Consider the following 57671-nt stretch of genomic DNA (forward strand, 5'->3'; position numbering starts at 1 on the left):
CCTGTCCTCGTTCGGACCGCCGGTCGCGGCCCGGGTTCCGACGTCTTCGGGGCCGTCGCTCATCGGTCAGCCCCTTCCCGCGATGCGGTTGATCCGGTCGACGGCGCGTTCGAAACCGCGGGTGAGATCGTCCACGACTGCCTGGACGCTCCGCTCGGAGGTCATCCGGCCGACGATCTGGCCGACGGGAGTGCCCAGCAGCGGGACCACCTCGTGCTTCTGGATGCGGGAGACGGCCTCGGCGACCAGCAGCCCCTGGAGCGGCATGGGGAGCGGGCCGGGGCTCTCGGGGCCGTCCCAGGCGTCGGTCCACTCGGTGCGCAGCTGGCGGGCCGGCTTTCCGGTCAGGGCGCGGGAGCGGACGGTGTCGCCGGAGCCCGCGGCAAGGAGTTTGGCGGTGAGCGCGCGCGAGTGGAGTTCGGCCTCCGTGGTGGTGAGCCAGAGGGAGCCGAGCCAGACGCCCTGGGCTCCGAGGGCGAGCGCGGCGGCGATCTGCTCCCCGCTGCCGATGCCGCCCGCGGACAGGACGGGCAGCGGGGCGACGGCCTCGACCACCTCGGGGGTGAGCACCATGGAGGCGATCTCACCCGTATGGCCGCCGGCCTCGTAGCCCTGGGCGACCACGATGTCGATTCCGGCGTCGGCGTGGCGGCGGGCGTGGCGGGCGCTCCCGGCGAGCGCGGCGACCCGGACGCCGTGGTCGTGGGCGCGGGCGACGACGTCCTCGGGCGGTGGGCCGAGGGCGTTGGCGAGCAGGGCGATGGGGTGGTCGAAGGCGGCGTCCAGCTGGGCTCGGGCGACCTGCTCCAGCCAGCCGGTGATCCGCCAGCCGGAGCCCTCGCCCTCGGCGAGTTCGGGGACGCCGTGCCGGGCGAGGGTGTCCCGGACGTACTTCCGGTGCCCCTCGGGGATCATCGCCTCGATCTCGGCCTCCGTCGCGCCCGCCGCCCTGCGGGCGGGCATGACGACATCGAGGCCGTACGGCTTTCCTTCGGTGTGCCGCTCCATCAGGTCGAGATCGCGCCGCAGCGCGTCGGGGTCGGTGTAGCGCACGGCCCCCAGGACGCCCAGGCCGCCGGCGCGGGTGAGGGCGGCGGCGACCGCGGGGAACGGCGTGAAGCCGAAGATGGCGTGCTCGATCCCCAGGGCTCTGCTCAGCTCCGTCTCCATGGGCGGCAGGATGCCGCAGCCGGGCGAACGGGGGAAGAGCTTTTCTGATGCCACGTCAGATCTCATGGGGCCGACCAGGGGCACGGAACGGCCGTCGGGACGGGGGCCGGTACGCGGAAGCGGCCCGTGGAACGGCCGGTCGGACCGGATCGGCGGCTCGGGAGGGATGTGCGGGGCGGCCGTACGGGGTCGTCGCGCCCGGGGCGGACGCCGGCTTCCCGGCGTGGGACGGTTGACGGCTTCCCGCCCCGGGAAGAAAGGTTCCCTTGCTGTTCGAGGCCCCGAAGGACGATTCTCAGGAGTGGGTGGCGCATGTCGGAGGACGCGACAGGAAGCGGGATCAGCAGGCGGAGGCTGGGGAGCGGTGTACTGGCGCTCGGTGGGGCGCTCGCGCTGACGCCGATCCCGTTCGCGGAGGCCGCCGGCGGCGGGGGCGGGCCGTCCGCGGCCGGGAACCCGGCGGCAGCGGCCGACGGCGGCCGTGGGCGGCGGGTGCTCCGGCACGGCACCCCGGAGCGCGCGGGTCTGCTCCGGGAGCCGCTGGACCGGCTCGTCGCCGACGCGGAGAGGTTTCTCGGCCCCTCCCCCCAACACCCCTGGTACGCGGGCGCGGTGCTGCTCGCCGGGCGCGGCGCCACGGTCGCCCTGCACAGGCCGATCGGCAAGGCGGTGCGCTACTCCTCGTACGACGAGAAGACCGACACGGCGGTCGAATTCCCCGCGGACCGGCAGATCCCGATGGCCGAGGACACCGTCTTCGACCTCGCCTCCGTGTCCAAGCTCTTCACCTCGATCCTGGCGGTGCAGCAGATCGAGCGCGGCGCGCTGGAGCTGGAGTCCCCGGTCGCCCGCCACCTCCCGGAGTTCGGCGGCGCGGGCAAGGCGGAGATCACCGTGCGGCAATTGCTGACCCACACCTCGGGGCTGCGCTCCTGGATCCCGCTGTACACCGAGCCCACCCACGAGGGCCGGCTGCGGATGCTGTGGAACGAGTCCCCGACCGCGCCGCCGGGGAGCCGGTACCTCTACTCGGACCTGAATCTGATCTCGCTTCAGCTGATCCTGGAGAAGATCACCGGCCGCCCGCTGGACACACTGCTCCACGACGAGATCACCGCTCCGCTCGGCATGCGCCGCACCCGGTTCAACCCGCCCGCCTCCTGGCGGCCGGACATCGCCGCGACCGAAGTGGCCAGACCGCCGTGGTCGGGTCTCGACCGCGGGCTGGTCTGGGGCGAGGTGCACGACGAGAACGCCTTCGCGTTCGGCGGCGTCGCAGGCCACGCCGGGGTGTTCTCCCGCGCCTGGGACCTCGCCGTCCTCGCCCGCGCCCTCCTCGACGGCGGGGTGTACGACGGGGTCCGCATTCTGCGCCCCGAGTCCGTGGAGCTGATGTTCACCGACTTCAACACCGCCTTCCCCGGCGACGAGCACGGGCTCGGCTTCGAGCTGTACCAGCACTGGTACATGGGCGCCATGGCCACCCCGCGCACCGCGGGCCACACCGGATTCACCGGGACCAGCCTGGTGCTCGATCCGGGCAGCGACACCTTCCTGATCGTCCTCGGCAACTCCGTGCACCCCGTCCGCTCCTGGCGCTCCGGCAGCGTGCCCCGGGCGGCGGCCGCCAACCATCTGGCCCGCGCCGTCGCCGTACGCCCCGAGCGGGGGCGCGCCGCCTGGTTCTCGGGGACGGCCGCGTCCGCCTCCGCGACCCTCGTACTGCCCGCGCTCGACATCCGTTCCCGGCGGGCCCGGCTGCGCTGCTCGCTGTGGTGGGACACCGAACCCGCGGCCGACGGGCTCTTCCTGGAAGGCTCCCGGGACGGCGGGGCGAGCTGGAGCGCGGTGCCGTTCGCCACCGTACGGCCGGGCGGGGAGGAGGCCGCTCACCCATCGGGGTCGGTGACCGGCTGGTCCGGGCGGGTCTGGCACCGGCTCACGGCGGATCTGTCCCCGTGGCGCGGCGCGGAGGTGCGGCTGCGCTGGCGGTACACCACTGACCGGCTGCACTCGGGCCGGGGCGTGTACGTGGACGCGATCCGGGTCGAGGACGGCGGGCGCGCGGTCTTCGACGAGTCCCGGCCCCGGGACGCCGCCCGGATCGAGGCGGCTGGCTGGACGGCGTCCCGCGACTGACAGGCGGACCGCACCGATCCAGGCCCAAAGACGTCGGCAGCGGCCCGGGGCCCGGGACGGACGACGCACGCGGCGGCCGCCGTCCGGGCGCGGTCGCCCGCCGGCCGCGCCCGCGTGGCAGGCGCCAGTCCCCCGGCCGCCCGCGGATGCCTCCGACGTCTCTGGGCCCGCGTCCGCCGTGCTGAGCGGGCGTCGGCCCGGCGCGAGGGGCGCGCTCGACGCCGTGCCTTCGAAGAACGTCTGTCGTCGCATGATGCCTCCTGAAGCGGTGTGACGGTGCTCGGTCGTTGTGCGGGAGGTACGGTCGTGCGCGGCCGCGCATGCCGGGCGGAGGGCGCGGCCCCTCCCGGTTGAATGATCGTGAGAGGTCCGTCGCGGGCGTGGACGGCCGTGCCGACGCCGTGCGGACCTTCCGTGCCGGCCCTTCCGCGGTGTGCGGACCGGGCGAGCGCGGCGCTTCCCTCTTCATCATGCCCCGGCTTCGGCACGGTTCGGCGAACATGGCGCAAGGACGCCAATCTTCCGTAGCGACCCTGTATACGCGCTGGTCAGCGGCTTGCCCCAGGTCGGTGCACCCCGCCTGACACGGCGTCCGGGACCGGCGTTGTCAGTGGTCGCCCGTAAGTTCGTCCATGTCCCGCCGCGATGGTGCGGACACCCCCCTGTCGTAGAGGAGATGGTGCGATGTCTGCTGCCGAGAGGTCGAGCACAACACGGGTGATTCCGCCCGCGCGGCCGCGCAAGCTGGCCAAGGTCCCGTTCGTCGAGCTGGCCGACGGACGTCTGCAGGGCGTGGTGTCCAGCGGCTCCGACATCGAGCGGGTCTATGTCTCGTCGGTCGCGGCCGGCACCTACGCGTTCGCCTGCAGCACCAACAACAACCGGCCCTGCGGCGGAGCCAGGGGCTCGTTCTGCAATCACATCCGCGCTCTGATCAACGAGGCGGTGGTGCAGTACGGCGCCGAGCGGGTCGCCCGCGGTCTGAAAGTCGAGATCGCGGACGGGGAGCCCAGCGCGCAGACCATCACCGCCGGCATGAACGGTGCCAGGCCGCCGCAGGCGGACGCCACGGCCGCGGCTCCGGTCTTCAGCCGGTTCCTGCGCCATCTGACCTATCTGGAACTCGCCCCGGCCACCGCACCGGTGCCGGAGATGCAGTGGTTCCCGCCGACCCGGGCGGTGGCGTGATGCGCGCCGACCGATTGGCCGATCCCACCGACGGGCTCGACGAGGCCCTGACGGCCGTCGACGCCTTCGACCGGGCTCTGACCGACGGTCTGCTCCGTCCGCGACCCGACCAGGCCTCGGCGGTGACCGGGCTCGCCCACGCCGTCGCCGGATCGCCCCTGGCCGCCAGGGTCGCCGAGGCGGCCGAGAAGACGGCGGCGGGAGCCGCGGGCGAGGAGCATCTTGTCTCCCTGGCCGCCGCCCGCACCGCGCTCCTCGGCTCCGTCCACGACGCGCTGACGGCCCGCGTCGAGGAGGCGACCGGCCGGCCGCGCGGCGGGGAGAGCGTCCCCGAGCCCGGCGAGAGCCGGTCGGTGAACCTACTCACGGCGGCCCGCTCCTGGCTCGCCGACCTGGCTCGCCACGGGTGGCGCGGCATCGACCACGAGGTGGTCTCCGGTGCGGCTCCCATCGTCTCCGCGATGCTCACGGACCCGGCGCTGCGCCGCCCGGCGACGCTTCTCGACGGCTTCGCCGCCGAACTCGCCGCGTCCTGCCCCGGCTCGGCCCTGGAGCGGATCCCGGTGCGCCGGTGGGCCGATCTGTGGTCGCGGGCGATGGTGCTGACGCTGCCCGGCGCGGCGTCGGTGTCCCCGGTCGGCACGGCCACCGGCCGGCTGCTGCCCCTCGGCGTCGATCTGCACGAGCACCCGACGGCCGTACAGGCCCAGGTCCACGCGGTGTTCGAGCCCGCCGACGGCTCAGCGCCCCGTCTGGTGCGGGCCAGTGTGTCGGCGCCGAAGCCCGACACGGTCGTCGGAGCCGGCCTCTGGCAGCTGCTCCGCCCGCACATGTCGCTCCTGGCAGCCGTCGGCGAGGGCCGCGCGGCGGAGCTCTCCGGCATGCCGGTCACCGCCGAGGGCGATCTGATCTGGAGCGAGGAGCACGCCCGGCCGGGCAAGCCGGCCGACGCCTTCGCCACCGCCCGGGTCGCCCTGCCCGCCGCCACCGCCCCGGTGACCGCGCCGCTGGACCGGCATCCGGCGAGTATCGCCGTCCCTGTGTTCCTGGAGGGCTACGCCGTCCGGAAGGACGACGACGGGCTGACGTTCACCGTCGCCGGACACCCTCTCGCCGTCGACACCGACCGCGTCCCGGCCGCCGGACCGCTCACCCCCGAGGCCGTCGCCGCGTCCGGCGCCTGCATCGGACTGCTCCGCTGGGACGCGGGGGCCTTCAGCGTCCAGCCCCTGGCCGTCGAGACGACCGTACGGAAGAAGCCCGTCGCGATCCACGCCGGAGGCTGGGCCGGGGGCACGGCCGACAAGGCCGGGATCCGGGCCGAGAAGGCCGCCACCGACGCCGTGGCCGTGCTGCGCGAGCGCGCCGGAAGGCTGCTGCGGAAATGACCGAGCACACGACCGGGCCGTCGCCCGAGCACACGACCGGCGTCGACGCCGGGTGCGATCCCCACGAGAACCGCCGTCAGGTGCTGTACTGGCGGCTCCTCGCCCGCCTCTTCGACCACGAGGAGCAGGCCACGCTGGAGAACGCCGGCCTCGCCGTCGCCGAGGACATCGGTCTCCCGTCCGCGCTGCTGGACCCGCAGACCTCCGTCGACTCGATCGTGCAGCGCCGGCCGGAGCTGGCCGCCGAGTTCGACTCCCTGATGGCGCCCGCCCCCGACACCGCCGGGGCACGCGACCGGGAGGCCGAGGTACGGCGCGCGGCCCTGGTGTCGAAGGTGCTGCTCAATGTGTTCGCCTCCGGCTCCGGCACGGTCACCGCCGGACAGCTCGCGCGCTGGCAGTCCGACGCCGGCTGGCTGGAGCGCGCCCTCGGCTGCGCGCCCGGCGAACTGCGCGGCGGACGCGCGGGCGCGGGGGCCTCGGGGCCGGGCGCCGGACGCACCGGCACCGGGGGCCCGGGCGCCACGCCCGACCTCGACACGCTGATCCCGCGCATCGGACCGGAACTCGCCGGCATCGAGGCGGACCTCGTCAAGCGGATGCATCTGCGCGAGGTGCTGGCCGACCCCGCGCTCGCCGCCCGGCTGACCCCGAGCATGTCGCTCATCGAGCAGCTGCTGCGCGACAAGAACAACCTCTCGGGCGTGGCCCTGGCCAACGCAAAGGCGCTGATCCGGCGCTTCGTCGACGAGGTGGCCGAAGTGCTGCGCACCCAGGTCGAGAAGGCCACGGTGGGCGCCCTGGACCGCTCGATCCCGCCCAAGCGAGTGTTCCGGAACCTCGATCTCGACCGCACGATCTGGAAGAACCTCACCAACTGGAGCCCGGAGGAGGAGCGGCTGTACGTCGACCGCCTCTACTACCGGCACACGGCCCGCAAGACGACGCCCCAGCGGCTGATCGTCGTCGTGGACCAGTCGGGATCGATGGTCGACTCCATGGTGAACTGCACCATCCTGGCGTCGATCTTCGCCGGCCTGCCGAAGGTGGACGTCCACCTGATCGCGTACGACACCCAGGCCCTCGACCTCACCCCGTGGGTGCACGACCCCTTCGAGACCCTGCTGCGCACCAACCTCGGGGGCGGCACCGACGGCACGGTCGCCATGGCACTGGCCCAGCCGAAGATCGCCGAGCCGCGCAACACCGTCGTGGTGTGGATCTCCGACTTCTACGAATGGCAGACCGAGCCCCTCTTCGAGAGCATGGCCGCCATTCACCGCTCCGGGGCGAAGTTCATCCCGGTCGGCTCGGTGACCAGCTCCGGCCGCGGCAGCGTCAACCCGTGGTTCCGGGAGCGCTTCAAAGACCAGGGCACGCCGGTGCTCTCCGGCCACATACGCAAGCTCGTCCACGAACTCAAGACGTTCCTCGCCTAGAAGGAGACCCTCCCATGTCCGATCTGCTGCGCGCCCCCGCCGAAATCAAGTACGCCGAGGAACTCGACTGGCTGGAGTCGGTCGACGACGGCCCCAAGCCCTTCTCCTGGCGGCTGTCCCCGAAGATGGTCCGCCTGTTCGTCCTGGGCTCCGAGCGCTCCGACGGCCTGGACCGGGAGATCTCGCAGAAGTGGTTCGGCGACCGCAGTTTTGTCGAGCGGTCCATCGTCACGCTCGCCTCCGACCGGGGTCTGCTGCTCATCGGCGACCCGGGCACCGGCAAGAGCTGGCTGGCCGAGCTGCTGTCCGCGGCGATCTGCCGCAGCTCCACACTGGTCGTGCAGGGCACGGCGGGCACCACCGAGGACCACATCAAGTACTCCTGGAACGTGTCCATGGTCATCGCCAAGGGCCAGTCGCGGGAGTCGATGATCCCCTCGCCGATCATGACCGCGATGGAGACCGGCGCGATCGGCCGGTTCGAGGAGCTGACCCGCTCCACCAGCGACGTCCAGGACGCGCTGATCTCCATCCTGTCCGAGAAGTACATCTCGGTCCCGGAGCTGGACGACGACGCCATCGTCTTCGCCCGCCCCGGCTTCTCGATCATCGCCACCGCCAACAGCCGGGACCGGGGCGTCAACGACCTCTCCTCGGCGCTCAAGCGCCGTTTCAACTTCGTCCGCATCCCGGTGGTGACGAACAAGAAGAGCGAGGCGCAGATCGTCCGCTTCCGCACCGAGGAACTGCTCCGCCGCCACCAGCTCGAACTGGACGTGCCGCCGACACTCCTCGATGTGCTCCTGCAGAGCTTCGCCGACCTGCGCGCCTCGGCCGCGGCGGCCGGCAGCGACGACGAGAAGCTGGAGTCCGCGCTCTCCACCGCCGAGCAGATCGGCGTGCTGGAGGACGCGATCCTGCACAGCGACTTCTTCGGCGAGCGCACCCTCACCGCCCGCACCCTGGCCTCCTCCCTCGTCGGATCGCTCGCCCGGCGCGAGCCCGAGGACCTGGCCATACTCAACAAATACCTGCACGGTGTCGTCGAACCGCGCAGCAAGGACGAGGGCGGATCCTGGCCCGAGTTCCTGGAGGGCGGCCGCGACGCGATCGCCACCCTGTCATGAGCGCCACGCACGAGGGGACGTTCACGACGCTGCGCGCGCAGCTGCGGGAGGCCGCCGCCGCGTTCGCCGACGGGCCCGGGGCGCTGGAGGGCATCCTCCTCGGACTCGTCGACGACGTCGACCGCGCGGTGCGGGAGCCGCTGGAGATCTTCCCGGTCTGCCACCACTCCCCCGCCTCGGCGGTCGCGATGGCCCGCCGTCTGCGCGAGAAGCGGCCGAAGGTCGTCTATGTGGAGCTGTGCGAGGACATGGCCGCGCCGCTGGCCGAGCTGCGGAACTGCAGGCTCCCGGTGGCCCTCCAGGCCTTCGCGACCGAGACCGACGGCTTCCCGGCCGAGTGGTCCCCGCTGTCGGTGGTCGCGCCGATCACCGAGGCCTCCGCCGAGTACCAGGCGATCGCCTACGCACTGGACACCCCGGGCGTCGAACTCGTGCTCGTCGACCGCTCGTCGGACCATGTCTTCCAGTGGGACGCGCGCGGCAACCCCCGCGCGGATTCGGCCGATCCGGATCCGTCGGCCGGGGAGGACGCCGCGCTGCACGGCGACGCCGTCGGCGTGGACATCGGCGACCTGCGGCCCCGCTTCGCCGAACTGGAGGAGCACCTCCTTCGCCACGGAAAGGTGCGGCACTGGTCCGAGTGGTGGCACCAGTACGTCGAACTGCCCCTCGGCGACAGCGACCACGACACCTACCGCCAGGTCATGCTCCTGATCGGCAGCCTCTTCCGGCGTCTCGCCCCCGGCGACCCGCGCCGGGTGCGCGTGGACGAGGACCGCGAGCGCCACATGTGGACCAGGATGCGCGAGCACCTGGCCGCCACGGGCGCCGATCCCGCGGACTGTCTGTACGTCTGCGGCGCCTTCCACGCGGTCAGCCGGGTCGCCGAGTTCGGCGTCCACGGCGACGACGCCTTCACGATCGGCCCGCGCACCGCGACCCGGTGGCAGTACGGTCTCGTGCCGTCCAGCCACGCGGCGATCGAGGCGCAGTTCGGCCTCGCCGCCGGCTCGGTGTCGATCGCGGCGACGCTCTGGGCGAAGAACCTGCGGCGCACCCGTGTGGAGCCGTACCGCCTGGCGGGACAGGCGGGCGCGAAGAAGCCGAGGACGGCCAGGGCCGCCGTCGCGGCGGATCCCTCACCGGCGCTCGCGCCCTCCGACCGGCTGACCGGATTTCTGCGGCAGCCGCCCGTCCTGGACCGGCTCGACGAGGCGGAACTGCTCGGCTGGTCGGTGGAGATCGTGCGGGCCGCGCGGCGCAACGGCTATCTCGCCTCCACCGCGGACGCCATCGCCGTGTTCGAGACGTCGATCCTGCTGGCCGGGATGCGCGACCGGGCCAGACCCACGCCGTACGACTTCCAGGACGCGGCCGTCACCTGCATCGAGAAGGACACCGTGCCCGGCCGGCGCGATGTGCGCCGACTCGTGGAGATCATGATGGGCGGCGACCGGATCGGCCAGGTCGGCTACGACGCGCTGCCGCCGCTCGCCCGTGATGTGCACGACCGGCTCGCACCGCTGGGGCTGAAGCTCCAGCAGCGCGGAGTGCGGCGCGCGCTGCTGGACATCGCCGCCCAGCCGGATCTGGAGCGCTGCTCCGACGTGCTCTGGATGCTGCGGCATCTGATGCCGCGGGGCGCCGCGCGTCCGATCATGGGCGAGCGGAGACTGGGCGAGCGGCCGATCCAGGAGTCGTGGGATCTGGCGCTCGGCACCCATCAGCGGGCGCTCATCGAGCTGGGCTACGAGGGCGTCAGCATCGAGCAGGTCCTGGAGCAGCGGCTGCGCCGCAGGGCGTACGACCCGCTCGCCACCGCGGCGACCGTTCTGGAGACCGTCGAGGACTCGGCCCTCCTGCTGCGCAGCCGCCGCCTCGCCGACGAGCTGGGCACCCATGCCCTGGAGGTGCTGGCGGCCGAACGCGGCGTCGACGGCGCGCCGGAGGTGCTGCGCCGGGTGCGGCGGCTGCTCGCCCACTACCGCACGAGCGAGCCGGTGCTGCCGCCGTGGATCGAGTCCTTCGTCACGACCGGGTACGCGCACTACTGCACCCTGCTGCCGACGGCGTTCGTCGACGACGACGCCACCGTCCGCCAGGTGGCGGCGATGCTGGGCTTCCTCTTCAGCATGGAGAGCCTGGCGCTGTCCCTGGGCTGCGACCGGACCCAGTTGGAGCTGGCCCTCGCCCAGTGCCGCCCCGAGGACCCGTCGAAGACCGCGCTGCTGTGGGCGGCCCGGACACAGCTCGGGAGCCTCTCCCGCGCGGACCTCCGGGCGAAGTGCGACGCGCTGCTGGGCAACCCCCTGGCGGTACCGTCCTACCCGCGCTATCTCAGCGGCTTCGTGCACGCCCTGGAGCCCGTCCCGGGACTCACCGACTTCGTCGTGGAGGCCGTGTCGAACGCCTTCGCACGGCTACCGGACCCGGTGCTTCTGCCGTGGCTGCCGACGCTGATATCCACCCTGCGAGGTGACGGCGCGGAGACGGCCCCGCTGCTGATCCGCGAGGCCGGGCGGATCTTCCCCGGCCGGCTCGCGGCGCTGGACGAGTGGGTGCCTCCGTGGCGGGCGCTGCCGGAGGCGGAGCTCTCTCGTCCGGGGCGTCCCGGGGACGGCGGCGGAGGCAGCGCGCTGCTCGCCGCCCACCCCGGGACGTGCGACGCGGTGGCCCGTCTGCTGGGCTGCGACGGGGAATGGGCGGCGGCCGAGCCCGGCCCGCCGGGCGCGGTGCTGATCGGCCGCCACCCGGAGACGGCCGACGCGTTGGAGGCGCTGCTCACCGGGGTGTGACCGCGCCGCCGACGGTGGCCGCGCGTGCGGCCGGGCCGCCGTCAGCGGGGGCGTCCCGTCTCGGTGTCGGCGCTGGCGCCGGCGTCCAGACTCTGCGTCGGCGGCGGCCTCCAGCGCCGGTGTCTGTGCCGGTGTCGGCACCGGCCTAGGCATCGGCGGAGGGGCCCGAGTCGACGGTGCCGCCCCGATCGTGCGGTGACGCCCGGAGTACGACGGCTCTGCGGTAGGCGACGGCCGGGCGCACGACCAGGCGGCCGGTCAGGCGGCTCCGGCCGGGGCCGAGGCCGGGGTCGGGGCCGAGGCCGAGGCCGAGGCCGGGGCCGGGGCCGGGGCTTTACGGGCGAGCAGCTGAATCTCCTGGAACTGCCGCCGGGCGGTGGGCAGGGGTTCGCCGATCGTGCGGGCCGCCTCGGCGAGCCCGGCCTCGTCCAGCAGCGCGGCGAGATGATCGGGGCACCACCGATAGGCCGGCGCGACGGCGTGGTCGAAGACCTGCGTCGGGTACGACGGGCCCTCGCTCGCCCACAGTCCGATCAGCAGATGGCCGCCCGGCGCGAGCACACGGTGGAACTCGGCAAGGACGGCGGGGAGTTCCGCCGGCGGAGTGTGGAGGACGGACCAGCGTGAGAGCACGCCGCCCAGCACACCGTCGGGGATGTCCAGCGAGGCCATCGACCCCACGTCGAACCGCAGGTCCGGATAGGCCTGTCGAGCCAGCTCGATCATCGTGGGCGAGACGTCGACGCCGAAGGCGCCGAGTCCCAACTCGTTCAGATGGGCGGTGACATAGCCGGGCCCGCACCCAAGGTCCGCGACCTGTACGTTCCCGCCCGCCCGTACGGCCTCGGCGAAGGCGCCCAGGATCGCGCGCTCCAGGGGGCTGTCGCTCAGCGAGTCGCTGAAGAGCCGAGCGTAGGTGTGGGCAGCGGCGTCGTAGGCATCGCGGGTGGTGCTGAGGGCATCGTGTTCGACCATGCCCGCGACAGTAGTTCCTGACGCCGGGGCGGGCCGAGGTGGTCAGGGGATCACGGTCCCCCTCGGGGCCGTACGACGAATCGGTGGACCTGGGAGTCGCGGGCCTGGAAGCCCAGACGCTCGTACAGCCGGTTCGCGGACTGCCGGGCCGGGCGCGAGGTGAGATCGACGGTCCGCGCACCGGCCGCCTCGGCGAGGCGCGGCGCCCGAGCCGTCAGCGCCGCTCCGACGCCACGGCCCCGGGCCGCGTCGTCGACCACGACGTCCTCGATACGACCGCGCAGCCCCGTCGGCAGCGGAAACATGATCAGGGTCAGCATGCCGACCGCTCGGCCCTCGGCCCGGGCCAGCAGCAGGGTGTTGGCCTCGCTCCGCAGCAGCCGGTCCACCGATTCACGGTCCGGCGCGGGGGCGCTGCCGGACAGTTGGGGCAGCAGACGCGTGACCGCCTCGACCACCTCGTCGGTCGACTCGCGGACGACCTCCACCTCGACGCTCATGACCGTGACCCTACCGACGGATCGAGCACCGGTGATTCGCCTTCCCGGAACTCGGCTCCCGGGCCGGCGTCCGGCCGAGTGGTGTGACAGGCAGGGGGTGGCCGGACTCAGTGGTCGGGGGTGGTGCGGTGGTCGCGGAGGGCGGCGACGCGGCGGTAGAGGGCTACCGCCTCGGCGCGCCGGCCGAGCTGTTCCAGGCAGTGGGCCTCGTCGTTGCGGCTGACGAGGGTGTCGGGGTGGTCGGCGCCGAGCACGCGCTCGCGGGCGGCGGCGACGCGGCCGTAGACGGCCAGGGCCTCGTCCCAGAGGCCCAGACGGCCGAGGCCGACCGCGACTTCGCGGTGGCTGACCAGGGTGTCGGGGTGCTCGGGTCCGAGCACGCGCTCCCGTCGGGCCACGGTCTCACGGGCCTCGGCGAGCGCCTCCTCGCACCGGCCGAGCCGGCCGAGGCTCACCACGAGACCGTGGCGGGCCCGCAGGGTCTCGGGATCGTCCGGGCCCTGCGTCCGTGTGCTGTCGTCGACCAGCGCGCGGTACAGAACGAGGGCTTCGGCGCTGCGGCCGAGCCGGCCGAGGCTGATGCCGGCCTCGTAACGCGCGGCGAGGGTGTGGGGGTGGTCGGGGCCGAGCGCGCGGGCCCGGGCCGCCGCCACCTCGCGGTAGACGTCCAGCGCCTGGGTCCAGCGGCCGAGCCGGCCGAGCACGTCGGCCATCTCGTACCGGGTGACCAGGGTGTCGGGGTGCTCCGCGCCGAGCACCCGCGCCCGGGCCGCCGCGATGTCGCGCACCAGCCGGAAGGAGTCCTCCAGCCGGCCCAGCCTGCTGAGGTTGAAGGCGAGGTTGTGGCCGCAGCGCAGGGTGTCGGGGTGGTCGGCGCCCATGCTGCGCCGTCGGGCGGCGAGCACGGCGGTGTAGACCTCGTTGGCCTCCAGATGGCGGCCGAGCTGCCCGAGGACGTACGCCGTCTCCTGGCGGGCGGTGAGGGTGCCGGGGTGGTCGGGCCCCAGGGTCCGCCGTCGGCCGTCGGCGACTCTGCGCAGCTCCCGGAGGGCGTCGTCGGCCCGCCCGGTCCTGATGAGGGTGAAGGCGACCTCGTACCGGCTGTCGAGGGTGTGGGGGTGGTCGGGCCCCAGGGCGTGTTCCCGTTCGGCGGCGACCGCGCGGTGGACCTCGCCGGCCTCCTCCCAGCGGCCGAGGCGGCCCAGGCTCAGCCCGGCGTTGTGGCGGCCGGTGAGGGAGGCGAGGAGTTCGGGCGAGGGCACGGGCCGCCCGACGGTGGCCCGGGGGGCGCCCGGCGCCCGGCCGCGCGGATCGGCGAGGGTGGTCCACTCGCCGGTGAGGCCCGCCGTGTGGTCGGGGAGCACGGTCCGCAGCCCGGTGTCGACCGCCTTGTGCCCCGCCGTCATCCCCCGGCTCCACGGCGGCAGCCCGGCGCCGGGAGGACCGGCGGGCCCGGCGGGACCCGTGGGGCCGAAAGGCCCGGCCGAAGCGGCGGGGCCGGACGGTCCGTGGACCGAGGAGGGGGCGGCGAGGGGCGGCGGGACGGCGCGGCCCTGCCGGGCGATTCTGCGGCCCAGATCCTTGGCGTCGGCGGGCCGCCCCTCCGGGGTCTTGGCGAGCAGTTCGAGCACGAGCCGCTGGAAGTGGTCCGGGAGGTCGTCCCGGTGGGCGTGCAGCGGCGGCGGCGGGGTGTCGCGGTGCCCGACCAGGACGGCCCAGGCGTCCTCGTGGTCGAACGGCGGCACGCCGGTGGCGATCTCGTACAGCACGCACCCCAGCGAGTAGAGATCGCTGCGGTGGTCGACCGGCCCGCCGCCGATCTGCTCGGGCGACATGTAGTGCGGGGTGCCCATGGCGACGCCGACGCCGGTGAGCTGGGAGGAGGCTCCGATGCCCTCGCCGAGGCGGGCGATGCCGAAGTCGCAGATCTTCACCGCGCCGTCGGTGAGCCGCATGATGTTGGCGGGTTTCAGATCGCGGTGGACGATGCCTCGCTCGTGGGTGTACGCGAGGGCGTCGGCGACCTGTTCGGCGATGTCGACGACCTCGTGGACCGCGAGCGGACGGCCGCTGTTCTCTTCGAGGAGCTGGCTGAGGTTGTGGCCCTCCAGCAGCTCCATGACGAGATAGAGCACGCCCTCGTACTCGCCGAAGTCATGGACGACGGTGACGCCCCGGTGCTGGAGGGCGGCGGCGACGCGCGCCTCGCGGCGGAAACGCTCCCGCAGCACGGTGGTGAAGGTCGCGTCGCGCTCGGGCGCCATCGGCTTGAGGCATTTCACCGCGACATGCCGCCCCAGCGACTCGTCGACGGCCCGCCACACCTCGCCCATGCCGCCGCGTCCGATGACGTCGAGCAGCCGGTACCGGCCCTGGATCAGCCTGGTCTCCGCCATCGCGTGCTGTCAGCCCCCGTCGTTCCGCTCCGCCCTCCCGGCAGCTCCAGTATGGCCTTCTGGCTGCGCGGTTTGTACGGGGTGGGGCGTACGGCGCGGCCGAGCCGGGCCGTCGGTCCCCGGACGGGGGCCGCCCGGGCCCCGGCGACGGAGCCCGCCCGCCCGCGTGCGACGGCGCCGCCTTCACTCCGTGATAGCGGCCGGACGTCCAGGGCCACGACCACGACCACGGCGCTACCACTACGACTACGACTGGACGTCGGCGGGAACCCCGCGCCGGTGCAGCGCGTCCCTCAGCAGCCCCATCTCCGCCGGCGTCCCCGCCAGACCGTCGCGGACCAGCTCCGCCGCCAGCTCACGGGCCTGCGGCAACGACACCCCCGAAGCCTCCCGGAGGGCTCTGAGCACGGGGACGAGACCGGGCGCCGGACCGGTCGGCCGCAGTGTGACGGAGCCATGGGCCGCGAGCAGCGCCTGACGGACGTCGTCGGGTGCGGCCCCGGGGCCCGCGTGTTCACACAGACGGGTGCCACAGCTCTCGCAGGAGAACTCGGAGACCCACCACAGCTCGTCGTGGAGGACGAACTGGCTCACCTGCCTCGCCGCCGTACCGCCGCACTCGCAGCGTGCGGCGATCCTCGCCGTCCGGCCGTCGGTACGAGCCCGCTCCCGCGGCGGGAACACGGTACGGAGCCTCCGCGTCAGGACCGGGCGAGGACGCAGAACTCGCGGCCCTCCGGGTCGGTCAGACAGGTCCACGGCACATCGCCCTGGCCGACGTCGAGGTCGGCGGCCCCGAGCGCACGCAGCCGGGCCACCTCCGCCGCCTTGTCGTCGCCGGGCTCCGGCACCAGGTCGAGATGGACACGGTCCGGCACGGTCTTCACACCGGTGCGGCGGAATTCGAGATACGGGCCGACGTCCTTGGCGGAGCGCCACACCGCGTGCTCGTCGGTCACCTCGCGCAGGGTCCAGTCGATCGCCTCGTCCCAGAACCGGGCCATGGCCCGGGGATCCGCGCAGTCGACCACCACCCGGGCGATCGGCCCGGTGTCCCGGTAGACCTCCCGGGGCTCCAGCACACAGAATTCGTTGCCCTCCGGGTCGGCGAGGCATGTCCACGGCACATCGTCCGGGCCCGCGTGGACGGGCGTCGCGCCGAGCGTCCGGAGACGCGCGACCAGCTCCGCCTGATGGGCCGCGGAGTCGGTGGCGAGATCGAGGTGGACACGGTTTCTGGCCGTCGTCTTGGGTTCCGGTACGGCGATGACGTCGATGCAGACGGAATCCGGGTCCTGCCAGTCGAAGCCTGGGGGTTTCGCGGCGGTCGCGCCGGGTTCCGGGCTGGTCACACGCCAGCCGAGCGCCTCTCCCCAGAACCGGCCGATCGCCGTGTCGTCGACGGCCTTGATGTTCACCAGGACGGGGCGCAGTGTCATGCCCGCGATCCTATGCGGGAGGTCCGTGTCCGCGGCCGGGAATTACGGACGCGGATACGGACGCGGACGTGGATACCGACGCGGATACGGATACGGATACGGATACGGATACGGATACGGATACGAATGCCGAGGCCGTGCCGAGTCGGAGCCGGCCCCGGCCGGGCCGGCTCCCGCCCGTCAGCGCCGTACGCGGGGCATGCCGAGGCCGATCCACGAGATGATCTCGCGCTGGATCTCGTTGTTCCCGCCGCCGAAGGTGAAGATCACGGCGGATCGGTAGCCGCGCTCCAGTTCGCCGTGGAGGACGGCGGAGGCGGAGCCCTCCTTGAGCGGTCCGGCGGCTCCCACGATCTCCATCAGCCAGGCGTAGGCGTCGCGGCGGGCCTCGGAGCCGTACACCTTGACGGCGGAGGCGTCCTGGGGGGTGAGGGCGCCCTCCTGGAGGGCGCTGACCATCTGCCAGTTCATGAGCCTCATGGCGTCCAGCCGGGTGTGGGCGCGGGCGAGCCGGCCGCGTACCCAGCCGAGGTCGATGACGCGGCGGCCGTCGGAGAGCGCGGTGGCGGCGGCCCAGCGCCGGACGTCGTCCAGGGCGCGGACGGCCATGGTCCCGTGGGCGGCGAGGGTGACGCGTTCGTGGTTGAGCTGGTGGGTGATCAGCCGCCAGCCGCCGTTCTCGGGGCCGACCCGGCGGGAGGCGGGCACCCGGATGTTCTCGTAGTGACTGGCGGTGGTGTCGTGGGAGGCGAGGGTGTTGATGAGGGTGCAGGAGTAGCCCGGGTCGGCGGTCGGCACCAGGAGGATGGTGATGCCGCGGTGCGGGGGCGCGGCCGGGTCGGTGCGCACGGCGAGCCAGACCCAGTCGGCGGTGTCGCCGTTGGTGGTCCAGATCTTCTGCCCGTCGACGGTGTAGTGGCCGCTCTCCTCGTCGCCCTCGCGTACGGCGCGGGTCCGGAGCGCGGCCAGATCGGTGCCGGCGTCGGGCTCGCTGTAGCCGATGGCGAAGTCGATCTCGCCGCTGAGGATCCGGGGCAGGAAGTACGCCTTCTGCTCGTCGGTGCCGAACCGCATGATCGTGGGACCGACGGTGTTGAGGGCCATCAGCGGCAGCGGCACGCCGGCGCGGGCGGCCTCGTCGAAGAAGATGAACTGTTCGGCCGGGCCGAGCCCCTGACCGCCGTACTCGGTCGGCCAGCCGGCCCCGAGCCGGCCGTCGGCGCCCAGCCGGCGGACGGTGGCACGGTAGAAGCGCTTCCGCTCGGCGGGGTCGTGGTGGCGGGCGTCGCCCCCGGTCGGCATCAGCGCGGCGAAGTAGTCGCGCAGTTCGGCGCGGAGCCGCCGCTGGTCGGCTGTGTGGGCGAGATGCACGGGCCCTCCTGGGTCTCGCGGTCCGTCCCGGGCGCGGCGCACACGGTAGAACGCGTTGCAGGAATTCGGAAGGGGCGCGGGAAGTCGACTGTCTCGCCCCGGTGTTCGCGCGGTCGCGCCGCCCGCGTGCGCCCACCGCTCCCACCGCCCCCTCGACCGCGCTTCCGATGAGCGAGGATGGGCCGCAAGGATCACCGCCCGGAAAGGAACGTCCATGTCAGCGGATGCCTCCGACCCCGTACTGCGGCGCATCGAGGGCCGCGCCGCGTATCTCACGCTCAACCGGCCCCGGGCCCTCAACGCCCTCACCCACCCGATGGTCCGGGCGATCGACGCCGCGCTCATCGCCTGGGAGCGGGACGAGGGCGTGGCGACGGTGGTGGTCTCGGGGGCGGGCGAGCGGGGGCTGTGCGCGGGCGGCGACATCCGGGCCATCCACGCGGACGCGGTGGCGGGCGGCCGGGCGTCGCTGGACTTCTGGCGGGACGAGTACCGGCTCAACGCCCGCATCGCCGCCTTCCGCAAGCCGTATGTCGCCTTCATGGACGGCATCGTGATGGGCGGCGGCGTCGGCGTCTCGGCCCACGGGAGCGTACGGATCGTCACCGAGCGCTCGTCGGTGGCGATGCCGGAGACGGGCATCGGCTTCGTGCCCGACGTCGGCGGTACGCATCTGCTGGCGCGGGCCCCGGGCGAGCTGGGAACCCATCTGGCGCTCACCGGGCTGCCGGTGGGCGCGGCCGACGCCCTGCTCTGCGGGCTCGCCGACCATTTCGTACCGGCGGCCGAACTGCCCCGGCTGGCCGCCGCGCTCGCCGACGCGTCGCCCGCCGAGGCGCTGCGCGGCCGTACCGCGACGGCCCCGGAGGGTGAACTCGCCGGTCACCGGGCGTGGATCGACGTCTGCTACCGGGGCGATTCGGTGGAGCGGATCGTGGCCCGGCTGCTGGATCACGGCGACCCGGCGGCGAAGGAGGCGGCGCGGACGATTCTCACCAGGTCGCCCACCTCTCTCAAGGTCACCCTGGCCGCGCTGCGGCGGGCGCGGGCGCTCGGGGCGCTGGAGCCGGTGCTGGAGCAGGAGTACCGGGTCTCCGCCGCCGCCCTGCGCTCCCCCGATCTCGTCGAGGGCGTCCGCGCGCAGGTCATCGACAAGGACCGCCGGCCGCGCTGGTCGCCGGCGGAGCTGTCCGGGGTGACGGACGCGGCCGTGGAACGGTACTTCGCGCCGCTCCCGGACGGACGGGCCGGTCTGTTCACCGACCGGACGGACTGACGCCCGGACGAACGGATCGGTGGACGGGCCCGGACGGCGGGCCTTGGGGGACGGCGGGCCTTTGTGGACGGGCGGGACGGCGGGCCTTGGGGGACGGGCGGGACGGCCTAGCGGGTGGGGCGGAGCAGCAGCAGGGCGATGTCGTCGCCGCGCTGGCCCAGGGCGGCGTCCGGACCGGCCAGCGCGTCGGCGACGGCTTCGAGCGGTCCGGTGGCGGCGGCGAGCCGGCGGGCGAGGGCCGCGAGGGCCTCGTCCATGTCGGTGCCGGGGGCTTCGATCAGCCCGTCGGTGTAGAGGGCGAGTACGGATCCGGGGTGCAGCGGCATCGTGGTGGTCGGGTAGTCGGCGGTCGGGTCGACGCCGAGCAGCGGCCCGCCCGCGAGGTCCAGGACGCGGACCGTGCCGTCGGGGTCGCGCAGCAGCGGCTGGGGGTGTCCGGCGCGGGCGAGATGGGCGCGCCGGGCCCGCAGATCCAGATGGAGATAGGCGCAGGAGGCCAGCAGATCCTGGTCGAGTTCGATGAGCAGCCGGTTGGTGGACTCCATGACCTGGCCCGGCGACTGGCCGACGGCGGTGTAGGCGCGGACGGCGGTGCGGACCTGGCCCATCAGGGCGGCGGCGGTGACATTGTGGCCCTGGACGTCGCCGATGACGGCGGCGGCGGTGCGGCCGGTGGGAATGAGGTCGTAGAAGTCGCCGCCGATGTCCATGCCCTGGGTGGCGGGCCGGTAGCGGGCGGCGACCTCCAGACCGTCGAGGGCGGGCAGGGTGCGCGGCAGCAGGGCGGACTGGAGTCCGTGGGCGAGGCGGTGTTTGGTGTCGTACAGCCGGGCCCGTTCCAGGGCCTGGGCGATGAGCCCGCCGAGTCCGGTGAGGACGGCCCGTTCGTCGGTGGAGAAGCGGTGCTCCTCGGCGAAGCCGAGCACACAGGTGCCGACGGGCCGGCCGGAGGCGATCAGCGGGAGGAAGGCCCAGGCCGCCAGGCCGTCGGGGGTGGCGTACCGCTCCGGGTAGACGCGCTCCAGCTGTTCGCGGGACTCGAAGAAGGAGGGCACCCCGGTCATCAGGGACTGGGCGCCGGGGATCTGGGCGGTGAGCGGCACTCCGTCGAAGCGCTCCACGATCCGGGGATCGCGGTAGCCGCGGTGGCCGAGGACGCGGAGGCGGCCGTTCTCGGCGGCGAGCATCACCAGGGCGCTGCCGCCGAGCGAGGGCATGATCTCGTCGGCGACCAGGCCGATCACGTCGGAGACTCCCACCGCCTCCGTGAGCGCGATCGCCAGATTGGCGATGTGGGAGATGGTGACGAGCCGGGGCGGGTGTTCGGCCGACGGCCGCGTCCCGGGCTCGTTCCCGTTCCCGGTCCCCGTCCCGTTCCTGATCCCGGTCCCGGTCCCGGTCCCGTTCTCGGTCACTCGGGCGCGGGCGGCGGTGATGTGAACGGTGACGCCGTCGCGGCCGGGGTGCAGCCGGAAGGAGAGCCAGTCGCGGGGCGGTCTGAGCGCGCTGAAGGAGGTGGTGTGCTGGCTGAGCATCGCCGCCCGGTAGCGGTCCTCGTGCACGGGGTCGTTCAGCCAGGGCAGGGCGGTCCACAGCTGCTGTCCGGTGAGCCGGGAGACCTCGATGCCGAGGAGTTCCCCGGTGGCCGGGTTGGCGTAGGTGACGCGCCCGTTCACGTCGAGGCCGCAGACGCCCTCGGGGAGACGGTCGACCGTACGGGCGGCCTCGACGGCCCCGGCGGTCCCAGCGGCCCCGGCGGCCCCAGCAGTCCTGGCGGTCCCGGCGGCCTCCGCGTCGGGGCGGCCGGCCCGGGAGGCGGCGGCCGGCTCGGGCCCGGGGAAGTGGTCCTCGGGGACGACCGGGCGGCCCCGCTCGGCGGCGCGCCGGAGTCCGAGAGCGACCCGTCGGCAGGCGGCGTCGATGAGGGTGAGCTCGACCGCGGACAGCTCGGACGGGTGGGAGGCGGGCCAGGTGACGTAGAGGGCGCCGTAGACGACGCCGCCGCTGACCAGCGGGGCGGCGGCGAGACGGTACGGGTACGGCAGGACGACGGCGATGCGCGGGTAGCGGTGGGCCATGTCCTCCTCGCCCGCGACCCACACGACCCGGCGCTCGCGCACCGCCTCGGCGACGGGGATGGGCGCGGTGAGGGCGACCCGCTCCCAGGGCGCGGAGAACGAGCGGGGCAGCCCGGCCTTGGCGGCCATCTCCAGCATCCGGCCGCTCTCCCCGCCCCCGGCCGGAACGCCGCTGAGCAGGTAGAGGGCGCCCGAGTGGGCGTGGACCTCCTCCATCAGCCCGGCCAGGGCGAGCGGCAGCGGCGGCGGGGAGCCCCCGTCGGCCCGGGAGCCTTCCTCGCCGCGGCCCGACGCTGCGGCCCCGGAGGCACGCGGCCCGGTCAAGCTGAAGCACCTCCTCAGGCACGCTCATGACCAAGGCTGCCGGGTGATGGGGTTTCCCGCACGGCGGGGCGGACCCCGCCGTGCGGGATCAGCGGACTCCGCCGCGGGCCACGGCCCCGGTCCCGACGTCGATCACGGCGCGTTCCGTCACGTCACCGACGGACACGGTAAGGACGGCCGTGCCCGGGCGCAGCGCGGTGAGGCGGCCCGTCGCCGGGTCGAAGGCGGCGGTGTGGCGGGGGCGGGCGGTGTGCGCGGGGCCGATGTGGAGTCCCGGGGAGCCGGTCCAGTCGACGCTGAGCGGGAAGGCGGCCGGGACGCGGCGGTCGCCCTGGGCGACGGTGGCCCGGACCTCGGCGACGGCGCCCGGGGGGAGCCGGCCGGGCGCGTGGAGGGCGAGGGCGTCGGTGTGGGCGCGGGTCTGGACGGAGATCCAGTCCGCCGGGGCCGGCCGGGGCCGATGCCGGGGCCCGGTCCCGTCCCGGCCTCCGGGCCCGCCCCGGACCCAGTCCTCGGCCCCTGCCGCTGCCCCGGGCCCGCCCCGGACCTCCACCCGGTCGACCCCCACCAGGGACCAGCCGGTGAAGCCGCCCTCCGCCGCCGGGGCCGCCGGGCTCTTCCCGGAGTTGCCGTTGATCAGATACGGCACGCCGTCGACGCGCTCGGCGTGGAAGACGCCCACGTGGGCGCCGATGAACGCCGCGCCCTTGCCGGTGGTGCGGCGGAAGTCCGCGAGCCACCGTTCGATCAGCGCGGCCTCCTTGCGGTCGCCGAGCCGGCTGCCCTGCTGGGGCGTCGGGTCGCGCGGCGGCACATGCTGGACGAGGATCACCGAGCCGACGTCCGGGTCGCCGGCCGCCGCGTCGAGCTGTGCGCGCAGGTTCTTGATCTGGGCGAAGCCGCCGCCGCGCAGGGTGAGCCGGGAGGTGTCCAGGGTGATCAGCCGGGTGCCCCGGTGGTCGAGGACGCGGTGCGCGGGGCCGAATTCGGCGGTGAAGTTCTCGATGCCGCCGCCCATGACCTCGTGGTTCCCCGGCACGTAGTACCAGGGCAGCTCGTCGCCCAGCTCCTCGGTCAGCACCCGGCGGGCGAAGGCCAGATCGGCCGGTGAGCCCTCGTCCACCAGATCGCCGTTGACGACGAGGAAGTCGGGCCGGGCCGCGCGGATCTCGCGCAGGGTCCGCCGGGCCTGGCGGACGATCGCGCTGTCGGGGTCGCGGGCGACGAACTGCGCGTCGGACATCACCGCGAACCGCCAGTCCCGGTCCCGGGTGACGGCGGCGGAGTCGATCAGCGGGTCGGGGACGCGCGGCCGCGCGGGCAGGTCCACGGCGGGCGGCACCTGGGCGACCAGCCCGTCGATCACGATCCTCCCGGTGTACTGCCGGGCCGCGGCGGTCTCGGCGAGATAGAAGCGGTGCACCGACAGCGGGGTCGCGGCGGCCGCCGGCACGGCGAAGGCGATCTGTCGCCAGCCGGTCCAGGTGAGATACGGACCGCGCAGCAGCTGGTCGGAGCCCGCCGCGTCCTTGAGGTGGAGGGTGGGCCAGGCGCCCTGTCCGTCGCCCTTGATCCAGAGGGTGAGGGAGCGCGGCTGTCCGGCCACGGCGATCGGCCGGGGCGGTACGGCGTAGGCGGCGCGGGTCGCGGTCGAGCGGGTGAAGTCGTAACTCAGCTCCAGACCGGCGCCGTCGTGGCCGTCGGGGGCGGCCGCGACGGATCCGCCGGCGCGCGCGTGGGCGAAGGTCCAGGTCGCGGCGTCCTCGAAGTCGGCGGCCGGCTGCTCGGTGAGGCCGACGGTGACGGCGAGCGAGGCCGTCGCCCCGCGTACGGTCGCGGTGACGACGCCCGCGCCGCCGTCGGTGCGGGCGGCGACGGTGAAGGAGCCCGCGCCGTCGTCCCGGACGTCGAAGAGCGAGGGGTCGTAGTCGAGGCGGACGTCGGCGGGTTCGACGGGCGCGCTGTGGCCTTCGGCGTCGAATCCGACGACGCCGAAGCCGCCGGAGTCGCCCGCGCCGTCGAGTCCCAGGCGGCGGGTGGTGGGCTCGACGCGGGCGAGTTCGTCCAGCACGGTCAGCTCAATGTCGCCGTGGGCCCCGGCCCGTTCGGCGCGGACGGCGGTGGTGCCGGGGCGGCGGGCCCGGAAGACGCCCCGGTCGTCGACCCGGCCGGCCGACGGCCGGAGCGTCCGCCAGCGGGGGGCGCCTGCGGCGGGGCCGTGGGTCTCGTCGTGTCCGGCTGCGGTCAGTTCGCGGGTGAGCCCGGGGAAGACGCGTTCGGGGCGGCCGCCCGCGACCGGGTCGGCGGTGGGGGCGACGGAGGCGGGGGTGCGGGTCCGGACCCAGTAGCCGCGGAGCTTTCCGCTGCCGTCGGGCGCGGTGAGCGCGAGCCCGTTGGGCACCGTGCGCTCGCTGCCGTCGGAGGGGCTGTTCTCCACCCGCAGCGCGTCGCCGCCGGGGACCCTGGCCAGGAGGGTGGAGGAGCCGCCGCCGTCGAGGTTGAGGGCGTTGTGGGCCCCGGCCCGGCGCATCATCACGCCGAGTTCGGTCAGGGTGACGCCGCCGCTGTCGGCCTGCCGTCCGTCGACGGTGAGGATGCTCATCGCGCTGCCGTCGCGGGAGAAGCCGACGGCGGTACGGGGGGCGGCGGTGTTGTTGCCCTGGCCGTCGTGGTTCTGCGGTACGCCGTCCACGACGAGCAGTTCGCGTCCGCCGACGGCGGTACGGGGCACGGGTCCGCCGTCGGTGCGCGGGGAGAACTCCATGCTCACCGGGTCCCCCGGGCGCAGCGCGGCGAGCCGTTCGGCTCCGGCCTCCCGGCCGATCAGCACGGTGGATCCGGCGGGGACCGGTCCGGCGCCGGGGCGGTCGGCGACGGAGACGACCCGGCCGTCGCGGACCACGGCCTCGGCGGCCGGGGTCGCGCCGTCGACGGTCAGGGCGCGGTCGGCGCGCCCCCAGGCGGGGGTGTAGGCGCCGATCCCGCCGGGCGGGACGTCGGCCGCGTTGTAGGCGGTGAGGGGATGGGCGCCGGACGGGAGGGTCAGCGTCCCGTCGAAGTGGAGCCGCAGGACGCGGCCGGCGGCGAAGGGCCCGATGCCGACGGCTCGGTGGGCCCCGGGCAGGGGCGAGTGGGTCATCTCGCCGTTCCTGATGCCGGGGCCCTGGGGAGCGCCGGTCTGGTTGATGTCGAAGAAGTCGGCGTTGACGGCGGCGACGGTACGGCGGCCGGGCCCGGGGTCGTGGCGGGCGGCGAGGCCGGAGACGGTGTCGCGGCCGGTGACCTCGCCGGTGGAGAGATAGTCCGCGCCCACGCCGTCGGCGGCGAGGTCGACGGAGAGCGCGTCCACTCGCAGCCACCGGTCGGACTCGAGACGGTCGTAGGAGGTGAGGCGGATGCCGGGGGCGACGGGGCGGGAGTCGCGCGCGGTCTCGATGCCGTCGCCGTCGACGACGGTGCGCGAGCCGCCGGGGGCCGGGTCGGGGCCGGGTCGGGGCGCGCCGGCGGGCGGGGGTGCGACGGGCCGCAGGATCTCGGCGGCGTTCGCGGGGCGCGGGTCGGCGTCGGAGTGGGCGTCGGAGTGGGCCGCGGCCGGGGCGAGGGCTCCCGCCGCGAGCGCGGACACGGCCGTGATCAGTACGAGGGTGCGTCGGGTTCTGCTTCTGCCTGGTCTTCCTCGGCCCACAACGTCTCCTGGGTCCTGGCTGCTTGAGCACCTGGCATGCGCTGTCGGCGGACAGCATCCCGGGGCTCGCCGGGGCGCGCCAGAGGGCCGGGGAGGGTACGGGGAGTGGGTGCGGGGGCGGGCGGCAGAGGACGGGCGCGGGCCGACGCTCAGGCGGCGGGGCCGCGCCCCGTGCCGTCGGGCCCGCCGGGGGCGGCGTCGGTGTCGGAGCCGGGGCCGGTCGCAGAGCCGGGACGGGTCTCGGAGCCGGGGCCGGTTCCGGGAGGACCCGTGTCCGCGTCGGCGTCGGCATCGGCATCGGCGTCGTACCGGAGCCGTATCCAGAGCGGCAGGACGAACCAGCAGAGGACGAACCAGAGGACCATGGCGGCGACGATCCACAGCGCGGACGCGTCGTGCAGCGCCACCCGCAGGATCAGCAGCAGCGCGGAGGCCATGGTGCAGAGCAGCAGCACCAGCCCGACGATGGTGATGCGGGAGGCCCAGACGACCGTCTGGGGCTTCAGCCGGCGGCCGGTGAGCAGACGGTGGAAGGAGACGGGGCTGATCAGCGCCCCGGTGGCCGCCGCGCCCAGCACCACGGTCGCCAGATAGATGTCCCGGTCGGTGTCCGACAGGGTGGTGAAGCGCGGCTGGAACACCACGGTCAGCAGAAAGCCGAAGAGAATCTGCACGCCGGTCTGGGCGACCCGCAATTCCTGCAGAAGATCCGTCCATCTGCGGTCGGCGCGCTCGTCCTCGGTCTCCTGACGGCCGTCTTCACTGCCGCTCGTCGCCACCGGTTCTCCTCGTCTTCCCGGGAATTCGGTCCGGCATTCCGCAGCCTATGCGGCATCCCTCATGATTTCGCGGCGCAGCCGTTCGCAGGAGGTGCTGATCAGTCGTGACACATGCATTTGGGAGATTCCCAGGTCTTCCGCGATACGGCTCTGGGTCATATCCCGGAAGAACCTCATGTAGAGGATTCGCCGCTCCCGCTCCGGGAGTTTCCGCAGCCGCGGTTTGACCGCCTCGCGGTCGACGACGACATCGAGGGCAGGGTCGGGGGCGCCCATGGCGTCGAGCATGGTGTGGCCGCCGTCCTCGCCCCCGATCCCGGCGTCCAGGGAGAGGGCGCTGAAGGATCCGAGGGCCTCCATGCCCGCCCGGGCCTCCTCCAGGGTCAGTCCGGCGTACTCGGCGATCTCGGCTTCGGTCGGGGTGCGCCCGGAAGCGGTCCTGACCAGCTCCTGGCGGGCCGCCCGGACCCGGTTGCGGTGGTCCTGGACGCGGCGCGGCACGTGCAGGGTCCACATGTGGTCGCGGAAGTGCCGTTTGACCTCGCCGGTGATGGTGGGCACGGCGTAGCTGACGAAGGCGGTCCCGCGCTCGGGATCGTAGCGGTCGACGGCCTTGACCAGTCCGAGGGCGGCGACCTGGCAGAGGTCCTCCACGGTCTCGCCGCGGTTGCGGAACCGCCGGGCGATCCGTTCGGACATCGGCAGCCAGGCGTTCACCAGCTCCTGGCGCAGGGCGTCGCGCTCGGGCCCGTCGGGCAGTCCGGCCAGGCGGACGAAGGCCGCCCCGGTGTCGGGAGCGTCGTCGTGAGGATGCCGGGCGGGTCCCCGGGCGGCGGCGGGCGCGGTCCGGGCCACGGCGCCCGGGCCCGTACGGCCGGTCTCGGCACCGGCACCGGCACCGGCGCCGGTCCGGGTGATCCCGGGTCCGGTCCCGGGGCCGGTCCGGGCGGCCTCGGCGATCTCGGCGGTCGTCGTCGTGGTGCTCGCGGTACTCGTACGCATACGCATGGTGCGCGCCACTCCCTCGGCGATGCGGGCGGATCATGGCGACCGCGGCGGCGCGGATCGGCGATCGACGATCGGCCCATCGCCTCCGCGCCGCGGAGGAATCTCCGTTTCCGCGGCGTGCCTCCGGTCCGAAGCACACACTGCGCATGCCCTTCGATTCCTCGCACAAACGGGCGAGTTCTCGATAAGGGTGTCACCGGACCGGGGCGCGGACTTTCCCGAAGCGGCAGGAGTAGCCCGGCACTTCGTGGGAAGACGCTCCCCCGGAGGTGCAGAGACTATGGTTCCCATCCTGTTGGTTCTTCTGTTGGCCGTCATTCTTTTCGGCGTCGGATTCGCCGTCAAGGCACTGTGGTGGATAGCGATCGCCGTACTGGTCGTCTGGCTCCTCGGATTCGTGATGAGGAGCACGACCGCCGGAGGCGGCAGGTCGCGCTGGTACCGCTGGTAACGGCGGCGCGAGCACGGAAAAGCGGTGGCGGCGGCCCGATTGGGGCCGCCGCCACCGCTTTGTGTGCTCAGCCGCTCTATGGCTCAGCTTGTGTGATCAGCGCACCACGGCCTCCTCCACCAGCAGCCGCACCGCGGCGGCGATCGACTCGGCGTCGATGCCCGCGAGCCTCAACTGCTCCTCGGGGGTGGCCGAAGCGGGCATGTTGTTCACCGCGAGCCGGATCAGCCTCGGCAGCGGGCGGCCGTCCGCGAAGGCGGCGGCGACGGCGTCCCCGAGGCCGCCCTCCGGCCGGTGGTCCTCCACGGTGATCAGGGCTCCGGTCGCCTCGGCCGCCTCCTGGAGGGTGGCGGTGTCGACCGGTTTCACGGAGTAGAGGTCGATGACGCGCACGTCGATCCCGGCGGACGCCAGGGAGTCGGCCGCCCGCAGCGCCTCGTGGACGGTGACTCCGGCGGCGACCAGGGTGACCCGGTCCCGGTCCCCCGACCGCAGCACCTTGGAGCCGCCGACCGGGAAGCGCTCGTCGGGGCCGTAGAGCACCGGGGTCGCTCCCCTGGTGGTCCGCAGATAGCCGATGCCCGGCGTGTCGGCCAGGGCGGTGACGAGCTGGGCGGTCTGCCCGGCGTCGCAGGGGTAGAGCACCGTACTGGCGTGCAGGGCCCGGAACATCGCGAGGTCCTCCAGCCCCATCTGGGACGGACCGTCCTGACCGATCGCCACCCCGGCGTGCGAGCCGACGAGTTTGATTCCGGTGCCGCTCACCGCCGCCATGCGGATGAAGTCGTGGGCACGGGTCAGGAACGCGGCGAAGGTGGTGGCGAACGGGACATATCCTCGCGCCCGCAGACCCACCGCGGCGGCCACCATCTGCTGCTCGGCGATGTAGCACTCGAAGAACCGCTCCGGATGGGCCTCGGCGAAGGCGGCGCTGCGGGTGGAGTCGCCGACCTCGCCGTCGAGCGCGACGACGTCGGGGCGCACGGACCCGAGCGCGGCGAGGGCGTCGCCGAAGGCGTCGCGGGTGGCGACCTCGTCCCCGATCTCGTACCGGGGCGGCTTCGGCCCGTCGGCGGCCGGGGGTTCGTCCGGTACGCGGGCGTCGGGCGGCGGGGCGACGTCCACGGTGATCGAGCGCGGTCCGCCCAGCTCCTCGATCGCGCGTTCGGCGTGCGGCAGCGGCTTGCCGTGGAATCCCTCCTGGTCCTCGACCTCGGCGACGCCCCGCCCCTTGTGGGTGCGGGCGATGATCGCGACGGGCCGGCCGGTGGTGCTCGCGGCTCCGGCGAGGGCGGCGTCGACGGCGGCGACATCGTGTCCGTCGACCTCGACGGTGTGCCAGCCGAAGGCGTGCAGCCGGCGGGCGTAGGCGTCGAGGTCCCATCCTTCGCGGGTGGGTCCGCGCTGGCCCAGCCGGTTGACGTCGACGATCAGGGTCAGATTGTCCAGCCGCTCGTGGGCGGCCTGTTCGACGGCCTCCCAGACGGAGCCCTCGGCCATCTCGCTGTCGCCGGACAGCACCCAGACGCGGTACGGGATCCGGTCCAGGCGTTTGCCCGCGAGCGCCATGCCCACGCCGACGGGGAGCCCCTGGCCGAGGGAGCCGGTGGCGACGTCGACCCAGGGCAGCCGTGGGGTCGGATGCCCTTCCAGCCGGCTGCCCCGGCTGCGGAAGGTGAGGAGTTCGTCCTCGTCTACCGCGCCCGCGGCCCGGTAGAGCGCGTACAGCAGCGGCGAGGCATGGCCCTTGGAGAAGATCAGCCGGTCGTTGCCGGGGTGGCTCGGTCGGTGGAAGTCGTAGCGCAGATGGTTGGCGAGCAGTACGGCGGCGAGATCGGCGGCCGACAGGGAGGACGTGGGGTGTCCCGACTGGGCGGCGTCGGCGGCGCGGACCGAGTCGACCCGCAGCTGTTGCGCCAGTTCGGTCAGTTGTTCGTTTCGCATCTCAACTCTCCTTGAGGGGATCGCCCGGCTCGGGCGGGGCGCCGCCCGTCGACGGCGGTACGCGGCGGTCCGCCCGGCGGCCGGGCCACGGCACCGGGACCTCGTACGCCCGGCGGCCGGTACGCGGTCTCCGGCGGGACACGGCGGATACGGCGTACATCGCGGGCTCGGTACGGGCGGTCGGACCGGCCCCGCGCGGTACGCGAGCGGGCGCGGACGGGAGCGGCGCGGAGGGGAGCGCCGGTGGATCGGGGGCTCCCGGCGGCCTTCCCGCCAGAACGCGGCGATGTGCCGGAGCCGGGGTACGACGGTCCGTCCCGCCGGGTGAGCAGCTCGCGGACGGAGCCTCGAAGACGTGCGCGCGGGGGCCGTACGGCGGGCCGTGACCGGGGCCGCCGTCCCCGCCGCACCACGGGACCGCGTACGGCGGCGGATACGGTCCCGGCGGCCACGCGGTGTTCGCACCGCCCACGACGCTCGGAGGACGGCGCCCCACCGGCCCGACGCGACGGCCCCGGGGCGTAAGCCTGACGGGCCGGCCGTCCTCGGCCGGCCCGTCAGGCCCCGCCCGCCGGCCCGCGACCGGCTGGTGCCGGCCGTCCGGGCGGCCCGGGGTTCCTCCGCCGAGAACGGCGGTCGCGCCACGGGTCACTCGTACGGGCGATGACTCCGTCCCTCGTCGATCACGGGCGCCGACGGCGGTACGACCAGACGGCGGCGCTTGGCGATGCTCGTGAAGGTGACGACCCCTATGAGGCCCACGGCCATCAGAATCAGACCGATCACATCGAGGTTGGCGCCCTTCATCTCCCAGTCGGTGGCGAACGTGAGGATCGCCCCGACGGCTATCAGGATGATGCACCCTCCCAGGCCCATTGGACTCACCTTCCTGTGAGGAGGTTGGGTTTTCGCGGGTACCCGTTGAGTGGGCGGTCATGCCGCCCGCCGTGGGGCGGGTCGGCGCCGCCGAAGGAAAGACCTGATCAGCCCGGTCGGACGACCGGGGGCGAAGGAGTGGATTCCGATGAGGATCGCGTTTTTGGCGGCGCCGGAGGGCGTCGAGCAGGTCGAGCTGACCGAGCCGTGGCAGGCGGTGACGGACAGTGGCGGGATTCCGTCGCTGATCTCCACGGAGCCGGGCCGGATCCAGGCCTTCGACCATCTGGACCGGGCGGACACCTTCCCCGTGGACGAGGTGGTCGGCACGGTCTCGGCGGACGATTTCGCGGGGCTGGTGCTGCCCGGCGGGGTGGCGAATCCCGACGCCCTGCGGACGGACGAGCGGGCGGTGGCGTTCGTCCGGGGCTTCTTCGAGGCGGGCAAACCCGTCGCGGCGATCTGCCACGCGGCGTGGACGCTGGTCGAGGCCGATGTGCTGACCGGCCGCACCCTCACCTCGTGGCCCAGTCTGCGGACGGACATCCGCAACGCGGGCGGCATCTGGGTGGACGAGCAGGTGCGGATCTGCCACCGCGGCCCGAACACGCTGATCACCAGCCGGAAGCCGGACGATCTGAAGGCGTTCGGCGCGGCGCTCACCGAGGAGTTCGCGAAGGGCTGACACCGCGCGCCCCAGGGCTGTCCGGCCGCGCCGGAGGACGGGCCCGCGCCGGAGGACGGGCCCATGCGGGAGGCCGGACCCGGGCCGGAGGACGGACCCGTGCCCGAAGACGGCCCCCCGCCAGAGGACGGCCCCCCGCCGGGCCCCGGACGGCGCCCGGCCCCGGCGGAGCGCACGACCGCGCGCACGACGGCCGCTCACCGGGCGTGATCGTCCGGGCCGTACCCCTCCGCATGGGTGCGCGCACGGGCGCCGGCCCGGGTCCGGCCCGCCGAGACGGGGCGGTCCGGATGACGGCGCAGATACTCCTCCTCCAGCTCGGCCATCCGGGTGGTGTGCGCCGCGAGCGCGGCGGGCGAGCCGTGCAGCAGGGTGTCGTGCCTGCTCCGGTGGATGTTCTCCAGCTCCCGGATCAGCTCCTGCTCACCGAGGCGGGCGGCCTCGACGCCCCTGCGCGGGTTCTCGGACTCCGTCATGGCGGCCTTCTCCTTCCGTCCGGCGCCGCCGGGCGCGGCCCGCCCCGCCCGGCGGTCCGGGTGTCACTCCCGACTCTGCGGCCATACGCGGAGTCCGCGCTATCCGGCCCGCTCGCGGGACACGCGCGGGACGCGTGTGACTCGCGAGGACCGGGGCCCGGAGGCAGGATGGGAGCCGAATCCCCGCCGCGCACCCCCGGCCCCGGACCCCCGGGCCTCCCGGGAGGGGCGGGCCGTGGCCGTCGCGTACAGCTGGGCCGTGGCCACCGCGTACAGCTCAGGACATGAGAGCGATGAACGAGAAGACGGATCCGGCTTCGGCGCCGGGCATGGCATCGAGCACCGAGATGGTCGGCGCGCCGTGCTGGGTCAGCCTCATGGCCCGGGACCTCGGCGCGTCCCAGACGTTCTACGGCGCCGTCCTGGACTGGGAGTTCCGCGAGGGCAAGCTCGGCGACGGGTTCAGCGTCGCCCTCCAGGACGGGGCGCCGGTCGCCGGGATCGGCGGGCTCGCGGGGACGCTCCAGGTGGCCGTCGCCTGGACGCCGTACTTCGCCGTCGCCGACGCGGATGTGGCGTCGGCGAAGATCCGGGAGCGCAGCGGGACGGTCGCGGTGGGCCCGCTCGCCTTCTCGCTGGGGCGCGGCGCGCTGGCGGCGGACCGGGACGGCGCGGTCTTCGGCATCTGGGAGGGGGCGCTGATCCCGGACTGGCAGTCCGGCCACCGGAACGCGCCCGCCTGGCTCCAGCTGCGCTCCCGTAACGCGTTCGACGCGGCGATCTTCTACGGGGAGGTGCTGGACTGGGCGGCCGAGCGGCCCGGCGCCTGCGACGTCAGCTACGAGAACGACGAGGTCGTGCTGATCAGCAACGGCCATGTGCTCGCCCGGCTGAGTTCGGGGGCCCGGGGCGCGGCCCCGGATCCGATGGCGCGGCCGCGCTGGGAGGTGCACTTCCCCGTCTCCGACGTGGACGCCACCTGCCGGGCGGCGCTGGACGGGGGCGGGACGGTGCTGGGGCGGCGGACCACCGACGACGGGTCCGACGAGGCGGAACTGGCCGATCCGGACGGGGCGCTGTTCACCGTCATCGGCCGCTGAGACCTCTCGGCCGGGCAGCGGCGGGCCCCCGTCCGAGCGACCCCGGGCCCGCCCGGACGGGGTCCTGGCGCGGTCCGGGCGAGGTGGCGACGGGGTCCCGGCGCGGTTCCGGCGGCCCTGGGCGGACTCCCGACAAGGTGAGGCAAACCTCACCGACTCTCGCTACGCTGCCCTGTCATGACCTGGTCGGATGTACTGGCGGCGGGCGTGTTTCACGCACTGATCCTGACGGCGCTGTTCACGGCGGTGGTGATCGGCGGACTGCTGTTCGCCCGGGACTCGCTGATCGGGGACTACCCGCCCGCGATCCGGGAGCGGTACGGCGCGCAGAGCGAGCGCGGCAGACGCACGGCGGGCGTGATGGGGGCGCTCAACGCGCTGGTGTTCGTCGTGGTCCCCGTCGTCGGCGTGCTCGATCTGCACGGCCGGAGCGGGGGAAGCCTCGGCTTCTGGCCCCCGTTCGCGCTCGGGACGATCGGTTTCGCCGCCCTCGTCCTCGTCGATCTGGTGATTCTCGACTGGCTGCTCTTCTGCACGGTCCGGCCCCGCTTCATGGTGCTGCCCGGCACCGAGGGCATGCCGGAGTACCGGGACTACGCCTTCCACTGGCGGGTGCTCGTCCCCTCGCCGGTCCCCTGGCCGCTGCTGTCGGTCGTGGGGTACGGGGCGGTCGTCGGCGCGGTCTCCGTGGTGGCGGAGGCCGTCGCCGGCTGAGGATCCCCGCCCGCGCGGGGGCGGGCCGGACGAGTTCTCCCGGGGCGGGTGACCCGCGCGGGAGGCCGCCGTAGAATCCGGAGCGAAAGCGCTCCGTCACACGGTGTCGCGGTCCCGGCCCGGGATGGGAGCCTCAGTGATCACATCTGCGCAGGACTCCGGGGATCCGGACCGTGAGCGCGAGGACGCCGCGACGGCCGCTGCCCGGCTGTCCGCGACCGTGGACCGGCTGTCCGCGGAGAACGCCGGGCTGAGGGCCGAGCTGTCCCGTCGCGGACTGCTGGATCTGGCGACCGGGGTCCTCGTCGCCCGGCTGGAGACCTCGCCCGCCGAGGCCGGGGGCCATCTGTCCCGGCTCAGCGAGGAGACCGGGGTCGGCGCGGAGGATCTCGCGGCCGACATCGTCAACGGGACCGCCGGAGCCGTCGCCGTCGCCCCGCCGGGCGGCGGGCCCGCATCCCCGCCCCGTTCCGAGGCCCGCCGCACCCGCCGTACCGCGACGGCGGCGGAGGCCCGGCCCACCGTCGGCGAGGCGGCGGCCACCCTCCTGGAGGGCGGGCTCGCCCCGCTGGGAGTGACCGCCCTGTGGCTGTGGCGGCGGACCGACTCCGGCTGTCTGCGGCTCGCGGGACACGCGGGCGTGAGCGCGCTGGAGGCCGTCCAGTGGCAGTGGATCCCGCCGTCGCCGCCCGCGTCCTTCCGCCCGCCGCTGACGGACGGCGTGCCCGTCTGGCTGGACGCGGGGCCGCCGCCCGGCGAGACGCTGCCGGGGCCGGGCCCCCGGGCCGCGCGGGCGCTGCTCCCGCTGCGGCTGCGGGGCGCGCCCGTCGGGGCGGCGCTCGCGGTGTGGCCCGGCCCCGCCCGGCTCGGCGAGCCGGTGCGGCGCGCGCTGATGGATCTGACGGAGGTCGCGGCCCGGGTGCTGACCGCCGCGGAGTCCGAGCCGCCGTCCCCGGACCCGGTCCTGGACGATCTGCTCGACGCGATGGCGCATCCGGCGATGACCCTGCGCCGGGATCCGGCGGACACCGGCCGGGAGCCGGCCGTGGAGTTTCTGAACCGGGCGGCGGCCGAGGCGCTCGACGTGCCCGGCGGCGCGTCCGGTCATCCGCTCGGGAGGCTGTTCCCGCTGCTGCACACGGAGCTGGCCGAGCTGTCCGAACGGGCGCACGAGGGTGTGTCGGTGCGGCGGGCTGCCCGGCTGCCCGCCGCGCCGGGCGTCCGCTCCCCCGCCCCGCTGCTCGACGTCCGGGCCCTGCCGCTCGGCCCGGCCAGGACCGCGGTGCTCTGGCACACCGGCAGCGACCGGGGCACGGCGGCGGCGCGGGCGGTCGCCCGGCTGCAGGGGGTCGCGCCGTTCGAGGACAGCCTCACGGCCGGCGTCTCGGTCTGGGGCGAGCAGGCGTACCCGATGTTCGGTCTGCCCCGCGCGGCCCCGCCGGTGCCCCTGACGGAGCTGCGCGGCCGGGTCCACCCCGAGGACCGGGCCGATCTCGCGGAACTGCTGAGCGCGCTGACCGAGCGCCACGAGGGGGCCACCGCGGTGATCCGTCTGCTCGCGGAGGAGGGCCGCCCCCGGCATCTGCGGATCACCGCGGAGCCGCTGCTCACGGAGGGGGCGCTGACCGGGATCACCGGGGTCTATCAGGACGTCTCCGCCGAGCACCGCACCGAGATCGCCTTGTCGGCGACCTTCGACCAGCTCACCGCCGTGACGGAGCGGGCGGCCGTAAGGCACCGGCTGGCGCTCCAGCTCCAGCGGGCGATCGTGCCCGAGATGCCCGCCCTGCGGCTGCTGCCCGGACTGACGGCCACCGCCCGCTACCGGCCGGCCGTCCAGGAGTACCGGGTGGGCGGCGACTGGTACGACGTCCTGCCGCTGCCGGACGGGAAGGTGCTGGTGGCGGTGGGCGACATCGCCGGGCACGGGATCGAGTCCGCCACCGGCATGGTGGCGCTGCGCAACGCGCTGCGGGGGCTGGCGTTCACCGGCCGCTCCCCCGGCCGGCTGATGGCGTGGCTGAACGAGGTCACGCTGCACACGCCCGGCCATCCGACGGCCACCGCCGTGTGCGCGCTCTACGACCCTCGGGACCGCACCCTGCGGTGGGCCAGCGCGGGGCATCTGCCGCTTCTGCTGCTGCGGGAGGGGCGGGCTCGGCTCCTCGATCCGCCGCGCGACATCCTGCTGGGGGCGGTGCCGGACGCCGCGTACCGGGAGACCGTCACCCGGCTGCGGCCCGGCGACACCCTGCTGCTCTTCACCGACGGTCTGATCGAGCGCCGCCGCGACACCCTGGACGAGGGCCTCGGGGAGCTGCTGCGCAGGTCCGAGGCGCTGTCCGGATGCGCCGTCGACGAGCAGGCCGACCGGCTGCTGAGCGAGGCCGGCGGGGACACCGACGACGACACCAGCCTGATCGCGGTACGGGTGGACCCGGCGGACGGGCCCTGAGACCGGCCCTCGGCGGGGCCTCCCGTACGGCGGAGGGCCGGGGACGCCCGGCGGACGGACGCGGAGGCCCGCCCGCGGGAGTCTCCCGTACGGCGGAGGGCCGGCCGGTCCGGGTCCGCCGGGCGCGGCCGGGAGCGGGGCGGCTACTCGCCGTGCCTGCGGCGGCGGGCCTCCCGGAGCGCGGCCTCCTCGCTCCGGCCGCTCTCCTTCTCGCGCCGCCCCTCCGACCGCAGCCGCTCATTGTGGAGCGCGATGCCGTCGGCCTCCTTCTTGCGGCCCTTCACCTGCTTCAGTTTCGCCTTCATCCAGCCCATGGGCCCGGCCTTTCCTCGCACACCGGTGGTGCCTCACCACCAGTGTGGCCTGTACCGTTCCGCGCCGCCGGGCGCACCGGAGCGGCCGAACGGTTCCGTGTCCGGCTCGGGTGCCCGGCGCGGGCCGTCCCACACCCGGGGCGACCAGCCGGATCAGCGGTGGGGCAGATGGGCGCGGATCTTGGCGAGCAGGTCGGCGGTGTCGACCGGTTCGGCGACATGGGCATGGGCTCCGGCGGCGAGCGTCCGGGACCGGTCGCCGGGCATCGCCTCGGCGGTCACCACGATGATGGGCACCTCGGCGTACCGGGGCAGCCCGCGGATCGCCGCCATGGTGGCGATCCCGTCCGTCCTGGCCGTCCCGTCCGTGCCGGCCGTCATCGGGTCCAGCACGATCAGATCGACCCCGCCGTGCGCCCGGAGCAGATCGATCCCCTCTTCCCCGCCGGCCGCCCGCAGAACGGTCATCCCCTCCCGCTCCAGCGCCTCGGTCAGGGCGGACACATCGCGGGCGCCGTCCTCCAGGACCAGGACGGTACGGCCTCCGGAGGCCGTACCGGCGTCGTCGGCGGCGCCGGCCGCGGTGTCGTCCGCTGGGCCGCCGGTGCGGGCGTGCTCGGCGGCTCCCCGGCGCCGAGCGGGCTCGACCGAGTCCGAGTCCGGGGCCGGGGCCGGGGTCTCGGGGCGGTGGCCCTCCGGCGCGCGCACGGGCAGATGGAGGGTGAAGCGGCTGCCCTCGCCGGGGGTGCTCCGCGCGGTGACGGCGCCGCCGAGGAGGTGCGCCACCTCGCGGCTGATGGAGAGCCCCAGCCCCGTTCCCCCGTACCGCCGCGAGGTGACGGCGTCGCCCTGCTGGAAGGCTCCGAAGACGGCCTGGAGCCGGTCGGCGGGGATCCCGATGCCGGTGTCGGTGATCCGGAAGGCGAGGACCGGGCCGGCTTCGCGCAGGGCGGCGGGGATCTCGTCCGGGGCGGCGTTCTCGACGCGGAGTTCGACCCGGCCGCTGTCGGTGAATTTGAGGGCGTTGGAGAGGAGATGGCGCAGCACCTGCCGCAGCCGGGGCTCGTCGGCGGTCAGCCGCTCGGGGACGTCGGGCGCGGCCGTGACCAGGAACTCCAGCTCCTGTTCGCGCGCCACCGGCCGGAAGGCCGCCTCCACATGGGCGAGCAGCTCGCGCAGGGCGAAGCCCTCGGGGTGGACGTCCATCCTGCCGGCCTCGGCCTTCGACAGATCGAGGAGGTCGTTGATGAGCTGGAGCAGGTCGGAGCCGGCCGAGTGGATGACCTCCGCGTAGTCGACCTGTTTCGGGGAGAGATTGCCTTCCACGTTCTGGGCGAGGAGCTGGGCCAGGATGAGCAGGCTGTTGAGCGGGGTGCGCAGCTCCTGGCTCATATGGGCGAGGAACTCGGATTTGTAGAGGGAGGTGCGGGAGAGCTGCCGGGCCCGCTCCTCCAGCTCCTGGCGGACCCGATCGATCTCCAGGTCCTTGCGCTCGATGTCCCGGTCGCGGTCCGCGAGCAGGGCGGCCTGCTCGCGGTGGGCGGCTTCGGAGCGCCGGAGTTCCTCCTGGCGGGCGCGGAGTTCCCGGGAGCGGGCGCCGGCCTCGGCGGTGAGCCGCCGGGACCGCTCCAGCAGTTCGTCGGCGCGCCGGGCGGCGGCGAGGGAGGCGGCGTGGGCGCCGACGGTCTCGATGAACCGGTCGAGGAAGTCGCGGTGGACACGGGTGAAGGGGCGCAGCGCCGCGAGTTCGACGACGCCGAGGACCCGGTCCTCCACGACGACGGGGAGGATCAGGAGGGCGGTGGGGTCCGTCGCGCCGGTCCCGGAGGCGATGGCGGCGTAGCCGGGCGGCAGGTCGTCGACGGCGATGGCGCGTCTGCCGCGGGCGGCCTGGCCGACGAGGGACTGGCCGAAGCGGAAGCGCCGGGGTCCGGCGTCCGGGTCGTCGGGGGAGCCGTAGGCGGCGGTCATGATCAGCTCGGGGCCGCGGTCGCCGTCGTGGGCGAGGAAGAATCCGCCGTACTCCGCGCGGACCAGCGGCGGCACCTCGTTCATGACGAGTTCCGCGACGGCGGGCAGGCTTCCGGCGTCCCGGGTCAGGCCGGAGACCCGGCTCAGATGGGTCGTGAGCCAGTCCTGTTCCTCATCGGCGCGGATCCGCCGGGCGAGGTCTCCGGCGAGTTCGTCGACGCTCTCGGTGAGGCGCTGCCAGACGTCGGGGACGCCCCCGGCCCGGGCCCGGTCCTCGCCGCCGGCCTCGCGGGCGGCCCGGGTGACCTCGGAGGCGATCAGGGAGAGCCGGTCGGCCATCCCGTTGTAGACGGCGGCGATCTCGCCGGGGACGCCGTCCGCCCCGCCGGGGAGCAGCCGGGCGGAGAGATCGCCGTCGCGTACGGCGGTGAGTCCGGCCAGCAGCTTCCGCAGCCCTTGGCCGCCGAGCCGGTCGGAGGGGAGATCGGAGGGGAGTGCGGAGGGGTGGGGCGCGCCGGAGGGGGTTTCGGCGGACGGGGGTTCGCCGGACGAGGGCAACGGCGGGGGCGCGGGGTGCGGGACGCGAGGGGCCGGGGGCTCCTCCGCCGGGGGGAACGCGTGCGGATCCGGCGAGGGATGACCCATCGCTGACCTCACCTCTCATGACGTCACGGCGCACCCGTCGGCGGCGCCGCGCTGTGAGAACCGGGAAAGGCGGTGCGGCCGTCGCGGACTGCGGTCCCGGCGGCGGCCCCACTCGGTTCCACTCTGTCACGCCGCTCCGCCGTGGACACCCGTACGGCGGAGGAGCGACAACTCCCGCGACGGCGGCCCGTGTTCGGCGGCGGGGATGCCCGGTTGCGCCCCGGAGGGCCCGGTTCCGGGCCGTGGGGAGCCGTTACGGCAGCTGGGGCGAGGCTCCGGGCCCGACGCGGCCCGCGCCGGGGGTCCGGTCCGCCCACCGGTGTGCCCCGGCCGTCCAGGTGTGGGTCGCACCGCAGTTCGGAGGGGGTATCGCCGGGCCGGCCGGTGTCGTGTCCGCCTCGGAGGCGGGCGGCGCGGCTCCTCGGCGGCGGGCCCCCGGAGCGCCGGCCCGCCGGGCGGCTCGCGGCGAGGGGCCCTCGGGGGCCTAGGTGTACTGCCCCGGGCGGTGGAGTCCGGCCGGGGCCGGGGCGACGTCCGCCCACACCACTTTGCCCGTCTCCGTGGGCACGACGCCCCACTCCCGGGAGAGCCGCTCCAGCACTATCAGGCCGTGGCCGCCCGGCAGCGCGACATCGCGCGGCCGGGGCCTCGGCGGCTCGGGGCTGGGGTCCGACACCTCGATCCGGAGCCGCTCCGGATCGTGGCGCAGCACCAGGGAGGTCGGGCCGCCCGCGTGCAGACAGGCGTTGGTGACCAGTTCGGAGACGAGGAGCAGCACATCCTCGACGCGCTCCGCGCGCCTCCCGTCGTCCGGGGTCCATCCCCAGTCGGCGAGCGCGCGCTCGGTGAAGTCCCGGCAGCGGCTCACCACCCCTTGTGTTCCGGACAGCACCAGCCGCCGTGTCTGCCGCTGCCCCGGGAGGCCTGTGCCCATTGATTTCCTCCGCTAGGACGGTGCTAGGACGGCGGCTCGTCCGCCAGTGCCGCGTCCACGGTGCCGTACACCCGGAACACCGTCGACGCGCCGGTGATGTCGAACATCCGCGCCACCGGCGGCCGGAGGGACGCGAGGTCCAGTCGTCCGCCGGACTCCTGGGCCTCCAGCCGGGCCCGCAGCAGGACGTTCAGACCGGTCGAGTCGCAGAATCGCAGCTCCGCGCAGTCGACGAGAATACGCTCGGGGCGCTCCCGGACGGCGTCGCCGAGGGCCGCGCGGAGCGGTTCGGCGGTGTCGTGGTCGAGTTCGCCCGCCAGGACGAGGATCAGTGTCCCCGAGTCCGTTCTTCGCTCGACGCCGAAGCGGTCTCCGGACACGCCGCCGTTCGGTGGCTGTCCGGATATTCCCGACCCCATGGGGCTCCCGCCTTCCTCACCCGCGTCCGGCGTCCCCGGGGCCCGGGCACGCTCTGTCGAGACTGGCAGGGCCCCGGCGCAGCCGCCAGTGGGCCCGGCCTCGCCGGTCTCCGTACCGGCACTTCCGACAGTGCCCGCCCTGACCGCCGCAAAACGCCCCGGCGCGCGACCTCCGCGAATCCGCCCCCGCGCACGCTCCGGTGGAGCGGGTACGGCGGTGAGCGCCCCGGCCCCGGGCGGGGGAATCGGAGGGGACGGGTCCGGACGGCGTCTCAGCGGGGCGCGGTGCGCCGCCTTCTCCGCGTCCGGGCCCACTGGCCGAGCGCGGCCAGCCTCGGATACTTCTCCCGCTGCTCGCGGGCGCTGCGGTCCAGCTCCTCCATCAGCCGGCGGGAGCGGTGCTCGGGGTCCAGTTCGGCCAGCACCCGGTCGATCTCGGTGAGCAGGGCTCCGTGCAGCTGCCAGTGGCGCGGATGGCCGCGTACGCCGTCGAGCAGCAGCCGGGCCACCTGCTCGCGGGCGGCCGAGGCGGCGGCCAGCTCCCCCGCGAGCCGTCGTTCGGCCGCCTCGGCGCTGGCGCTGACCTGGCTGGTGACCAGGACGGCGAAGCTCACCAGGGCGTCGGCGACATGGGCGAGCAGCCCTTCGACGGCGAGCCCCACCTCGCGCGGGAACAGCTCTTCCGGGCCCCGCTCCTTGGCGAGGTCGGTCATGGTCCGGGCCATGACCCGCAGCACGACCGCGCAGATCTCCAGGGTGTCCAGTCCGGTGCGGAGCACCACCCGGTTCAGCAGCCCCTCCCTCACCCTCGGGTTGAGCCTGAGACTGTCCTCGGCCTGCCGCAGCGCGGCGTCGACCTCGGCGATGTCGTTGTCGAGCCGGCGCGCCTCGTGGAGCCGGGCGGCGGCGGCCTCGAAGGAGGCGGGGCCGCTCAGCTCCTCGCCGATGCTCAGCAGCAGCCCGCGCATCCTGCGGGACAGACCCGCGAGGGACTCGCCGGCGCTGCCCACCCACACCGGCGGCAGCAGCACATTGAACAGCAGCCCGACCACCGCGCCGATGAGCGTTTCGAGCACCCGGTCCCAGGCGGTGTCCGCCACCCGGGTGACCCCGAGGACGAGCATCGCGCTGATGGCGACCTCGGGGACGAACTCGCCCACCCGGACCACGTACCCCACGATCAGCGAGGCCAGGATGATCAGGCCCAGGCTCCACCAGGAGAGCCCCACCAGAACGCTGAAGGCGCTGGCGATCAGCACGCCCGCGACCACGGCGTTCACCCGGCGGATGCCGGTGGTGAGCGTCGAGTACAAGGTCACCTGGACCACCAGCAGGGCGGTCAGGGGGGCGGTCAGCGGGGCGGGTTCGCTGCTCAGCCAGAGGGCGGCGGCGTAGGCGATGGTCGCGGCGGCGGTGGCCCGCAGGGTCTGGACCACGGCGGGTTCGCCCCGGTACCGCCTGATGAACTCGGCGATCCGCTCGCCGGCCGGTTTTCGCGTCTGGGGCAATGCCGCCACCCGTGTGCTTCGAGGGCCGGTGCGCTTCCAGGGCCAGGCTAAGCCCCATCCGCCGCTCCTGCGCCCGGTGCGCGGGCCCGGTTCAGGGCCCGGACGGGCCGGCGCCCCGGCGTGCCGCCTCGGCCCGGGCGGGCGAGAGTGGTGGGGACGCCGGACGGGAAGGAGCGGCCGTGGACCCCGTGGAGGCGCTGGACCGGATCGCGTTCCTGCTGGAGCGCTCGCTCGCCGGGACCTATCGGGTACGGGCGTTCCGTACGGCGTCGGCGGCGCTGGCCGGGATGGACGGTACGGAGATCGCCGCCCGCGCCGCCGACGGATCGCTGGAGGCGGTGCGGGGCGTCGGCCCCAAGACGGCGGCGGTGGTGCGGGAGGCGCTGGCCGGGGAGGTGCCCGGGTATCTCCGGCGGCTGGAGGAGGAGGCGGCGGAGAAGTCGGCCGAGGACGGGGACGGGAGCGGGAGCGGGAGCGGGCTGCGCGCGCTGCTGCGCGGGGACTGCCATCTGCACTCGGACTGGTCGGACGGCGGCAGCCCCATCGAGGAGATGGGGCGGACGGCGATCGCCCTGGGCCATGAGTGGGCCGTGCTCACCGACCACTCGCCCCGGCTGACGGTCGCCAACGGGCTGTCGGCCGAGCGGCTGCGCGAGCAGCTGGACGTGGTGGCGGAGCTGAACGCCGGCTGGGCTCCCTTCCGGCTGCTGACCGGCGTCGAGTGCGACATCCTGGCGGACGGATCGCTGGACCAGGAGCCGGAGTTGCTGGACCGGCTGGACCTGGTGGTCGCGTCCGTCCACTCCGAGCTGCGGATGGAACCGGCCAGGATGACCCGCCGGATGGTGCGGGCGGTGAGCAGTCCGCTGGTCGATGTGCTGGGGCACTGTACGGGCCGGCTGCTGATCGGCCGCGAGCACCGGGGCCGGTCGGGCGCCGGCGGCACCCGGCCCGAGTCGCGGTTCGACGCGGCGGAGGTCTTCGCCGCGTGCGCCGCCCACGGCACCGCCGTGGAGATCAACAGCCGACCGGAGCGGCTGGATCCGCCGATGCGGCTGCTGCGGGACGCGGTGGCGGCCGGGGTGTTCTTCGCCGTCGACACCGACGCGCACGCCCCGGGGCAGCTCGACTGGCAGCTCCTCGGCTGCGACCGCGCGGAGCGCGCCGGGGTGCCGCCCGAGCGGGTGATCAACACCTGGAGCGCCGGGGAGCTGCTGGACTGGACGCGCGGCGGCTGAACGTCCGGCGGGCGCCGGGTGCCGGTGGGGTACGTGCCCGGCGCGGGCGGAGGCGGCCGACGGGGCGCCGGGCGACGGGGCGCCGGGCGACGGCAGGGCACGCACCCGGCGCGGGCGGGGCGATGGCGGGGGCACGCACCCGGCGCGGGCAGGGCAAGGGCGGGGCGATGGCCGTAAACAGCCTGTCTGGCTTCGGCGTTGGGGGGTAGGCGAGCCGGCATGACGGTCGCGAAGACAAGTGTGCTCGTACTGGACAGCTCCGAGCCGATGCAGCTGGCGGAGTTCTACGCCGCCCTGTTCGGCGCGGAGATTCACGTCGGGGACGACCCCGACTTCGTGGAGATCATCGGCCACAGCGGGGTCCATCTGGCCATCCGCAGAGATCTCGGATACGCCCCGCCGAGCTGGCCCCGGCCCGAGGACTCCCAACAGTCCCATCTGCGGATTCTCGTCGACAGCGACGACATGGACGAGGCCGAGCGGGAGGCGGTCGGGCTGGGCGCGCGGCCGGTGGACACCAAGGAGAACAGCGGTCCGCGCGAGGTCAGGATCTACTCCGACCCGGCCGGGCACTCCTTCTCGCTGGCGGTCTCCCCGCAGCCGCAGCCCCGCTGACGGCGTGTCCGCCGGCCGTGCGCGGCCGGCGGGGCTCAGTCCCTGAGCACGCCGATCTTGTCGATGCGGTGCTCGGGGTTGCCGTGTTCGTCGCGCCAGAAGTTGCCCGCGGCGTCGTCCTCGGGAGTGGCGCAGGTGGAGAGGGTGATCATCGCCCGGGTGGGGCGCTCGCCCGGGTGGCCGGGGACCGGGGCGCGCTGTTCGGCGAGGGAGCGCTCGGAGCGGAATGAGGTCCGGCGGGTGTCGGTGATCTCGTAGACATGGGTCCGGCCGTCCTCGGTGACGGTGACGGTGTCTCCGTCGCGGAGTGCGGGCAGCGCGCGCAGCGGTCCGCCGGCGGAGAGCCGGTGGGCGGTGACCAGGTAGTTGCCGATCTCGCCGGGGCCCACTCCGCCGTGTTCGCCCCGGGGGCTGGCGGCGACGCCCCGGTTCTGGATCCGAGTGCCCCCGGTGTCGTCCGTCGTGCCGTCGTAGGGGACGACCGGCAGCTCGCGGAGACCGATCGCGGGGATCGAGAGCGTGGCGGTCACGGCCCGGCGGACGCTGTCGCGCGATGCGGGCGGGGAGGAAGCGCTCAGCAGGACCGGGACGCCGGTCCCGGGGTCCGTCGGCCGGGCCTCCGCCGCGCCGCCGGTGAGCAGCGCCAGCAGCGCCGAGGCGAGCGCGAGGGCCAGGGTGCGGGGTATTGCCATGGGCACTCCGGTGGTCGGCCGGCGGGGCCGGCGCGCCACGGCGGGGAGCCGTGACGACGGGGTCGATCAGAGGTTCCCGTCCTCCCTCCACCATGCCGAAGCCGCCCCGATCCGGCAACGCCGGACGTTCCCGCGCCCGGGCGCGCACCGGACCCGTGGGCCTCGGGCGGCCCGGGGAGGCCGTACGGGACCAGGGCGGTCAAGCCCGGGGCGGGCCGGACAGGGCGGCGCGACAGCGAGCGGCGGTCGGACCGGGCAGTGGCCGTCGGACCGGGCGGTGGCCGAGCCGCGGACCTGGCAGTGGCCGTCGGACCGGGCGGTGGCCGAGCCGCGGGCCGGTCGAACCGCTCCCCCGGCCCCGGAGATCTTCGTATGATGCCCGCACACAGGCCCGCACCGCGGCACCGCACCCAGGGGGAGACTTGCCTCAGGCCGCCATCGTCTTCGTGCACGGGCTGTTCTCGTCGCCCGCCACCTGGGGCCCCTTGGAGGAGGAGTTACGCGCGATCCCCTCCGTGGCCGAGGAGTTCGACTTCCTGTTCTTTGAATACGCGACCCGCCCGGTGACCTGGAATCCCCTGCGCCGGATGCCCGATCTCGACACGGTGGCGGAGAGCCTGCGCGGTTTCATCGGGGACTTCACGGCCGGGCACGAGCGGGTGGCCCTGGTGACGCACAGCCAGGGCGGTCTCGTGGCGCAGCGGTTCCTCTCCCGGATGCTGCTCGCGGGCAAGGGCCGGGAGCTGGCCGCCGTCCGCCGGCTGGTGATGTTCGCGTGCCCCAACAACGGGTCCGATCTCTTCCTCCTGGCGCGCAGAGGGCTGATGCCGGTGACCCGGAACAGTCAGGAACGGGAGCTGAAACCGCTCCAGACCGCGGTGCTGGAGACCCAGCGCCGGGTCATCGACGGCATCGTGCGGGCCCCGGACCTCGCGCACGACCGCTGTCCGATCCCCATCGTGGCCTACGCGGGCGAGAGCGACAATGTGGTGGTCCCCTCCTCCGCCGCCGGATTCTTCCCGGAGACGGGGGTGCTGCCCGGCGACCACTTCTCCGTCATCCGGCCGGGCGGCCCGGGCAGCAGACTCGTCCAGGCGGTGCGCAAGGAGCTGGCGCAGGCGCTGGCCGAGCCGTTCCCCGCGGAGCCGCAGCCCGAGGCGGACATCCCCCACCACCGCCGGCCGGGATCGCCCGCCGCCGACGTCCTCACGGAGCTGGAGATGCTCGGCCCGATCACCCTCCCGGTGGCCGGGCCCGGCGCGCGCCCGACGCAGTTCTTCCTCCACGGCGGGCCCGTGGAACAGCTCAGGAACGTCGACATCGTCGTGTCGTCGGAGAACACCTACCTCCAGATGTCCCAGTTCTTCAAGCCCTCGACCTCCGGCAGCCTCCGCTGGGCGGCCGCGGAGAAGAGCGGCAGCGGGCAGATCATCGAGGATGTGACGGGCGACCATCTCGCGGCCTGGCTGCGCGGCCACGGCAGTTACGGACTCCCGGTCCCGGAGGGGACGGTGGCCCCGACCCCGGCGGGCGCGCTGCTCAGGCGGAACGTGCGGCGGATCTATCACGCGGCCATCGCCGGTCCCGTGTCGGGCACCAACGGCTACCGGATCGCCCCGCAGGCGATCCCCCGGGCCGTGCACAACACCTTCGACCTCGCCCGCCGGGAGCGGGACGAGCTGGGGCTCCCGCTCTCCTCGATCTGCTTCCCGCTCTTCGGCGCGGGGCGCGGGAGGATGAGCGTGTCGGAGAGTTTCGAACGGATCTGGGAATCGATGACGAGCGAACTCGCCGACGACCCCAGCTGGAGCATTCACTTCACCACCCGCCGCAGAACGATCTTCGACCTTCTCCACAGCCGCCTCCAGGCGAAGAAGCGCGCGTACGACGAGACCACGCAGGGAGACGCCAGGTGACTCCGCCGAGACCGGTCCCCCCGTCGCGGCCGGTCTGCATGGACCACATATCCGACCTCCATCTCCGCCGTCGCCTCGGCGCGCTGGCGACCGCCGCCGCCTGCTCCTTCTGTACCGGGCCGGGCGGCTCCGCGCCCGGCGCGGTGGATCTCCGGCTGCTGCTGGCGAGCGTCATGGCGGGCGTACGGGAGAAGTACGAGGAGACCGCCGAGCCCGACCGGGGTCTGCCCACGGGCCTCGCCGTCGAGGACGTCTGCCGGAGGGCGGTGGACCCGAAGGTGGCGCGGGCGCTGCTGGAGCGCGTACGGCCGGCCCGGTGGCGGCTGCGGGAGGTCCCCGGCCCCGGCGACCCGGCGGGCGCGGCTCCCGTGGAGCCGTGGTCCGACTTCCGGGAGCGGGTACGGCGTGAGCGCCGACCCGTCCCGCCGTGGTCCGGCGCCGACCGGCCGGGCGGCGCGTCCTCGACCGGTGTGCTGGACGCGGTGTCGGCCGCCGTCCAGCGGCTCGGACTGGTCCGGACCCTGCCCCCGGGCCACCGGGTGTGGCGCGGCCGGATGCGCGCGGACACCGCGCGGCCCGGCTACTCGGCCGCGTCCATCGGCTCGACCCCGCCGTCGAGGGCGACCGCGAACCGGATGAGTCCCGCGGGCGTCCCGATGTTCTACGGGTCCGAGGACGTGGCCACCGTCGTCGCGGAGATCTCGGCGCACGACCCGCGCCCCTATGTGGCGGCGGCCGCCTTCCGGACCACCCGGCCGGTGCCCGTGGTCGATCTGTCGAACGTGCCCGACGAGCCCAGCGTCTTCGACCCCGGCCGCGAATCCCTGATCCGCCCGGTCGCGTTCATCAGGGCCTTCTCCGAGGACCTCAGCCAGCCGGTGGTCCTGGACGGGCGGGAGCGCACCGCCTACGTGCCGACCCAGGTGCTGACCGAGTACTTCCGCCGGCTCTCCCCCTTGCGTGTGCAGGGGATCGTCTTCCGTTCCGCCCAGAACGGCGGGATCAACTACGTCCTGTTCACCGGCCCCGAGGGCTGCGTCGACGCGCACACCGCCGGCCCCTCGGCGATGCTCCGGCTCCAGCCGCACACCGAGATCGTGGTCGGGCGCGCCCCGGGCGCTCCGGGCGGCGGCCGGGCGGCCGACTCCGTGGGCGCGCACACGGCTCGGCCGGTCTGAGCGCACGCCCTCCGGACCGCGTCAGCGTCCCCGGCGGGGTCGCGGTGATGCGCGGCGGTCCGGCGGCCGTCCGGGGGATCCGCTCGGCGCGGGCCGTGATGAGAGGCGGGTGGGCGCGGTGATCCGCCGGGGCCCGGGCCGTCCATCGGGGGGGCCGTGGACAGTCTGCCGGGCGGGCATCGCCGTCGCCCGACGGGCCGTCGTGACCGGCCCCGGGGCGCAGGCCGCGACGACGGACCACGCCCGCCACCACGGGCCGCCGCCGACGCCCGGGGCCGGGCGCGGGCCGGGTCTTCGTGGTCCGTCGGCGGTCGCCGTGATCGTGGAGGGCCGCGGCGGATCGGGCCGTGGGGATCCGCTCCGGGCGGGCCGTGCGTCGGGCGGCGATGATCCGACGCGCCGCCGTCACCGACGAAGGCGGGGCGTGGCCCGGGTCCCGGTTCATCCTCCCCGGGGGCGTCTTTCGATGCGCCGTGGTGGGACGGCGCGAGCGGCGGGCGGGGTCGTGCGGCGCCGGGGGCGTCGCCGTCCGGCGGGCCCTGCGGGCTGTGCGGGGCGGGGCGGGGAGGGATCAGCCGTGGCCGGTCAGGGGGACGCGCCACACCAGACGGGTGCCGCCGGTCTCGGCCGGGTCCGTCGTCATCGTGCCGCCGAGCCGCTCGGCGCGCTCGGCGAGGTTGCGCAGACCGCCGCGCCGGCCGCCCTCGGGTTCGGCGATGCCCACCCCGTCGTCGGCGATCTCCGCGGTGAGCGTCCCGGCGCGTACGACGAGCGAGACCTCGGTCTTCGACGCGCCGGCGTGACGGGCCACATTGGTGAGGGACTCCCCCAGGACCGCGACCACCTCGTCGGCGACCGGGCGGGGCACATCGGTGTCGATGAGCCCCTCCATCCGCAGCCCGGGCGCGAAGCCCAGGGTGCGGGCCGCCTCCTCCAGGGCGCGGACGGTGCGGACCCGCAGCCCCGGCGAGGCCTGGGGGTTCTCGCGCTCGCGGAGTCCGAAGATGGTCGAACGGATGATCTTGATGGTGTCGTCGAGATCGTCGATCGCGCGCACCAGCCGTTCGGTCGCCCGGGGGTGTTCGACGAAACGACGGGCGCTCTGGAGGGTCATCCCGGTCGCGAACAGCCGCTGGATCGCCAGATCGTGGAGGTCACGCGCGATCCGGTCACGGTCGGCGAGCAGGGCCATCTGTTCGGAGTCCCGTCGGCGGTCCTCCAGTTCGAGCGCGAGCGCGGCCTGTCCGGCGAAGCCGGGCAGCGGCGCGGTCTCCGCCTCGCTGAACGGGGGCCGCCCCGCGCGCCGGGCGAGCACCAGAACCCCGCGGACCCGGCCCGGCTTGCCCAGCGGGACGGCGACGGCGGGACCGAAGCCGCGCCAGCGGCCCGCGTCGGCGGCCGCCCGCTCCTCGTCCGCCGCCACGTCCGGGGAGGTGACGGGATCGCCCCCGGCCAGCGCCGCCGCGGCGAGGGCGCCCGGGGCGGAGGGTTCCGTACCGCCCGGCGCGGTCGTCCCCGGGTCCTCGCCGAGCGACAGGGCCTCGCGCAGCTCGCCGCCGGGCCCTGTCAGATAGACGACGCCCAGTTCGGTGGAGGTGATCCGGCGGGCCCGGTCCGTCATCATCTCCAGCACCTCGATCTCGGAGGAGCCGGAGAGCAGCGCGCTGGTGAAGTCGGCGCTGGCGGCCAGCCAGCGCTCCCGGAGCCGGACCTTCTCGAAGAGCCGGGCGTTCTCGATCGCGATGCCGGCCGCGACCGCCAGGGTGGAGAGGACCGCCTCGTCCTCGGCGTCGAACTCGCCGCCGCCGCGCTTCTCGGTGAGATACAGATTGCCGAACACCTCGTCCCGCACCCGGACCGGCACCCCGAGGAAGGAGTGCATCGGGGGATGGTGGGCGGGGAATCCGGAGGACGAGGGGTGGTCGGACAGCTCGGCGAGGCGCAGCGCCTCGGGCCGCCGGATCAGTTCGCCGAGCAGCCCGTGGCCGGAGGGCAGATCGCCGATCCGCCGCCGGCCCTCGTCGTCGACGCCGACGGTCAGAAAGCTGGTGAGGTTGCGCTCGTCGCCGATGACGCCGAGCGCGCCGTACCCGGCGTCCACCAGGACGACGGCCGCCTCCACGATCCCGCGCAGCACCTGCGGCAGATCCAGGCCCCGGCCCACCGACATCACGGCCTCCAGCAGGCCGTTGAGCCGGTCGCGGCTGCCGCGCACCTCGTCGATACGGGACTGGAGCTCGTCGAGCAGCTCATCGAGCCGGAGGCGCGGAAGCCTGCCCGCGCCGCCCTCGTCCCCACCCATGAGCCCTCCGAGACTCTCCACCCGGCCCCGCCTGCCAGGAGCCCGTTCACCGTATCGCCCGCGCCGGGCCGGCTGTCGGGCAGGGCCGTTCGGCCCTCGGCCCGTCCCCTCCCGGCCCTGCCGGGCGCGGGTCCGGCCGGTGGATGCTCGTGGATGTCAACCGGCCGCCGAGGGGCCAGGTCCTCCGGGGTCGCGGAGCGAGCACGAAGGAGGACGGTGAGCACCATGAGGACGACGATGAGCGCTCTGTCGACGGAGCACCGCGGACGGCTGCTGGACGTCGCGCGCGAGGTGCGGTTCGAGCAGGGGGCCAGGATTCTGGACGAGGGGGCCGCGGCGGACCGGTTCTGGATCGTGCGCACGGGGCTGGTCACGCTCGACTTACACGTCCCCGGCCGACGCGCGGCGGTGGTCGAGTCGCTGTCGCACGGGGAACTCGTCGGCTGGTCCTGGATGTTCCCGCCCTCGGGCTGGCTGATGGGCGCGGAGGCGATGACTCCGGTGCGGGCGCTGGAGTTCGACTCCGCCCGGGTACGGCGGCTGTGCGACGCCGACCCGTGGCTCGGCCACGAGGTCGCGCTGTGGGTCGGCTCGGTCCTCGCCCACCGGCTGCGGGCGGCCCGGGCCCGGCTGCTGGACCTCTATACGCCCCGGGGCGCCGAGGCCGGCGCCCCGGGGTGAAGAAGGGGGCGAGGGAGGGCGACAGGGGCCCAACGGCCCCTGTCGCCCGGGGACCGGGTGGGGCAGTCTCGTAACGAACAGTCAAGATCCAGGGAGCCACTCACGTGACCGCGACGACACCGGCCTTCTCTCCGGAGCGCCCCATCCGGGTCTTCCTCCTCGACGACCACGAGGTGGTGCGGCGCGGGGTGCACGATCTGCTCGGCTCCGAGCCGGACATCGAGGTGGTCGGCGAGGCCGGTTCGAGCGCGCAGGCGCTGGTGCGCGGACCGGCGCTGCGCCCGGACGTCGCCGTGCTCGACATCCGGCTCCCGGACAGCGACGGGATCACGGTCTGCCGGGAGCTGCGGTCGCGGCTGCCGGAGACCGCCTGTCTGATGCTGACGTCCTTCGACGACGACGATGCCCTGCTGGACGCGATCATGGCGGGCGCGGCGGGGTATGTGCTGAAGCAGATCAAGGGCTCGGACCTGGTGGCGGCGGTCCGCACGGTCGCCTCCGGGCAGTCGATGCTCGACCCGGCCACCACGGCCCGGCTGATGAACAGTCTGCGGGCGCCGGAGGAGCCGAAGTCCGAGGAGTCGCTGCTGAACGGGCTGACGAACCGGGAGCGGGAGATCCTCGGCCTCATCGGCGAGGGTCTCACCAACCGGCAGATCGGGGAGCGTCTCTTCCTCGCCGAGAAGACCGTCAAGAACCACATCTCGCGGCTGCTGGCCAAGCTGGGCGTGGAACGCCGTATCCAGGCGGCCGTCCTGGCCACCCAGTTCGGCGCGCCCGCCTAGCGCACGCCCAGCGCCCGCCTGGCCCGCGTCCGAGGCGGCCGTCCGTGAGGGTGCGCACCCCCACGGACGGCGGGGAGACCGGCGCGGTAGGGTCTTCGGCATGAAGATCATGAAGTGACGACACCGCGCCCTCCCGGGGGCGTCGATCCGCGCGCGACGCCGTTCGAGCCCCGCTCCGGCGTCCGTCCCGTGCGTCCGCGCACCGACCGCCTCATCACTTCGTACGAACGGACACCCCATGACCGACTCCCTCATGACCGACGAGCTGTTCCCCGCCCAGGTCGCCGAACGGCTGTCCGGACTCCCCGGCGTCGAGGCCGTCGCCCTCGGCGGCTCGCGGGCGCAGGGCACGCACACCCCCGAGAGCGACTGGGACTTCGCGGTCTACTACCGGGACGGATTCGACCCGGCCGATCTCCGCGCCCTGGGCTGGCCGGGAGAGGTCTCCGAGATCGGCGGCTGGGGCGGCGGGGTCTTCAACGGCGGTGCGTGGCTGACGGTGGACGGCCGGCGCGTCGACGTCCACTACCGCGATCTCGGCACGGTGGAACACGAGCTGGCCGAGGCCCGGCAGGGCCGATTCCGCTGGGAGCCGCTGATGTTCCATCTCGCGGGCATCCCCAGCTGTCTCGTGGTCGCCGAACTCGCCCTCAACCGGGTGCTGTACGGGACTCTGCCGCGCCCCGACTACCCCGAGGCGCTCCGGGCGGCCGCGCCGGGCGTGTGGCGCGGCCGGGCGGAGCTGACGCTCCAGTACGCGCGGGGCGCCAACGCGCCGCGCGGCCAGGCCGCCGAGGTCGCGGGCGCGCTGGCGACGGCGGCCATGCTGACGGCCCACGCGGTGCTGGCGGCGCGCGGCGAGTGGGTCACCAACGAGAAGCGGCTGCTGACGCGGGCGGGGCTGCGCGGGATCGACACGATCCTCACGGGGCTGCGGCCGGAGCCGGAGGCCCTGCTCCGGGCGATCGACGAGGCCGAGAGGCTGTTCCGCGAGGCCGTCTGAGCGACCGTCAGCACACTCGGGCCCGTATCCGGCCGCCCGCGATCCGCGCGTGGCCGGGTACGGGCTGCTTCGTGTGGGTACCACACACATTCGTGGCACACTCCACGGATGCTGAGACCCTGGGGAGATCCGCACACGGGCGAGATCGACGACAGAGAGCTGGCCTCCTATCTCGCGAGTGAGGCCCTCCTGGAGCTCCGGCGCCTGGCCTCACGGGCCGAGCGGCTGCCGGAGGGGGCCTCGGCGCGCGAGCACACGGCGCGCATCCGCGAACTGGCCGAGTTCGCCCAGGCGATGCTCGCGCTCTCCGTCTCCCCGCCCCGGCAGCCGGCCCACGGCACTCCCACCCGTCGTGATCAGGCCATGTGGGAGCGGCCGATGAGCTATCGATGGGGCGTACTCGCCCCGGAGCGGCGCGCGTGGGTGCTCCGCCGGGTCGAGCGGGCGGGCCTGAGCTGGACGCCGCCGCCCCCGCTGCCGTCGCCGCGCAAGGGAGTGCCGGAGCTGAGCCCGGGTCAGCGGCTGGGGCTGCTCGCGGGCTGGCCGGTGAAGCCGCCGCCGGGCCGCCGCCCGCTGCCCCGGCCGGGGCGGGTGCTCAAGCTCGTGGACCGCGAGGCCGTCCTCGCCCTCCACGAGGAGGCCGACCGGCTGCGCCCGGGCCGGAACCGGCCAAGCCGCTGGCTGTACGCCCATCTCGACCCCGGGGCGGCCCACTATCTCTTCCCGGACCCCGCCGCCCACGACTGGCCGGATCCGGATGCCGGGCGCTCCTGGTGGCGGTGCGGCGGACTGCTGCGCATGGCCGACGGCGAACAGGTCAACGGGAGCCTCCTGGTGCTGCCGGAGACGTTCGCCGCGCTTCCCTCGACCGTGCCGCGCGTCCGGCAGCGCCGGCTCGCCCTGGTCTCCCGGCTCACCGAGCGCGATGTGTATCTCTGGGGCCGGGACCACGAGCCGCACTGCGCACCGGAGGCATGCGGATACGCGCCGGGCGGCGACGGCGACGGCGACGGCCGACCGCCGAGCATCTGACGGCGCGGACCGGGCGGACCGGGCGAACCCGGCGGACCGAGGAGAGCGGAAAGCGGATCGAGGAGACTCGACAGCCCGAGCCATGGGCACCGGAACAGGATTCGAACCTGCGTCCACCCGGATTCAGCCGGGCGCTCCACCGCAGAGCTTCCCGGTGCCCACAGTCGTACCACGGGGGCAGGGCTCGAACCTGCGTCCAACCGGTCCGCAGCCGGCCGCTCCACCACTGAGCTTCCCCGATGAAACGATCCTGCCCGCCCCGACCGGGAGACGTCAAAGGGATTCCGGGGCGGAGGCGGAGCGGTGGCCCCGGCCGGAGAAGAACCCGGCCGAGCGGAGCAGCGCGGCGAGCACGGGATCGGCGACGGTGACCCCGTGGACCAGTTCGGGCGTGGGCCGGAAGGGGACCGCGCGGGCCTCCGTCCGGACGCGGGACCAGCCGCCCCTGCGCGGGTCGACGCCGTGGCGGCGGCAGACCTGTTCGACCAGCTCCTCCGGGCAGTCGGCGCGGCCGCGCAGCACGTCCCAGGGCAGCGGCAGTTCGGCCCAGACCCCGGTGTCCGGGTGCGGCCCGCCGCCGGTGGAGCGGTGCCAGGCCGCCACGTCCGCCGCGATGAGCGGCAGCACCTTGCCGGGGCAGATCCGCTCGACGACGTCCTCGGCGCCCATCGCCTGCAGCAGGGCGAGCCAGTGGGTCCGCGCCTGGTTCCAGGCCCGGGCCGCCTGGTTCCAGGTGGAGGAGTCGTCGCCGCGCCGCACGATCATCGTCGTACGGTCCAGGGGACCGCGTTCCCAGACGGCTTCGAGCTGTTCGGCGGCGTCGAGCAGGATCCGGTGCCAGCGGCCGATCAGCAGTCCGCGCTCCTCGTCCGTGAGGCGCTTCAGCACCTGTCCCACGGGGTGGACCTGGGCGATGGCGAACCAGCCGGCGGTGTCCGGGTCCAGCCGGTCGAACAGGGCCTCCGCGACCCGGTCGTACGGTTTCTGCTGGCCGGTGACGGTGAACTCGCTGCGGAGGTTGGCGCGCGCGGTGAGGTAGGCGATGAACGCCGCGGTGCCGTGGTCGGCCGCGAACTCGCCGTACGGCAGCCGGCTGGCGAGTCCGCTCTTGCCGATCATCGTGATCTCGCGTTTGCGCTGCTCGGCGATGATACGGGCGAGTTTGGCCTCCATCCGGCGCAGCAGCCGGAACCGTTTGTTGTACTGCCGCTTGGACAGATCGCCGAGTCCGGCCTCCGCGCGCTGTTCCCGGTTGAGCCGGTCGGCGTGGAAGTCGCTGTGCCCGTAGGCCTTGCGTATCTCCTCGCCCGCGGCGCGGATGACGGCCTCGATCTCGGCGGGGTCGTCGCCGTGGGACTCGGGCGGCTCGGCGACGGTGCGGAACAGCCCCGCGGAGACGGCCAGCTGGCGCTGGGCGCCGACGGGCCGGGCGAAGTCCTCCATCATGGAGGTGTATCCGTGCCACAGGCTGCGCAGCGAGGTACGGGCGGCCCGGTCGAGCGCCTTGCGGGTGGGCCGGTCGATCTCGCCGGGCGCCGTGTCGAAGAGGTCGCGGATCAGCTGGGCCACGTCCTCGGGGCGCTTGCGCAGACCGAGCGAGGCGTGCAGTTCCCGCAGGAGCTGCTCGGTGTTCGGGGACATGGGGGACAGCGTGACAGCCGGGGCCGGGCGGTTCCAGCCGATATCGTCCGCCCGGCCCGCCGGATCACTCCTGGCCGAGCCAGAGGTCGGGGCCGAAGACCTCGTAGTGGATGTCGGCGGCGGGGACTCCGCGCGCCAGCAGCTGGGCGCGCGCGGCGCGGAGGAAGGGCAGCGGTCCGCAGAGAAGGGCGGTGACGCCCGGGGGCGCCGGGACGGCGGCGAGGTCGGCGCGGCCGGTGCGGACGACGGCGGTGCGGACAGCGCCCGTACGGCCGGCGGCGTCGGCGTCCGCACGGCCGGCGGCCGGTTCCGCGGGGCGGCCGGGCTCCGTCGTCTCGTACCAGACATACGCCTCGGCGTCGGGCAGTTCGGCGACATACCGGTCGAGGTCGGCGCGGAAGGCGTGGCGGCTCCGGTCCCGGTCGGCGTGGACGACCGTGATCCGGCGCGGGGAGCGGTCCGCGGCCAGCCGGCTCAGCATGCCGATCATCGAGGTGCAGCCGATGCCCGCGGAGACCAGCAGCAGCGGGCCGTCGCCGTCGTCGAGGACGACATCGCCGAAGGGCGCGCCGACCTTGAGCAGATCGCCGGGGTGGACGCGGTCGTGCAGATGGCCGGAGACCTCGCCGTCGGGCGTGTCCGCCCCGGCGATCCGCTTCACGCTGAACCGGAGGGCGTCGGCGGACGCGCCGGAGATGCTGTACTGGCGTATCTGGTGCGCGCCGTCGGCGAGTTCGACCTGTACGGACACGTACTGGCCGGGCCGGAAGGGCGGCGGGGCCGAACCGTCGGCGGGCCGCACCAGGAAGGTGGTGACCTCGTCGGTCTCCGCCCGGCGGCCGACGACGCGGTGGTCGCGCAGGGTGCTGCCGGGTTCGGCGCCTGCCTCCGCGTAGAGCCGGGCCTCGATGGCGATCAGGGCGTTGGCCATCAGCCAGTAGACCTCGTCCCAGGCGGCGGCGACCTCGTCGGTGACCGCGTCGCCCAGCACCTCGGCGATGGCGGCGAACAGATGGGTGTGGACGACGCGGTACTGGTCGCGGGTGACGCCGAGCGAGGCGTGCTTGTGGGCGATCCGGCTCAGCAGGGCGTCGGGCCGGACGCCGGGGTGGTCGAGCAGCGCGGTCGCGAAGGCGGCGACGGAGCCGGCCAGGGCCCGCTGCTGTTCCCCGCTCGCCTGATTGCCCCGGTTGAAGAGGTCGCGCGGCAGCGCGGGATGGGCGGCGAAGAGCCGGTCGTAGAAATTAATGGTGATCTCGCCGATCGCGCCGCCGACGGCGGGCAGCGTGGCGCGGATCGTTCCGGCGGACTTCTCGGACAGCATCCTCGGGCTCCTGATGTGGAGAGGTACGGGGAGAGGTACGGGGAGAGGTACGGGGAGAGGTACGGGGAGACGGACAAGGTGACGGGCGGCGGGACGGGCGGAAGGAAGGACGGGCGCGGGGGCGGGCGAAGGGGGCGCGGGCGGGCCGGCGCGCTACCGGCCGGGCGGGCCGAGCGGAAGGCCCAGCAGGACCGGGCCGGTGGGCGAGGCGACCAGATCGTCGACGGTGATCGGGTCGAGGACGGCGTAGAACGCCTCCTGGGCGGTGCGCAGTACGGTGCGCAGCCGACAGGCCGACCGCAGCGGGCAGGGCGGTTCGTCCTCGCAGCCGACGACGTCGCCCGCGCCCTCCAGCTCCCGGACAAGGCGTCCGAGGGAGCCGGTGCGCCCCTCGGCGGTGAGCGCCAGCCCGCCGCCGCGCCCCCGGCGGGCCTCGACGACGCCGAGGTGCTGGAGCCGGGTGACGACCTTGGCGGCGTGGCTGTACGGGACGCCGACGGCGTCGGCGACTTCGCGGGTGGTCGGGGCCGTCCCGTCGGCCAGGACCGCCAGTCGCATGGCGATGCGGAGCGCGAGATCGGTGCCTTTGGTCATACGCACGCCGACGAGCCTACGTTAATACGAATCTGAGATACCACTTAGGGGTGGGTGGCGCGGCCCTCCCTGCCCCGCGACCGGGAGCGAGGCCGGGAGCGGCCGGGCGAGCCGCCGGATATCCGCTGGCCGCGCCCGCGTCCGGCTGCCAGGCTGTCCCCCGCTCCCCGGGCGCGCGACGCACGCCCGGCCGCCCCGGAAGGAGAACGAGACCGTGCGGAACCAACCGCCCGTACGCCGCCCCCGGTCGGCCGACGAAGTACGCCGGGCCGTGCCCGCGCTGGACCCGGCCGCGGAGATCCGCCCGGTGGACGAGGGCGGCGAGCACTCCACCTGGCGAGTGGGCGGCACAGGAGTGCTGCGGCTCGCCCTGGACGCGGACGGTTCGCGCCGCCAGCACCGGGAGATCGCGCTGCGCGACACGGTCCGCCGCCACACCCGGATCCCGCTGCCGGCCAGTGTCCTGGCCGGTTTCTGGGCCCCCGGGCTCTCCTTCACCCTGGACGCCGCGCTGCCGGGCGTCTCCGCCGAGCGGCGGCCGGTGACCCGGGCCGGGGAGGAGGACCTCGCCGGTCTGCTGGCCGCGCTGCGGACTCTGCCCGCCGCCGTGCCGGCCGCCCTGGGCGTGCCCCGCGAGAGCCCGCGCGCGGCGGCCCCGCTGTACGAGGAGGCGCGGGGCGCGGGCGAACGGCTCCGCTCGGACGGCGAGTTCCCCCGGGGGCCGCTGACCCTGGCGGCCGGCGGCGACGGCGTGCCCGGACCGTCCGGCGAGGCGCTGCTCCACCACGACCTCAAGGGCGAGCATCTCCTCGTCACCCCCTCGGGCGGGATCGGCGGAGTGCTCGACTGGACCGACGCCGCGCTCGGCGACCCGGCCGAGGACGTCGCGGGGCTGGCGATCGCCGTCGGCGCGCCCGCCGCCGTACGGATCGCCCTCGGCGCGGGGCACGACGCCGCCGTCTGCCGGCGCGCCCTGTTCCTGGCCCGCGCCGACACCCTGATCCGGCTCTCCGACCGGCTCCACGGCGACGACGACAGCCCTCCGGAGCTGCTGCGCGCCCAGCGGACGCGCGCCTGGCGGCCGACCGCTCTCGACCGGGA

45 protein-coding genes and 2 tRNA genes (1 of these 47 cut by a window edge) are annotated in these 57671 nt (G+C 74.6%); 21 read left to right on the forward strand and 26 right to left on the reverse strand.

Annotation, left to right across the window (positions count from 1 at the left end):
* Nucleotides 1-66: 66 nt before the first annotated feature.
* Nucleotides 67-1170, reverse strand: coding sequence for a nitronate monooxygenase (locus ACF089_RS21500; protein ID WP_392028949.1), 1104 nt, complete (start codon nucleotides 1168-1170; stop codon nucleotides 67-69).
* A gap of 312 nt (nucleotides 1171-1482) precedes the next feature.
* On the opposite strand from ACF089_RS21500, the gene ACF089_RS21505 reads away from it, so the two are divergent.
* The 6 genes from ACF089_RS21505 to ACF089_RS21530 all read left to right on the forward strand — a co-directional run bounded on the left by ACF089_RS21505 (nucleotide 1483) and on the right by ACF089_RS21530 (nucleotide 11246).
* Nucleotides 1483-3309, forward strand: a complete 1827-nt coding sequence (locus ACF089_RS21505; RefSeq protein WP_392028809.1) for a serine hydrolase — start codon at nucleotides 1483-1485, stop codon at nucleotides 3307-3309.
* 684 nt (nucleotides 3310-3993) lie between these two features.
* A complete protein-coding gene (locus tag ACF089_RS21510) occupies nucleotides 3994-4497 on the forward strand; it encodes a hypothetical protein (RefSeq protein ID WP_392028811.1) in 504 nt (167 codons plus the stop codon).
* On the forward strand, nucleotides 4467-5885 hold the full coding sequence (locus ACF089_RS21515) for a hypothetical protein (protein ID WP_392028813.1): 1419 nt from the start codon (nucleotides 4467-4469) through the stop codon (nucleotides 5883-5885). Before ACF089_RS21510 ends, ACF089_RS21515 begins: the two co-directional genes overlap by 31 nt.
* Complete coding sequence (locus ACF089_RS21520; protein ID WP_392028815.1) at nucleotides 5882-7324, forward strand: VWA domain-containing protein; 1443 nt, start codon at nucleotides 5882-5884, stop codon at nucleotides 7322-7324. The genes ACF089_RS21515 and ACF089_RS21520 overlap by 4 nt, the downstream gene beginning before the upstream one ends.
* 14 nt (nucleotides 7325-7338) lie before the next feature.
* Nucleotides 7339-8451, forward strand: coding sequence for an AAA family ATPase (locus tag ACF089_RS21525; protein ID WP_392028817.1), 1113 nt, complete (start codon nucleotides 7339-7341; stop codon nucleotides 8449-8451).
* Nucleotides 8448-11246, forward strand: coding sequence for a hypothetical protein (locus tag ACF089_RS21530; protein ID WP_392028819.1), 2799 nt, complete (start codon nucleotides 8448-8450; stop codon nucleotides 11244-11246). The genes ACF089_RS21525 and ACF089_RS21530 overlap by 4 nt, the downstream gene beginning before the upstream one ends.
* Before the next feature lie 258 nt (nucleotides 11247-11504).
* On the opposite strand, the gene ACF089_RS21535 is transcribed toward ACF089_RS21530, so the two are convergent.
* From ACF089_RS21535 to ACF089_RS21560, 6 genes are all read right to left on the reverse strand, one after another.
* A complete protein-coding gene (locus ACF089_RS21535) occupies nucleotides 11505-12221 on the reverse strand; it encodes a class I SAM-dependent methyltransferase (protein ID WP_392028821.1) in 717 nt (238 codons plus the stop codon).
* Between the two features lie 50 nt (nucleotides 12222-12271).
* A complete protein-coding gene (locus ACF089_RS21540) occupies nucleotides 12272-12721 on the reverse strand; it encodes a GNAT family N-acetyltransferase (protein ID WP_392028822.1) in 450 nt (149 codons plus the stop codon).
* Nucleotides 12722-12828: 107 nt separating this feature from the next.
* The gene (locus ACF089_RS21545) at nucleotides 12829-15117 is read right to left on the reverse strand and encodes a tetratricopeptide repeat protein (protein WP_392028824.1); all 2289 of its coding nucleotides are present in this window, start codon (nucleotides 15115-15117) and stop codon (nucleotides 12829-12831) included.
* Nucleotides 15118-15363: 246 nt separating this feature from the next.
* Complete coding sequence (locus ACF089_RS21550) at nucleotides 15364-15711, reverse strand: hypothetical protein (RefSeq protein WP_392028826.1); 348 nt, start codon at nucleotides 15709-15711, stop codon at nucleotides 15364-15366.
* Nucleotides 15712-15818: 107 nt separating this feature from the next.
* The gene (locus ACF089_RS21555; RefSeq protein ID WP_392028828.1) at nucleotides 15819-16556 is read right to left on the reverse strand and encodes a VOC family protein; all 738 of its coding nucleotides are present in this window, start codon (nucleotides 16554-16556) and stop codon (nucleotides 15819-15821) included.
* Between the two features lie 180 nt (nucleotides 16557-16736).
* On the reverse strand, nucleotides 16737-17927 hold the full coding sequence (locus ACF089_RS21560) for an acyl-CoA dehydrogenase family protein (RefSeq protein WP_392028830.1): 1191 nt from the start codon (nucleotides 17925-17927) through the stop codon (nucleotides 16737-16739).
* Between the two features lie 214 nt (nucleotides 17928-18141).
* Between ACF089_RS21560 and ACF089_RS21565 the strand changes: the two genes are divergently transcribed.
* Entirely contained in the window at nucleotides 18142-19203 is a 1062-nt protein-coding gene (locus ACF089_RS21565; protein WP_392028832.1) for an enoyl-CoA hydratase/isomerase family protein, read from the forward strand.
* A gap of 107 nt (nucleotides 19204-19310) precedes the next feature.
* Here ACF089_RS21565 and ACF089_RS21570 read toward each other — a convergent pair whose 3' ends face one another.
* From ACF089_RS21570 to ACF089_RS21585, 4 genes are all read right to left on the reverse strand, one after another.
* Nucleotides 19311-21497 (reverse strand): SpoIIE family protein phosphatase, encoded by a 2187-nt coding sequence (locus ACF089_RS21570; protein ID WP_392028951.1) that lies wholly within the window; start codon nucleotides 21495-21497, stop codon nucleotides 19311-19313.
* A gap of 196 nt (nucleotides 21498-21693) precedes the next feature.
* Complete coding sequence (locus ACF089_RS21575) at nucleotides 21694-25230, reverse strand: phosphodiester glycosidase family protein (RefSeq protein ID WP_392028834.1); 3537 nt, start codon at nucleotides 25228-25230, stop codon at nucleotides 21694-21696.
* Between the two features lie 209 nt (nucleotides 25231-25439).
* Nucleotides 25440-26069 carry a DUF6328 family protein gene (locus ACF089_RS21580; RefSeq protein WP_392028836.1) on the reverse strand — a complete coding sequence of 210 codons (630 nt, stop codon included), beginning with the start codon at nucleotides 26067-26069 and terminating at the stop codon, nucleotides 25440-25442.
* Nucleotides 26070-26114: 45 nt separating this feature from the next.
* Nucleotides 26115-27071, reverse strand: a complete 957-nt coding sequence (locus ACF089_RS21585; protein ID WP_392028838.1) for an RNA polymerase sigma factor SigF — start codon at nucleotides 27069-27071, stop codon at nucleotides 26115-26117.
* A gap of 286 nt (nucleotides 27072-27357) precedes the next feature.
* On the opposite strand from ACF089_RS21585, the gene ACF089_RS21590 reads away from it, so the two are divergent.
* The gene (locus ACF089_RS21590) at nucleotides 27358-27528 is read left to right on the forward strand and encodes a hydrophobic protein (protein ID WP_392028840.1); all 171 of its coding nucleotides are present in this window, start codon (nucleotides 27358-27360) and stop codon (nucleotides 27526-27528) included.
* 96 nt (nucleotides 27529-27624) lie between these two features.
* Here the strand turns inward: ACF089_RS21590 and ACF089_RS21595 are convergent, their stop codons facing one another.
* Nucleotides 27625-29472 carry a transketolase gene (locus ACF089_RS21595; RefSeq protein WP_392028842.1) on the reverse strand — a complete coding sequence of 616 codons (1848 nt, stop codon included), beginning with the start codon at nucleotides 29470-29472 and terminating at the stop codon, nucleotides 27625-27627.
* Between the two features lie 648 nt (nucleotides 29473-30120).
* Entirely contained in the window at nucleotides 30121-30348 is a 228-nt protein-coding gene (locus ACF089_RS21600; RefSeq protein ID WP_392028844.1) for a hypothetical protein, read from the reverse strand.
* A 148-nt stretch (nucleotides 30349-30496) separates the two neighbouring features.
* On the opposite strand from ACF089_RS21600, the gene ACF089_RS21605 reads away from it, so the two are divergent.
* A complete protein-coding gene (locus ACF089_RS21605) occupies nucleotides 30497-31033 on the forward strand; it encodes a type 1 glutamine amidotransferase domain-containing protein (protein ID WP_392028846.1) in 537 nt (178 codons plus the stop codon).
* Between the two features lie 197 nt (nucleotides 31034-31230).
* Here ACF089_RS21605 and ACF089_RS21610 read toward each other — a convergent pair whose 3' ends face one another.
* The gene (locus tag ACF089_RS21610) at nucleotides 31231-31509 is read right to left on the reverse strand and encodes a DUF6158 family protein (RefSeq protein WP_392028848.1); all 279 of its coding nucleotides are present in this window, start codon (nucleotides 31507-31509) and stop codon (nucleotides 31231-31233) included.
* Nucleotides 31510-31802: 293 nt separating this feature from the next.
* Between ACF089_RS21610 and ACF089_RS21615 the strand changes: the two genes are divergently transcribed.
* The 3 genes from ACF089_RS21615 to ACF089_RS21625 all read left to right on the forward strand — a co-directional run bounded on the left by ACF089_RS21615 (nucleotide 31803) and on the right by ACF089_RS21625 (nucleotide 35778).
* A complete protein-coding gene (locus ACF089_RS21615) occupies nucleotides 31803-32609 on the forward strand; it encodes a VOC family protein (protein ID WP_392028850.1) in 807 nt (268 codons plus the stop codon).
* A 177-nt stretch (nucleotides 32610-32786) separates the two neighbouring features.
* Nucleotides 32787-33323, forward strand: a complete 537-nt coding sequence (locus ACF089_RS21620) for a hypothetical protein (RefSeq protein ID WP_392028852.1) — start codon at nucleotides 32787-32789, stop codon at nucleotides 33321-33323.
* 136 nt (nucleotides 33324-33459) lie between these two features.
* Nucleotides 33460-35778 (forward strand): SpoIIE family protein phosphatase, encoded by a 2319-nt coding sequence (locus ACF089_RS21625; RefSeq protein ID WP_392028854.1) that lies wholly within the window; start codon nucleotides 33460-33462, stop codon nucleotides 35776-35778.
* 143 nt (nucleotides 35779-35921) lie between these two features.
* Here ACF089_RS21625 and ACF089_RS21630 read toward each other — a convergent pair whose 3' ends face one another.
* The 5 genes from ACF089_RS21630 to ACF089_RS21650 form a co-directional block, all read right to left on the reverse strand.
* Nucleotides 35922-36092, reverse strand: coding sequence for a hypothetical protein (locus tag ACF089_RS21630; protein WP_392028856.1), 171 nt, complete (start codon nucleotides 36090-36092; stop codon nucleotides 35922-35924).
* Nucleotides 36093-36245: 153 nt separating this feature from the next.
* Entirely contained in the window at nucleotides 36246-38708 is a 2463-nt protein-coding gene (locus tag ACF089_RS21635; protein ID WP_392028858.1) for an ATP-binding protein, read from the reverse strand.
* Between the two features lie 484 nt (nucleotides 38709-39192).
* On the reverse strand, nucleotides 39193-39642 hold the full coding sequence (locus ACF089_RS21640; protein WP_392028860.1) for an ATP-binding protein: 450 nt from the start codon (nucleotides 39640-39642) through the stop codon (nucleotides 39193-39195).
* A gap of 23 nt (nucleotides 39643-39665) precedes the next feature.
* A complete protein-coding gene (locus ACF089_RS21645; protein WP_392028862.1) occupies nucleotides 39666-40061 on the reverse strand; it encodes an STAS domain-containing protein in 396 nt (131 codons plus the stop codon).
* A 272-nt stretch (nucleotides 40062-40333) separates the two neighbouring features.
* Entirely contained in the window at nucleotides 40334-41569 is a 1236-nt protein-coding gene (locus tag ACF089_RS21650; RefSeq protein WP_392028864.1) for an aromatic acid exporter family protein, read from the reverse strand.
* 179 nt (nucleotides 41570-41748) lie between these two features.
* Between ACF089_RS21650 and ACF089_RS21655 the strand changes: the two genes are divergently transcribed.
* Nucleotides 41749-42807, forward strand: a complete 1059-nt coding sequence (locus ACF089_RS21655; protein ID WP_392028866.1) for a PHP domain-containing protein — start codon at nucleotides 41749-41751, stop codon at nucleotides 42805-42807.
* Between the two features lie 219 nt (nucleotides 42808-43026).
* Nucleotides 43027-43422, forward strand: coding sequence for a VOC family protein (locus ACF089_RS21660; protein ID WP_392028868.1), 396 nt, complete (start codon nucleotides 43027-43029; stop codon nucleotides 43420-43422).
* A gap of 35 nt (nucleotides 43423-43457) precedes the next feature.
* On the opposite strand, the gene ACF089_RS21665 is transcribed toward ACF089_RS21660, so the two are convergent.
* Nucleotides 43458-44114, reverse strand: coding sequence for a class E sortase (locus ACF089_RS21665; RefSeq protein WP_392028870.1), 657 nt, complete (start codon nucleotides 44112-44114; stop codon nucleotides 43458-43460).
* A 422-nt stretch (nucleotides 44115-44536) separates the two neighbouring features.
* On the opposite strand from ACF089_RS21665, the gene ACF089_RS21670 reads away from it, so the two are divergent.
* Both ACF089_RS21670 and ACF089_RS21675 read left to right on the forward strand, forming a co-directional pair.
* Nucleotides 44537-46030, forward strand: coding sequence for an alpha/beta fold hydrolase (locus ACF089_RS21670; RefSeq protein ID WP_392028872.1), 1494 nt, complete (start codon nucleotides 44537-44539; stop codon nucleotides 46028-46030).
* Between the two features lie 38 nt (nucleotides 46031-46068).
* Nucleotides 46069-47208 (forward strand): RES family NAD+ phosphorylase, encoded by a 1140-nt coding sequence (locus tag ACF089_RS21675; RefSeq protein WP_392028874.1) that lies wholly within the window; start codon nucleotides 46069-46071, stop codon nucleotides 47206-47208.
* Nucleotides 47209-47779: 571 nt separating this feature from the next.
* Here the strand turns inward: ACF089_RS21675 and ACF089_RS21680 are convergent.
* On the reverse strand, nucleotides 47780-49510 hold the full coding sequence (locus ACF089_RS21680; RefSeq protein ID WP_392028876.1) for a GAF domain-containing protein: 1731 nt from the start codon (nucleotides 49508-49510) through the stop codon (nucleotides 47780-47782).
* Nucleotides 49511-49735: 225 nt separating this feature from the next.
* On the opposite strand from ACF089_RS21680, the gene ACF089_RS21685 reads away from it, so the two are divergent.
* The 4 genes from ACF089_RS21685 (at nucleotide 49736) to ACF089_RS21700 (ending at nucleotide 53011) form a co-directional block, all read left to right on the forward strand.
* The gene (locus ACF089_RS21685; RefSeq protein WP_392028953.1) at nucleotides 49736-50191 is read left to right on the forward strand and encodes a cyclic nucleotide-binding domain-containing protein; all 456 of its coding nucleotides are present in this window, start codon (nucleotides 49736-49738) and stop codon (nucleotides 50189-50191) included.
* A gap of 104 nt (nucleotides 50192-50295) precedes the next feature.
* Nucleotides 50296-50976 (forward strand): response regulator, encoded by a 681-nt coding sequence (locus tag ACF089_RS21690; protein WP_392028878.1) that lies wholly within the window; start codon nucleotides 50296-50298, stop codon nucleotides 50974-50976.
* 238 nt (nucleotides 50977-51214) lie between these two features.
* Entirely contained in the window at nucleotides 51215-51979 is a 765-nt protein-coding gene (locus tag ACF089_RS21695) for a nucleotidyltransferase domain-containing protein (protein WP_392028880.1), read from the forward strand.
* 108 nt (nucleotides 51980-52087) lie between these two features.
* Nucleotides 52088-53011: a hypothetical protein gene (locus ACF089_RS21700; protein WP_392028882.1), complete on the forward strand. Its 924-nt coding sequence runs from the start codon at nucleotides 52088-52090 to the stop codon at nucleotides 53009-53011.
* 83 nt (nucleotides 53012-53094) lie between these two features.
* On the opposite strand, the gene ACF089_RS21705 is transcribed toward ACF089_RS21700, so the two are convergent.
* The 5 genes from ACF089_RS21705 to ACF089_RS21725 form a co-directional block, all read right to left on the reverse strand.
* Nucleotides 53095-53168: transfer RNA gene (locus ACF089_RS21705), tRNA-Ser, on the reverse strand.
* A gap of 12 nt (nucleotides 53169-53180) precedes the next feature.
* Nucleotides 53181-53253 (reverse strand) — tRNA-Arg (locus tag ACF089_RS21710).
* 31 nt (nucleotides 53254-53284) lie between these two features.
* Entirely contained in the window at nucleotides 53285-54652 is a 1368-nt protein-coding gene (locus tag ACF089_RS21715; RefSeq protein WP_392028884.1) for a hypothetical protein, read from the reverse strand.
* Nucleotides 54653-54716: 64 nt separating this feature from the next.
* Nucleotides 54717-55976, reverse strand: a complete 1260-nt coding sequence (locus ACF089_RS21720) for a globin domain-containing protein (RefSeq protein ID WP_392028886.1) — start codon at nucleotides 55974-55976, stop codon at nucleotides 54717-54719.
* 153 nt (nucleotides 55977-56129) lie between these two features.
* Nucleotides 56130-56576 carry an RrF2 family transcriptional regulator gene (locus ACF089_RS21725; RefSeq protein ID WP_392028888.1) on the reverse strand — a complete coding sequence of 149 codons (447 nt, stop codon included), beginning with the start codon at nucleotides 56574-56576 and terminating at the stop codon, nucleotides 56130-56132.
* Nucleotides 56577-56784: 208 nt separating this feature from the next.
* On the opposite strand from ACF089_RS21725, the gene ACF089_RS21730 reads away from it, so the two are divergent.
* On the forward strand, nucleotides 56785-57671 hold the 5' portion of the coding sequence (locus ACF089_RS21730) for an aminoglycoside phosphotransferase family protein (protein ID WP_392028890.1). The gene runs 28 nt beyond the window's last position; only the first 887 of its 915 coding nucleotides appear in the window; its start codon is at nucleotides 56785-56787; its stop codon lies off the right edge, out of view.

The sequence above is a fragment of the Streptomyces sp. NPDC014894 genome (genome assembly GCF_043080985.1).
Classification (GTDB): Bacteria; Actinomycetota; Actinomycetes; order Streptomycetales; family Streptomycetaceae; genus Streptomyces.

Excerpts from the sequence above, each read along its gene's own strand:
- ACF089_RS21605 (WP_392028846.1), top strand. The coding sequence starts at position 30,497 with ATGAGGATCGCGTTTTTGGCGGCGCCGGAGGGCGTCGAGCAGGTCGAG.
- ACF089_RS21525 (WP_392028817.1), top strand. The coding sequence starts at position 7,339 with ATGTCCGATCTGCTGCGCGCCCCCGCCGAAATCAAGTACGCCGAGGAA.
- ACF089_RS21545 (WP_392028824.1), bottom strand. The coding sequence starts at position 15,117 with ATGGCGGAGACCAGGCTGATCCAGGGCCGGTACCGGCTGCTCGACGTC.
- ACF089_RS21640 (WP_392028860.1), bottom strand. The coding sequence starts at position 39,642 with ATGGGCACAGGCCTCCCGGGGCAGCGGCAGACACGGCGGCTGGTGCTG.
- ACF089_RS21680 (WP_392028876.1), bottom strand. The coding sequence starts at position 49,510 with ATGGGTGGGGACGAGGGCGGCGCGGGCAGGCTTCCGCGCCTCCGGCTC.
- ACF089_RS21570 (WP_392028951.1), bottom strand. The coding sequence starts at position 21,497 with ATGGAGGAGGTCCACGCCCACTCGGGCGCCCTCTACCTGCTCAGCGGC.
- ACF089_RS21610 (WP_392028848.1), bottom strand. The coding sequence starts at position 31,509 with ATGACGGAGTCCGAGAACCCGCGCAGGGGCGTCGAGGCCGCCCGCCTC.
- ACF089_RS21590 (WP_392028840.1), top strand. The coding sequence starts at position 27,358 with ATGGTTCCCATCCTGTTGGTTCTTCTGTTGGCCGTCATTCTTTTCGGC.
- ACF089_RS21565 (WP_392028832.1), top strand. The coding sequence starts at position 18,142 with ATGTCAGCGGATGCCTCCGACCCCGTACTGCGGCGCATCGAGGGCCGC.
- ACF089_RS21615 (WP_392028850.1), top strand. The coding sequence starts at position 31,803 with ATGAACGAGAAGACGGATCCGGCTTCGGCGCCGGGCATGGCATCGAGC.
- ACF089_RS21500 (WP_392028949.1), bottom strand. The coding sequence starts at position 1,170 with ATGGAGACGGAGCTGAGCAGAGCCCTGGGGATCGAGCACGCCATCTTC.
- ACF089_RS21630 (WP_392028856.1), bottom strand. The coding sequence starts at position 36,092 with ATGGGCTGGATGAAGGCGAAACTGAAGCAGGTGAAGGGCCGCAAGAAG.
- ACF089_RS21675 (WP_392028874.1), top strand. The coding sequence starts at position 46,069 with ATGGACCACATATCCGACCTCCATCTCCGCCGTCGCCTCGGCGCGCTG.
- ACF089_RS21665 (WP_392028870.1), bottom strand. The coding sequence starts at position 44,114 with ATGGCAATACCCCGCACCCTGGCCCTCGCGCTCGCCTCGGCGCTGCTG.
- ACF089_RS21695 (WP_392028880.1), top strand. The coding sequence starts at position 51,215 with ATGACCGACTCCCTCATGACCGACGAGCTGTTCCCCGCCCAGGTCGCC.
- ACF089_RS21510 (WP_392028811.1), top strand. The coding sequence starts at position 3,994 with ATGTCTGCTGCCGAGAGGTCGAGCACAACACGGGTGATTCCGCCCGCG.
- ACF089_RS21660 (WP_392028868.1), top strand. The coding sequence starts at position 43,027 with ATGACGGTCGCGAAGACAAGTGTGCTCGTACTGGACAGCTCCGAGCCG.
- ACF089_RS21585 (WP_392028838.1), bottom strand. The coding sequence starts at position 27,071 with ATGCGTACGAGTACCGCGAGCACCACGACGACGACCGCCGAGATCGCC.
- ACF089_RS21700 (WP_392028882.1), top strand. The coding sequence starts at position 52,088 with ATGCTGAGACCCTGGGGAGATCCGCACACGGGCGAGATCGACGACAGA.
- ACF089_RS21715 (WP_392028884.1), bottom strand. The coding sequence starts at position 54,652 with ATGTCCCCGAACACCGAGCAGCTCCTGCGGGAACTGCACGCCTCGCTC.
- ACF089_RS21555 (WP_392028828.1), bottom strand. The coding sequence starts at position 16,556 with ATGACACTGCGCCCCGTCCTGGTGAACATCAAGGCCGTCGACGACACG.
- ACF089_RS21645 (WP_392028862.1), bottom strand. The coding sequence starts at position 40,061 with ATGGGGTCGGGAATATCCGGACAGCCACCGAACGGCGGCGTGTCCGGA.
- ACF089_RS21530 (WP_392028819.1), top strand. The coding sequence starts at position 8,448 with ATGAGCGCCACGCACGAGGGGACGTTCACGACGCTGCGCGCGCAGCTG.
- ACF089_RS21685 (WP_392028953.1), top strand. The coding sequence starts at position 49,736 with ATGAGGACGACGATGAGCGCTCTGTCGACGGAGCACCGCGGACGGCTG.
- ACF089_RS21595 (WP_392028842.1), bottom strand. The coding sequence starts at position 29,472 with ATGCGAAACGAACAACTGACCGAACTGGCGCAACAGCTGCGGGTCGAC.
- ACF089_RS21635 (WP_392028858.1), bottom strand. The coding sequence starts at position 38,708 with ATGGGTCATCCCTCGCCGGATCCGCACGCGTTCCCCCCGGCGGAGGAG.
- ACF089_RS21505 (WP_392028809.1), top strand. The coding sequence starts at position 1,483 with ATGTCGGAGGACGCGACAGGAAGCGGGATCAGCAGGCGGAGGCTGGGG.
- ACF089_RS21540 (WP_392028822.1), bottom strand. The coding sequence starts at position 12,721 with ATGAGCGTCGAGGTGGAGGTCGTCCGCGAGTCGACCGACGAGGTGGTC.
- ACF089_RS21520 (WP_392028815.1), top strand. The coding sequence starts at position 5,882 with ATGACCGAGCACACGACCGGGCCGTCGCCCGAGCACACGACCGGCGTC.
- ACF089_RS21720 (WP_392028886.1), bottom strand. The coding sequence starts at position 55,976 with ATGCTGTCCGAGAAGTCCGCCGGAACGATCCGCGCCACGCTGCCCGCC.
- ACF089_RS21620 (WP_392028852.1), top strand. The coding sequence starts at position 32,787 with ATGACCTGGTCGGATGTACTGGCGGCGGGCGTGTTTCACGCACTGATC.
- ACF089_RS21535 (WP_392028821.1), bottom strand. The coding sequence starts at position 12,221 with ATGGTCGAACACGATGCCCTCAGCACCACCCGCGATGCCTACGACGCC.
- ACF089_RS21600 (WP_392028844.1), bottom strand. The coding sequence starts at position 30,348 with ATGGGCCTGGGAGGGTGCATCATCCTGATAGCCGTCGGGGCGATCCTC.